Raw genomic sequence first — 53911 nt, forward strand, 5'->3', positions numbered from 1 at the left:
CCCAGCTCTATGACCGCCGCCCCGATGACGTGACGCTGGACGAGGTGGAGCGCGTGTTGATCTAGGCGGCGAGCGCGGGCGCGCAGGTCCAGCGGTCGCCCTGCCAATGAAACCCTACCCGCTGCGCGTTGCCGATCGCGGGCGGCTCGCCCTTGCGCCAGAAAGCGCGCATCTTGGCCCGATCGTCCAGATGGGCGTCGGCGACGATCGCGCGCGCGGCCTGGATGAACTGCCCATGCCCGAACACATAGGCCAGCGATCCCGCAGGCATGGCGGCGAGGCGCGTTAGCGCCGCCTCGCAGCGCCGTAACAGGGTGCTGAAACTCTCCGCCCCTTCCCCGTCGCAGTAGTCAGGATCGGCCTCGCGCCAATAGCGTTCTAGGTGCGGCATCCGTTCGGCGCTGCGCGTGCCGTTCCAGCGCGCAGGTTGCAAATAGGTGAACTCTTCGATCGGCCACACTTCCACCGGCACGCCTGGAAAGCGCGCGATCGTCGGCGCGGCCGTCTGCCGGGTGCGGGTATAGGGCGAGGTGACGATGAGCGCGGGCGCTTGCGTCCAGCTCGCCGCGACCGCGCGCGCCTGTTCGTGGCCGCGCTCCGTCAGCGCGATCGTCGCGAGATCGTGGCAGGGCACGCCGGCGTTGCCGGTGTTTTCGCCGTGGCGGATGAAGATCGCTCTCATGTCCGGTTAGGCGGCCCGGTATAGCCCATTGCTGGCTTCCCAGCCCCGGCACGCCAGCAAGATTGGTTTCGGCACCTTCTTTTCGCCGTTGGAGTAGTAGGCGACCATGCGGCGCGAGACGCCAAGCGCATCGGCCGCCTTCGACAGCGACAGCGCATGGCGCAGCCGCCATTCGAGGAAGGCGCGCACATCGCCATGCCCGGTTGCCGACAGCGTTTCGAGCCACAGCATGTCCGCGCCCAGCTCCGCACCCGAAGGCCAGGCCAGGCTATGACCCCAATCGCCCACTTCGACCTTGGCGAACTCGCCCGGATCGCGCAGCGCGGCAAAGGCGCGATCGGCGAGGACCGCGCCAAGATCGAGATCAGCCGCCGTCCCTTCCGACCAGGACAGATGCAGCGATGACGGCCCGGTCGCGCGCACGGCGGTAATGGTGCGGGCCTTGTCGGTGATGTTCATCCGTTCAACTCCTGCCACGTCTGCATGAGCAAAGCCTGATTAGGCCGCGCCCATTCCAATGCGTCCTTCAAGACCGCCGCCGACACGGTGCCCACGATCACGTCAAACGATGCAATCGCCACCGAGCAGCGGAAATCCGGGCCTTCGATGTGGAAATGCGGCACGCCATGATCGCGGCCATAGACGGCAATTTTCCAGCGGGGACCGCGAAACATCGTGACCATGCTTCAATGTAGTGCAAAGGTTGCACTAGTGCAAGGCTGATAGCCAAAATGATCTAAGCGCCTGGCGCTGGCACCGTGGCCCTACTCGTTGCGCTCCCCAAGCCCGCAAGCGGTCCTGGCCCAAGGTTCCGGCCCACATGGCGGGCGAGATCGCGTGCGCGGATCTCGCGGCACCCTCGCCGATTACCGGCGATGTAGGCGATCGGGCGTCCAGCCTTCAATTCGTCGCCGGGTTCCGGCGGCCGATCAGGCACCTTGTCGAGAATGCGGTCGAGATCACCCACCGCACGACCTTTGGAGCGCCGCGCGAAAAACTCGGCCGCCGTTTCGGGTCGATCAATCGTCATCATGGAGATCAGACATAAGCGCCTCAACGCTGGTGAAGCGCACGCCCTTGCCAGCTTCCAGTTCTTCGATCGCATCGCGCGTAGCAGCGCGGCCCATCAACTCGGCCTCCAACTTCGCCTTATGGGCCTCATTACGCGCGCGGCGCTCGGGACTCCAATCTTTCATAAGATCGGAAAAGGGGCGATGGCCGGCCATCTATCAATCCTTCTAGGTGAGAATCTGGATGCCGCGCCGCTTCACCAGCGTCAGCAAGGCGAGCGCCGCGCCAGTCGGCCGCATCGTGCCGGCCTCCCAGCGCTGGACCGTGCGCTTGTGCGCCCACAGCAAGCGCGCAAACCCGGCCTGGCTCAAACCGCTCTCCTGGCGCACCGCCGGATTTCGGCCGCCTCCATCGGTGGATAAAGGATTTCGCCGTTTCGATCAGTCCCCGTCATGGTCGTTCATCCCGGCCATGCCGGCTGCTGCGCCGGCTTCGGCGATGGCGTCGTTGATTTCCTCGATCGTGAACCGCGCGCCGTTGCCCTTCACTATCCCGCGCAGGTCATCCCACGAGCTTTTGCGCGGTGCCGGCGGCGCGATGCCCGCCGCCGTCGCGGCGGTCATCAGGTCATCCAGCGAGAATCTGTTAAACTTCCCGCGCAGGAGGTCGTTGAGGCGGGGCGGCGTCAGCCCGAGCCGCTTGGCGGCCTCGCCCAGCGGCACGTCCCACGACTTCACCCGCGCGGTGATGCCCCGCATCAGGTCCGCGCGCGTCCTCAACTCCGTCGCCTCCTCCGGCGTGTCGGCGATTGCGTCAAAGACGCAGGCGAAGGTTTCGACCTTCATGTCGTCGGCGTTCATTGCCCTGCCTTCCAAACGTTCGGCCGTCGAGCCGATTACTCGAACAGTTCCGAATGGGTTCCCGCGCGCACGAAGTTCACCAGATTGCCCTCAATCGTGTAGATCAGCAGGAAATCGCCGCCGATATGGCACTCGCGATGATCGCTCCAATCGCCCTTGAGGGCGTGGTCCAGCCATTCCGGGCCAAGCGGCGCATCGTTGGCGATGAGCAGCATCATCGCTTCCTTGAGCTGGTTCATGTTGTAGCGGCCGCTGCGCGACAGCCGCTCCCAATCCTTGACGAACCGCTTTTCGTAGGATGCCTCTCTTGGGAACGAAGCCCGCTTACTGCTGGCGGGCTTCTTGGTCGAGGGCATCGAACAGTTCCTTGGGATCGGTGAAGCGCGCACGACGCGCCTTCATGGTCGCGCGGGACGATTCGATCGCGGCGCGCGTCTCGGCGTTGGGCACCTTCAGCTCGAACGGCAAGGCATGGTCCTTGGCGACCCGCGTAAGCGTCATGCGGACCACATCGGAAACCGTCAGCCCCAGCTCGGCTAGGACGGCGGCGGCTTCATCCTTCAATGTTTCGTCGATGCGCGCACGCACGAACGCGGTAGCAGCCATTGGAATCTCCCTAGTCAGACGAACGATGTAGCTCATTTGAGCAACAATTTCAATCTAGGCGAGGAGACTGCGCCTGCCGCTGCGCGGCACCGTGGCTCTACTCGCTTCGCTCCCCAAGCCCGCAAGCGGTCTTGGCCGAAGGTGACGACCCACATGGCGGGGCCGAGATCGCAAGCGGATCTCGGGCATGGTGCCGGCGTGCGCCGGCATGATGTTCGTTCGCATGGGGAAAGGCGGTCCCGGCCGCCTCTCCCCAGCAACGGCAATCAGCGGGACCGGGTTGGCGCGAAGCGCCCGCCCGCACCACTCCCGCAGATTCCCGCTGCCCCCCTCTCTCGCCGGCTGCTCCGCGCGAACTCGGGAGCGATGGCCGCAGCCATCGCCCCGCAGGGCGATTTGAAGGGAGTAGAAGGTATGAACAGGACAACCGGGAAAGCTGGCTCAATCGGGTGGCGGCGGGCATGGCCCCCTTGTTCGCGGCGTTGGACGCTCCCCTGCCCGCGCGTATCCGCGTGGCGATCGGCTTCACCAGCTCGGGCCGGAAGGGCAAGGCGATCGGCGAGTGCTGGGATAACCGGCTGAGCGCGGACGGGCATTTTGAAATCTTCATCCGGCCCGACCTCGCGCACGCGCCTGACGCCATGCCGGCGCAGATCGCGGCCATCCTCGCGCATGAGCTGGTCCATGCCGCCGTCGGCATCCCGGCAGGGCATGGGAAAGCGTTTAAACGGATCGCGCTGGGGCTGGGGCTCGTCGGGCCGATGCGCGCCACCACCCCCGGCGAGGCGTTTCTTGCGGCCGTCGCGCCGATCTTGGACGCCGTTGGCCCCCTCCCCCATGCCCGTCTCGACACCGATGGGGAGTCGACCGCGCCGAAGAAGCAGAAAACCCGGATGCTCAAATGCGAGTGCGCGACGTGCGGCTATACCGTGAGGACCGCGCGCAAATGGCTTGAGCTGGCCGGAGCGCCGCTTTGCCCGATCGAGGATCACGGCCGCATGGAGCATGAGCCGCTGGACGACGGCAGCGAGGATGAGGGCGGCGACGACGGCTAGACCGCCCTCCCCTCCCCGCAATTCGGGGTTTCATTGACGCTGCGCGCCAGTTCGGGGTTTCGTTGACGCAACCGGAGCAAGCCAGTATGACCACATGCAAACATGCGATCATGTAAGGATATTCACATGCCAACAATCGCGATCATCAGCCAGAAGGGCGGCGCGGGGAAAACCACCCTCGCCTTGCACCTGGCCGCCGCCGCCGAGGATTCCGGGCATACCGCCCTTGTGATCGACGTCGACCCGCAGGCGACGGCGAGCCAGTGGGCGGCATGGCGACAGGATGCGCCCCCGGTCGTGATCGACAGCGCGCCCCCTCGCCTTGCCGCCAAGATCGAGCAGGCGACGGGCCAGGGCGCGGCGTTCATCGTAATCGACACCCCGCCCCACGCCGACAGCGCCGCCAGCGCCGCCGTCGAGGCGGCCGACCTAGTGTTGATCCCTTGCCGCCCCAGCGCGTTCGATTTGGCGGCGATCAAGACGACCGCCAGCCTTGTGAAGATGCGCGGCAAGCCTGCTTTCGTGATCTTCACGGCGGGAAGCCCGACCGCGCCGCGCATGTATGACGAAGCCGCGCAGCTCGTGCAGGATTATGGGCTTGACGCCTGCCCCCACCATATCGCGGATCGCGCCGCCTTTCGCCACGCGGCGGCCGAGGGCAAGACGGCGATGGAGATCGAGCCGAGCGGCAAGGCGGCCGATGAGGTGCGCCAGCTTTACAAGTGGACATGCGAGCATGTAAACATGCAAGCATCTAGGAAGCGGAGGGCCAACGCATGAGCCGGAAGGGATCATTGCTCGCATTGCGGGATCGCGATGCAGCGCCAGCGCCGGCGATGGTCGAGCCGGAGGGGAGGGCGGCCGCGCCGATCGCCCGTGGCACTGGCGCAGGCTCCGGCAGCGGATCGAGCAGCAACCCGGTTGCGCCGAGCCGTCAGGGCAAGAAGGCCATGACGGGCTATTTCAGCCCGGAAATGTCCTTCGCCATGCACATGACCGCCCGCAAGCACGGCATGAGCCTACAGGACGCGATGGCCGAGGCGTTCAACGACTGGCTTCGCAAGATGGGGGAAAGCCCTGTAGGCAAGTGAGCATGTCCACATGCAAACATGCGGGTAAGTAAACATGGCCGCTTGCCCGCATAGAGCAGGGGATCAGCGTAGTGGTTTGCGTTCGTGCCGTTTCTTGCAGAAGCCGAGGAAGGCCCCGGCAGGGCTTTTGAGTTCGGGCTTGCCCATGTCGTGCCACCACGACACCCATTCGTCATAGAGCGCATACACGTCATAGCCTGGCGCGGCCGTCTTGGCGTCGTGCATGGTTTCCGGGTCGATATAGGGCGCATCGTCGCCGGCGCTGGCGACCGGATCGGGCTTGGATTTGAGGCCCGAGCGGTTGCGGAACAAGATCACGTCATCATCCATCGTCACCGCATAGTCGGGGAAATGGCCGTGATCGGCGTCATGCTCGCAGACCTTCTTGACCAAGGCCCGGAACACTCGGAGCGGGCTGTTCGAGCCGCATTTCTTCTGTAGCAACTCTAGGCCGATCTTCCATTCGTCCTTCACGCCGCAATGCTTGCGCGCCAGTTCATACATGCGCCGCTCGAACGGCTTGCGGAGCCGGAAATAGTCGCGGTGGAGCGTCAGGACGTTCTTGCTGATGACCGAGCGATAGACCCAATCCGACAGGGTGATTTCGAGATCAAGCATCCGGCCATCGAACGTCTTGCGCGTGATCTTGGCCTCTTCGATCAGGCCGAAAATCCGCGTTTCTTCGACACCGCCCGTTTGAATATTGGTCCGCACCGTGGTCCCGCGCAGGCGGGTGAGGGCGTCGGCCATCAGTCGATAGCCTTCGCCGCTGGTTTGCCGGTTGGTGGCGACGAGCATGTCATAGGCTTGCAGGCGCACCGTGCGGCTAGGTTGCTCGCCCTGGTTCATCTTCGCGACGAGCTGCGAAATGCAGTAGATCAATATGTCCTTGTCGTGGATCGTCGCCAGCCCCTTGCCCGAGGGGATAATCTCGATGACGTTGCCGTTATGCTCGTAGCGCCGCGTCCGGTTGTCGGGCTTGGTCGAGAGCGAAAACACCGGATGCTCCATTGAGGCCATGTCATCCTTGGGGATGGCGTCCAGCACGTCGCAGATGAACAAGTCCTGGTTGGCCCAGTCGGCCCCAAGCTGCGATTTTGGCCAAGTCGGAGAACGTTTTGGGAACGTGGCATTCGGTATTGACGATGGAAATCATAGAAGAGGACAGTTCGCTCCATCATAGGGAGTGGGTTGATGGATCGGAGTATTCCGGGCGGGGATTTGATCGGACGATGGAGCCTGAGCTTTGCCGATATTGATTTTGTAAATTCGAAGCCGGCCCTGACGCGCCTTGGCCTCGCCGCGCAGCTGAAATTCTTCGCTTCCCTGGGGTTTTTCGCGATCGATCCCGGCTCAATCCCTACCGATGGCCTCTCGTATCTGGCCGAGCAACTCGGTGTCGAGGCTGGCGAGATAGCCGGTTATGACTTTTCCAGTCGGACAGCACGACGGCATTGTGCGGAGATCCTGATCCATCTTGGATATCACCGGGCTCTGTTGCAAAAATCGTGAAGCTTGAGCATGCTTGGCGGAGATTGGACGGACGGAACGATGACGGATTTCAAGTGGCGCCATTTCCAGGGTGATGTGATCCTGTGGGCGGTGCGCTGGTATTGTCGCTATCCGATCAGCTATCGCGACCTTGAGGAAATGCTGGCGGAACGCGGCATTTCGGTCGACCATACGACGATCTATCGCTGGGTCCAGTGCTACGCCCCGGAGATGGAGAAGCGGCTGCGCTGGTTCTGGCGGCGTGGCTTTGATCCGAGCTGGCGCCTGGATGAAACCTACGTCAAGGTGCGGGGCAAGTGGACCTACCTGTACCGGGCAGTCGACAAGCGGGGCGACACGATCGATTTCTACCTGTCGCCGACCCGCAGCGCCAAGGCAGCGAAGCGGTTCCTGGGCAAGGCCCTGCGAGGCCTGAAGCACTGGGAAAAGCCTGCCACGCTCAATACCGACAAAGCGCCGAGCTATGGTGCAGCGATCACCGAATTGAAGCGCGAAGGAAAGCTGGACCGGGAGACGGCCCACCGGCAGGTGAAGTATCTCAATAACGTGATCGAGGCCGATCACGGAAAGCTCAAGATACTGATCAAGCCGGTGCGCGGTTTCAAATCGATCCCCACGGCCTATGCCACGATCAAGGGATTCGAAGTCATGCGAGCCCTGCGCAAAGGACAGGCTCGCCCCTGGTGCCTGCAGCCCGGCATCAGGGGCGAGGTGCGCCTTGTGGAGAGAGCTTTTGGCATTGGGCCCTCGGCGCTGACGGAGGCCATGGGCATGCTCAACCACCATTTCGCAGCAGCCGCCTGATCGGCGCAGAGCGACAGCCTACCTCTGACTGCCGCCAATCTTTGCAACAGAGCCGCAGCGCGAGCCATTCCAGGGCCCGGGCGCGGGCAAGGCCTTCCGTGGGCAGCAAGGCCTTTTCGGGCACGAGTTCCGCGATATGGTTGAGGATGGCGATATTTTCGGTCAGGACATCATCGCCGATCTGGAGCGCGGGCACCCGCGCCCACGGGTTTTTCTGACGATAGGCGTCTGAAAACTGGGCGTTTTGCGTCAGGTCGATCAGCTCCGCCTCATAAGGAAGGCCGGCTTCCTCCAATGCGGCATGGGACGCCAATGAGCATGAACCTGGATTGTAGTAGAGCTTCAACATGTCCCTGCAATTCTCCTGCGGACTGGGCAAAAAATGGCTTAATGCATATGTTCGGCACCGGAGCGTCGCCCCGAACGGAAGCAATCATCCGCCCGGTCGGAAAACGCTCCGAAACGACAGGCCGGAGCATTCCATCCGATGCGATCAGGCCGAAATGTTCAAAAATCCATCGGCTTCGAAAACCTTTCTGGCACGTTCCTCAATCCGATCCGCAAGTGACCTGCGAAGCGGCATGCCGTTCGAGACTTTTCTCAGCGTGTTATAGCTGAAGCCGAATGTTTCGAATATCTCCTCATTATTTCTCATCGTCGACAATGATGTGATCCGATCGGCGATCGAGGGATCCAAACAGCGCATTCCATTAGGCATTCGATCTTCCCCTACTGACGAATTCCAGCCGGTGCACGGTCGCAACTTGCCTGCCCGCGCAGTTCATCGGGCCATTCCCGCCGTTCCGGAAAACAGGCGGCGGGGTTTCCCCCTGGACCATGTTGCGCATGGGCCGGACACGCAGCGAGCGGGCCAGCGGACGTCGAGGCCGGGAGCGGATTGCGACGGACGCGCCGCGCATTGCCCGGAGATCGAAGCATAGGAATATCCTCTCCATGCGCTGTTATGGATCAGCGCCTGTCTTATCCGGCACGTCGGTGATTATTATGCTTATCGGGCCGTCCGGAAAGGATCGCAGCTTTCGCCTGCGGAGGAAATTGCTGCAAATGAATTAGGAATATTCGCGATACGGATTTGATCGAAACGGGGCCAACTGCCCACAAATCGGTCATGGGGATTGAGCGACCGCGCTTTGAAAGCAGCCATCGCATGCTATGGTCGCCTTGAGCATTTCCCGGCAGGCGGAATATCCGCCGACCGGAAAGCCCGCTAAAACAGGAAGCCGGAGCAGCCGGGCCGACGCCGTCGGACCGGACGCCGCTTCGGCTTCGCATCGCCAGGAATTGGAAGCGAACATGTCTCGAGACAATGCCATCGTCATGCGATACGACAATCCCGACATTCCGTCCGGCCGCGACATCGTATATCTTCACGGCCGCGGCAGCACCGAAAGGGAAGCGGGGTTCGCGCTGCCCCTTTTCGGCCGCGCGAATGTTCGCTCCTATCGCGGGCCGCTTCCCCAGGGGCCGGGGTTCGCCTGGTTCGAAAATGCCGGAGATCGGCGTCGCCCTGCCCTCCAGCCTGTCGGGCGAAACGTCGAAGGTCGGCGACTGGATCGCCGCAGATACCGGCCGCCAACGGCCCTGGCTATGCGGTTTCAGCAACGGCGCCGCGATGGCCGCCAGTCTTCTGCTCAGCAATCCGGGGGCCTATAGCGGCCTCATCATGATCGGCGGCTGCTTCGCGGTGGAGGACGGCGACCTGCCGGACAACGGCCTGCTCGACAAGCCGGTCCTCTTCTGCCGGGGCCAATTCGACGATGTGATCCCGCGCCACAAGTTCGAGCAGGCGGAAGCCTATCTCTCCGGCCCCAGCGGCGCGCGGGCGACTTTCATCCCTTATGAAGGCGGGCATGAACTGCCGTTGCCGATCAAGGCGGCGGTGCAGGGCTGGCTCGGCGCGGAAAGCCGCTGAATTTCGTCCCGTCCTTGGCCATGGCCGAACGGGAGCGCCGGATGATCGAGAACCGGCCGCATCCGGAAATGATCGGATGCGGCCGGCACTGTTCCAGGATCAGGCCTTTGCTTATGCGGTGATCGGCGGAAGCCCCTCCACCGCGCGGCTCAGAAGCTGCACGATGCCCTCCTCCGTGATCGGACGGGGGTTGGGATAGGGGTTGGCGACCGCCAGCGCGGCGGCCTTCGCGATGCCGTCCTTGGGCATGCCGAGCTTCGCCAGCGACATTTCCGCGCCCAGGCCCACCGCCAGTTCGTACAGCTTGGTCGCGGGGTCGCCGCCGCCTAGTGCGCGGCTAGCCCGTTCCATCGCCTCCGGCACCGACGGCGCATTATAGGCGATCGCATGGGGCAGCACGGCGGTGTGGGTCTGCGCATGCGGCATGTCGAAGGTGCCGCCCAGCGTGTGGCAGAGCTTGTGGTGCAGCGCGACGCTCGCCGCGCCCAGGACGCTGCCGGCGAGCCAGCAGCCATAGAGCGCGTCGCCCCGCGCCTTCGCATCGGTGGGATCGGCCTTGATCAGCGGCAGGCTCCTGGCGAGCGCCCTGATGCTTTCCTCCGCCATCAGGGAGACGATGGGATTGCCGTCGAAGGCGTAAAGGCTCTGTTGCAAAAATCGTGAAGCTTGAGCATGCTTGGCGGAGATTGGACGGACGGAACGATGACGGATTTCAAGTGGCGCCATTTCCAGGGTGATGTGATCCTGTGGGCGGTGCGCTGGTATTGTCGCTATCCGATCAGCTATCGCGACCTTGAGGAAATGCTGGCGGAACGCGGCATTTCGGTCGACCATACGACGATCTATCGCTGGGTCCAGTGCTACGCCCCGGAGATGGAGAAGCGGCTGCGCTGGTTCTGGCGGCGTGGCTTTGATCCGAGCTGGCGCCTGGATGAAACCTACGTCAAGGTGCGGGGCAAGTGGACCTACCTGTACCGGGCAGTCGACAAGCGGGGCGACACGATCGATTTCTACCTGTCGCCGACCCGCAGCGCCAAGGCAGCGAAGCGGTTCCTGGGCAAGGCCCTGCGAGGCCTGAAGCACTGGGAAAAGCCTGCCACGCTCAATACCGACAAAGCGCCGAGCTATGGTGCAGCGATCACCGAATTGAAGCGCGAAGGAAAGCTGGACCGGGAGACGGCCCACCGGCAGGTGAAGTATCTCAATAACGTGATCGAGGCCGATCACGGAAAGCTCAAGATACTGATCAAGCCGGTGCGCGGTTTCAAATCGATCCCCACGGCCTATGCCACGATCAAGGGATTCGAAGTCATGCGAGCCCTGCGCAAAGGACAGGCTCGCCCCTGGTGCCTGCAGCCCGGCATCAGGGGCGAGGTGCGCCTTGTGGAGAGAGCTTTTGGCATTGGGCCCTCGGCGCTGACGGAGGCCATGGGCATGCTCAACCACCATTTCGCAGCAGCCGCCTGATCGGCGCAGAGCGACAGCCTACCTCTGACTGCCGCCAATCTTTGCAACAGAGCCGCAGCGCGAGCCATTCCAGGGCCCGGGCGCGGGCAAGGCCTTCCGTGGGCAGCAAGGCCTTTTCGGGCACGAGTTCCGCGATATGGTTGAGGATGGCGATATTTTCGGTCAGGACATCATCGCCGATCTGGAGCGCGGGCACCCGCGCCCACGGGTTTTTCAATCTTTGCAACAGAGCCGATGCTGGCAAGCTCGGTCATCTCGTTCATGCGACGAACTCCTTTACAGCGTTGGCTCTGCCGTCCGCAGGATGCGGACCTGGTGCGGATAGGGCGAATTGTGCGCGCGCGGCTGCTTGTGCAATTCTACGGACATCGCCGCGTGAGCCAGCGCCAGCTGTAGCCTGAACAGGCGCAGCGTCGGCGCCGGCATCGCGTCGAGCGGAAAGGTCTCGACATGGTCGAGGATGGCTTCCGAACGGGAGAGCAGCACATCGTAGAAGCGGGTTATCTCCGCCATAGTCGCGCGCGCCCGGATATCCCATCGTTCCTGCGCCGTCTCGCCGATCCAGTGCGGCACGAATTCGAGAAGATCCTCGAAGCCGGGGGGCAGCACGGGCTCCTCGTCGAGCGCGGGGGCCGGCATCAGATCACCCGCTCGGCCGATGCCAGCATCGTGTAATGCTGGCCGGCCTGTGCCAGGAGCGCATCGAACGCCGCGCGATCACCCGCCACGCCGCGTTCGAAATCGGATAGCGTCGGCCACCACAGTTCGCGCGCGCCGATGAACGGCGAGGTGCCCTTGTGCACCGCGTCTATCGCGAACGAGCGGACATGCCGAAACGCGCCGATGCGATCGCCCAGCGCCTTGTCCTGATCGCCTGCCCAGGCCGGATTGCCATCCGCCTTGACCAGTTGCAGGATCTTGACGCTTACCGACCATTCGGTGGGCGACCACTGCACGGCCGCATCATCGGGATCGTCCACCGCCGGTCGCGAGCGGATAATGTCCTCCTCGAAGAAGGTGAACTTCAGTCCGTCCATGTCGACGAACAGCGGTTCGTCGGGGATGTTGTATTTGCGATGCGCGGGATCTTTGCCCATGTTGAGCGCATCGTCGAGACTGTCATACCACAGCTCGGTAATGCCGTCGTAGGCCAGCTGTGTATCAGGCAGCAGCGGAGAGACGATCCGGTGCGATTGCACATAGCCGCGCAGGCACGCGATCTTCTTGCTGAGTGTGCCGTGCGGATGGCGCCAGTGATCGTGGAACTGCTGTTCCGAAATGTCCTTCCGGCGCGGGATCGTCGCGAGTATCTTGATGCTGTGCATGGAGGCTGCTCCGTAAAATGATCAGATCGCGGTAAAGCCGCCGTCTGCTGCAAGGCAGGAGCCGGTGACGAACGAAGCCGCGTCGGACAGCAACCATACGGCGGCCTGGGCCTGCTCGTGCGGTTCGCTGAAACGGCCGATCGGGTGGATCGAGTTCAGATAGGGCTCAAGGCCCGCATCATTGTCCATCGCGCGCTGCAGCATAGGCGTGCGCACCGCGCCGGGCACAAGCGCGTTCACGCGAATGCCGTGCTTGCCATAGTCTGCCGCCGCCACGCGGGTCAGCCCGACCACCGCATGCTTCGCGCCGACATATTCGCCGTGCATCGGCACGCCGACCACGCCAGCGACGGATGCGGTGTTGACGATCGATCCCTTCGTCCCGCGCTCGATCATCGCAAGGATCTGGTACTTCATGCACAGGAACGTGCCGGTTACATTGATATCCATGCTCTGCCGAAACCGTTCGAGCGACACTTCGGCAAGCGGCAGTCCGGCCTGCGGGATCGCCGCATTGTTGAACGCGCCGTCAAGCCCGCCGAACGCCGCCAGAGTCTGCGCGACAAGTGCCTTCACGTCCTCTTCCTGTGCGATGTCGCACCGGAAATAGGCGGCCTTCCCGCCAGACGCAGCGACGACCGCCTCACCGGCCTCGTCGTTGATGTCCGCCACCGCGACGTTGGCACCACTGGCCACCAGCAATTCCACGGTGGCGCGCCCGATGCCGCTGCCACCACCCGTCACGATTATCGTCTTGCCGCTCAAATCAGACATCTATCCCTCCAACAGTTTCTTATCGGCGTTCCGGTTTCATTACTGGAACTTGAAGCGCACGGTCAAGCCATATTCGGCGGGTCGACCAGCGTAGCGAACAACGGTATCGTAAGTCTGGATCGTGTTTGTCCAGTAATACTTGTTGAAGATATTGCGACCCCAGCCGAAGACCGCCCAGCGGCCATCAGGCGCTTCCACGCCAAGCCGCGCGGAAACGAGCGTGCGGCCATTCACCTCGTAGAGATCCTTGTCCGCGTTGGTGATGGCCAGAACGCCCAGCGATTTGCTTTGTGAGGAGATCGTCGTGCCCATGGTTAGGTTCACGCCACCCAGCGGCAGGCTGTAGTCCGCGCTCAGGCTCGATTGCCATTTGGGCGAAAACGGCAGCCGTGCGCCGCTGAAATCGCCCCGGATCGGATCGAACAGGCCCACTTCGTTGGCAACGGAGCCGACGATCCCCTGATAGTGGCGAACCTTGGCGTCGATATAGGTCGCGGCCGCACTGACCGTGAGCCCCTCGACCACTCTGGCGCTCAGTTCCAGTTCGGCACCCTTGACGCGCGACTTGGGGACATTGACCAGGCCATCCAGCGCATTGAAGAACGGATCGACGATCTTGGCGCGCAGCTGCTTGTTCTTGTAGTCATAATAGAAAACGCCGCCATTCAGCGTCACTTTGCGATCGAACAGTGTGGTCTTGAAGCCTGCTTCGTAATCGACCAGCGATTCCTGCGTGACGGCGGCATATTGCGCGAACGTTCCGGCGGAGACGCCCGGGAAACTTCCCGCCTTGTACCCTTTCGAAACATTGGCGTAGAGCAGGAGCGTCGGCGTCGCCTTGTAGTTCACGCCGAGCATCCATGACGTGCTGTTTTCATTCAGCTTGTCCCGAAACGTGCCCGGCAAGCCCGTCTGGCTGTTCAGCGAAACCGAATCTCCCAATGGCACCAGCGGTATCGGGCCGCCGAAATCGAAGATCTGGCGATAGGTGTTGATGACGGTGGTGAACAAAGACGAGATTGAGCCATCGCCAAGGTCGAATGTCTTGTTGACCGAGGAACGCTTCGCCTCGGTATAGCGTATGCCGCCCTTCAGCGTCAGTTGATCGCTGATGTCATATTCGACATTGCCGAAAACGGCTCTGTTGCAAAGATTGAAAAACCCGTGGGCGCGGGTGCCCGCGCTCCAGATCGGCGATGATGTCCTGACCGAAAATATCGCCATCCTCAACCATATCGCGGAACTCGTGCCCGAAAAGGCCTTGCTGCCCACGGAAGGCCTTGCCCGCGCCCGGGCCCTGGAATGGCTCGCGCTGCGGCTCTGTTGCAAAGATTGGCGGCAGTCAGAGGTAGGCTGTCGCTCTGCGCCGATCAGGCGGCTGCTGCGAAATGGTGGTTGAGCATGCCCATGGCCTCCGTCAGCGCCGAGGGCCCAATGCCAAAAGCTCTCTCCACAAGGCGCACCTCGCCCCTGATGCCGGGCTGCAGGCACCAGGGGCGAGCCTGTCCTTTGCGCAGGGCTCGCATGACTTCGAATCCCTTGATCGTGGCATAGGCCGTGGGGATCGATTTGAAACCGCGCACCGGCTTGATCAGTATCTTGAGCTTTCCGTGATCGGCCTCGATCACGTTATTGAGATACTTCACCTGCCGGTGGGCCGTCTCCCGGTCCAGCTTTCCTTCGCGCTTCAATTCGGTGATCGCTGCACCATAGCTCGGCGCTTTGTCGGTATTGAGCGTGGCAGGCTTTTCCCAGTGCTTCAGGCCTCGCAGGGCCTTGCCCAGGAACCGCTTCGCTGCCTTGGCGCTGCGGGTCGGCGACAGGTAGAAATCGATCGTGTCGCCCCGCTTGTCGACTGCCCGGTACAGGTAGGTCCACTTGCCCCGCACCTTGACGTAGGTTTCATCCAGGCGCCAGCTCGGATCAAAGCCACGCCGCCAGAACCAGCGCAGCCGCTTCTCCATCTCCGGGGCGTAGCACTGGACCCAGCGATAGATCGTCGTATGGTCGACCGAAATGCCGCGTTCCGCCAGCATTTCCTCAAGGTCGCGATAGCTGATCGGATAGCGACAATACCAGCGCACCGCCCACAGGATCACATCACCCTGGAAATGGCGCCACTTGAAATCCGTCATCGTTCCGTCCGTCCAATCTCCGCCAAGCATGCTCAAGCTTCACGATTTTTGCAACAGAGCCATATCGACCGATCGGGTGGGCGGTTTTCAGGAATTCCGCGTGCGAAGGCTCGTTCTCGATCACCGACATCAGCATCGGAGTGCGGATAGCGCCCGGTAGAACTGCGTTCACGCGGATTCCCTGTTGCCCGTAATCGACGGCAGCGATCCGCGTCAGCCCGATAACGGCATGTTTGGCTGCGATGTACTCGCCATGTGCGGGGATCGCGACGGTGCCGCCAACCGACGCCGTGTTCACGATCGAACCGCCGCTCCCCGCTTTCAGCATCGCTGCGATCTGATGTTTCATGCAATGAAAAACGCCGAGCACGTTGATATCCAGGGATCGTTGGAAATCGGCGCTCGTCAGTTGATGAAGCGGCACGTTGACCGGCGGCAGCCCCGCATTGTTGAATGCGCCATCAAGGCGACCGAATTCGGTGATGGCGAGTTCCACGGTCGACCACGCGTTGTCCTCGATACTGACGTCGCAATGGCTGTAGACGGCGTTGCCACCTTCCGCGCGTATCAGTCTGACCGTTTCCTCGGCTGCGGCTTCGACGATATCGGCGACAACCACATTCGCGCCCCGACGGGCAAGAATAAGGGCGGCAGCGCGGCCGATACTGCCGCCTGCGCCCGTCACGATATAGCTGCGTTGCTCCAATCCGGACATTGAGGACCCCATTTTTGACTGACGGGCAAGTGAAGGGCGCTGCCTGTCAGATGCCCAGCGCTTCGCGCACGGTCCTGGCGTTCACCCAGCGATCGACGTGGTGAAGGTTGTGGCGGATCTGTACTTCGCCATCCTGCAACTGCATCGTATCGTATGCGCCGGCCTCGATGCCGCGCTGGGTGCGTTCGGTGTTCGTCACGTCCTCCAGCAGGATTTCCGCGATGCGCGTGATATAGAGTTCCTGTTGCAGCTTTTCCCGCCCGGTCAGTGGCTTGGGTACATGAAACTCGGCTTCCCACCGCGTGCGATTGACGCTGATCGGCCAGAACCTGTGCGACCAGAAACCGCCGGGCGAAAGGTTTATGTGCAGCGTGGGAAAAGCGACGGCGATGTCCAGCGCCCAGTGTTTCGATTGCTTGGGATTGATCGCGGGATGATCGAGATACTCGGTCATCCCCGCCGTTTCCGCGGCACCCAGCACGTTGCCGGTATCGCGGTTCGCATAGGCCATCTTTTCGACCATCGCATCTTCGGGCGGAGCGTAGTCCGGATTGCCGAAAGTGGAAAACTGGCGGTGTGGTCCCCAGAAGCGTGCATCGAGCGGGCGGGAATGCGGATTGACCGCGCTGGCGAAAGTCTTGCCGATCGTCGCCGGGTGGATCGAAGGGATATGGTAGGTTTCCGAAAAGGCATCGGCCAGCACTTTCCAGTTCGCATCGAGATGCGCCTCGAAATAGAGTGACGTATCCGTATTTTCCCAAGAAACCCCGGCAAACCGCGTTCCGAAGTCTCCAAGGAATTCCTGCAGGCTGACTTCGGGCTGCTTCTGGTGGTTGAGGAATATCCAGCCTTCCCACACATCGGTGGCGATCGGCACGAGGCCGCATTTCTTCTTGTCGAGATCGAAGAAGTTCGCCTCGTCTGGCACGCCCATCAGGCTGCCGTCGTTGCGGTAGACCCAGTTGTGGTAATTGCAGGAGAAGCGCGAGGCGCGGCCGCGCTCGGTCAACACGGCGAACCGGCGGAGATCGGCGAAACGGCAGCCTGGTTGCTGTCGGATGCCTCTTCGTTCGTCACCGGCGCCGCCATTGCTGCCGATGGCGGCTACACCGCAATCTGAACTGCCAGAACCGTTGGGAACCGGACTATGAGCGCAATACGAATGATGGCGGTCTTCGCACGGAGAGTGGGAATGACGCCTCAGGCGTTTCACGATCACTGGCGCTATCCCCACGGCTCGCTGGGACAAGGCATCCGGATTATCAAGCGCTATGTCCAGAGCCATCAGGTCGACGTCGATTTCCTCGATGCCGATCAGAACCGCTACGAAGGCATCGCCGAAGTCTGGTTCGACAGCGAAGCGGACGCTGCCGCCTTCGTGACCGATCCTGATTATGTGGCCTATGCGCTGAAAGATGAGCCGAATTTCGTCGACATGGACAACTTCTTTGCCGTTTTCGCACGCGAAGAGGTTCTCAAAAGCCGCGCCGAAGCGCTGCGCGGTGACGAGGCGGCCTATAACTGGTCGATCGACCGACGACCGAACTTCGCCAAGCTTACCCAGGTGGTGTTCGAGGAAGGCGGCACGGCCTGGGCCGGAGACGACGATTTCGCACTTGGCGAGCGTCTTGGCGCATTTCGCCATACCCGGTGCCATCCGATCGAAAAGCTCGTCCTCCCCGGCCCCTCGGTGATCGGTGTGCGCGAACTTTATTGGCCGACGCGGACATTGGCAGAACAGGGCATAGCTGCAGCAGGTGACGCTTTCCATGCGCTGTTTAGCCGAGCGCCAAAGGCACAAACGATCTTCTCGATAAGTGAGCGCTACGTCTGACGGTGCAGGTTAACCGCCCCTGCGCCTCAAGACGCTTCTCAACCAGACGCCGCTCCTGCGCAGCCCATGGTAGAGCCAGAATGCGATCCATACCGAGCTTCAGCGGCCCTTCCAGGCGCTTCTGCAAATAGCGGCCGATCTCGAACGGGTTAGTCTTCGCCTGCCCTTCCACCACGGTCTTGCCGTCGGGATCGAGAACACAGATGCTCGTGCTGCGCTGGCTGACATCCAGACCCACGCTGTATGTTGCTTCGTGCCGGATAGGCGAGCCGTCCGATCAGGCGCAGGATGTTGCGCTCTGCCGGCGATTGTGGCGCATTGCGCAGCCAGGATAGCCATGTCGCGGCCTGCCCCGGTCGTCGGGCTAGCAAATCGTCCAGACCCTGAGCCAGCCAGCGCGGACGACGGCGATGCTGGCCGATGCGCGAAATCGTCGAAGCCATTTTCTATCTGCTACGGGCAGGATGTCCCTGGCGGCTTTTGCCCGACAGTTTTCCGCCATGGCGCACGGTATACCAGTGGTTCTGCACCTTGCGCGACGATGGGGTATTCGAAAGCCTCAATCATCATCTCGTTCGGATCGATCGCATCCGGACAGGGCGAGAACCAGCACCATCCGCGGCAGTCATCGACAGCCAGAGCGTGAAGACCACCGAAGCAGGCGGACCTCGTGGTTACGACGCAGGCAAGAAGACCATGGGACGCAAACGCCATGCAATGGTCGATACCGATGGTCGCGCCCTTATCATACTGGTCCATCCTGCCGATGTGCAGGACCGCGATGGCGCGGTGCCCTTGCTCCAGCAGTCTCACCAGCGGCATCCCTTCGTCGCGCGCGCCTATGCCGACAGCGCCTACAACAGCGATCGCGTCCGGGACGCCACCTCCATTACGATCGAAATCGTCCGCAAATTCGCCGATCAGACCGGCTTCGTCGTCCATCCCAGACGATGGATCGTCGAACGCACCTTCGCATGGATCAACCGCAATCGCCGTCTGGCCAAAGACTTCGAGCGGACCATCAAATCCGCAACCGCGCTCCTCTATGCCGCCGCTGCCATCGTCCTCATCCGACGCATCGCTCGTTACCCATGAGATTCAAGACAGACTCTTAACAAAATTTCGTTACTTGACGGATTTCTTGGACTTAGGGTTGCAGTGCGCCGCATGTAGATGGCTGTTCGTGGAGAAAGACAACGTGATGGCCTCTGTGCATTGTAGGGACACGGATTCACGGTAGGCATCGACGTCAGGGGTAGCGAACTATTTGCGCAGGTTCTCGATGCCAAGTTCGCGCCATATCCAAGTGAAGTCGTAGGTGGCCATCGGGTCGTTCGCGTCGAGTTGGCTGCTGCTGCGGTTTTCGAGATGCTTGAGCCACCCGGCTACTCGGTGCCGGCCTGCGGCAGTTTGAACGGCTGCGCGCGGGGTGATGTCGCCGAGCATGCCGACGGGTTCATCGAGCGTCGCGCGGTACTGACGGTCGAGCATGGCATGGATGAGCGGGGTTGCAACCTCTGGCGCAATGGCGGGTGCCGGTTCGGATGATGTCAGCCCCTCGGCCCGCGCCGCCATGGCCTGTTCGACCGTCTCAATCGTGGTCAGCGGCGAGCCGACCAACCCGGCGAGCGCATCGTTGATAAGCGCGGTGCCGCGTTTCGCTCGCTCGGCCGAGGTGACGGCGAGCATCAGGGCGCGGCCTTTCAATTCGACATTGCCGAGCACCGGGGTGCCGTCCGCCATCGTCACACCCCACGCCATGCGCCCGGTGCTTTTCGCTTTTCCGTTCGGTTTCTCGCCCAGCCAGTTCCAAAAGTGCGTGGTTTCCCGCTGAAGCGCAGGGACAGTATCAAGCCGCTCGCCGACCAGCGCCTGGGTCACGCCGCGTGCGAAGGGAAAGCGCACGCGGTGGAACATCACCTCCTCGCCATCAATGTTGTGCAGCGTGGGGATGGGCGCCGGTCCCATGGTCTTGGGAACGACATCGAACAGCCATGCCGTGCTGATGAGGGCCGGAAGTGCAGCCAGATCGTCGGCGTCTAGGTTCAACGCGGTGCGCGGGCTGCGCTTGCCCTTCGAGCGCCGTAGATCGGCGACGAGCGCCTCGGCCGCCTCCATCGTGAACGACAGCACGCCGCCCGACAGGAGGTGCTTGCCTCCGACCTGCACGACGCGGGCACCGATCCTGTCCCATTGCTTCAGCGTCTGCGAGGCGCTGCGCTCGGATACTCGAAGCGGCTCGCCGCCCCGGATCAGGTCGCGCACGAGGAAGCCGCTGCCGGGCTCGACCTCGCTGACCTCGTGGAGGCTCATCACTGACGATCGAAGGGCACGCAGGTAGATTTTGGTCGGGCCGCTCTCATTCCAGCCCCGGCGCCGAATATAGTCATCGACGATGTTCCGGTCGGGTTGGATGGTGCGCGTCAGCAGATCCTCGAACGCGCATCCCCACAACACGCCGGCCCAATGATCGCCGACGATGTCCGCCAGCTCGTCCGCTTCGAAGTCGAACTCCTCCATCGCCAGCCCGAGATGATCGCCGAGCGCCTCGCCCAGATGCTCGCCCCAGGCCGGCGAGGTGGCGAACTTCATGACGCCGGACAGATCGTGACCACGCTTCATGCCTGTTCCCTCTGCTGCTGACTGAATTGCTGGCGGTGCGCGGCGACGATGCGCGAGACGGTGGGTTCACTGACGCCGTAGAGCCGCGCCATCTCGGCACCGGACTTGCGGCCGGACGTGACGGACTCGGCGATTTCGCGGCGCTGCTTGTCGCCGAGCTTGGGCCGACGCCCGCCGATCCGTCCTTCTGCGCGAGCCTGGGCAAGGCCGGCGCTGGTACGCTCGCGGATCATGGCCCGCTCGAACTCGGCGAAGCTTCCCACCATCTGCATCATCATCCGCCCTGCCGCGGTGGTGGTGTCGATCGCCTCGGTCAGTGAGCGGAAGCCCGCGCCTGCCAGCTCGATCCGCTCCATGATGTGCAGCATATCCTTTAGGCTGCGCGACAGCCGGTCAAGCTTCCAGACGACGACGACGTCTCCGTCGCGCAACTGGCCGATCATCTCCAGAAGCTTGGGTCGGTCCCACCGCCCACCGCTGGCGGTCTCCTCGAACACCCGCTTGCAGCCGGCCGCATCGAGCGCGCGCCGCTGCGCGGCGTTCGACTGGTCGTCGCCCTTCGACACGCGGGCATAACCGATCAGATAGGGTTCGCGCGTCATCTGCGTCTCTTTCACAAACGGCCGTATCTGGAGGCGGAAACAGCATGCACCAATTTCCGCAGCCTTGGGTCTTTCACAATCCTCTTTCACTAAGCCAACAAAAGGCAAGAGGTTTTTGGAGGATGAAACATGCCCGCACGTATTCCGATGACCCAGCGGCAGCGCGCCGCGTTGCTTGCTTTGCCCGACAGCGAGGCGGCGGTGGTGCGACATCATGGCCTCGATGCCGAGGACCTTGCTGCGATCGGCTTCGCACGCACTCCGGCGACCCGCTTGAGCTATGCCCTGCAACTCTGCTGCCTGCGCTATCCGGGGCGACATCTGCGCACAGGCGAGCTGTTGCCTGCAATCATGCTCGACCACATCGCCGAACAGGTCGGAGTGGATGCAGGCGTCGTCGCCGACTTCGCGCGGCGAGCGCCGACCCGCTACGATCAGCTTGCCGCCATCAAGGCGCGCTTCGGATTCACCGATCTGAGCCGGCCAGCGCGCGGCATCATGATGACTTGGCTGGAAACCGAAGCCATGGCTATCGTGGACGGGCGCATTTTGCTTGATCGATTGCTGGACGAGCTGCGCACGCGACGCATCGTCATCCCTGGCATCAGCGTCGTTGAGCGGATGGCGGCCGAGGCGATGCTTCGGACGGAAACCGATCTGGTCGCCGCGGTCGATGCTAAACTCGATGCGGATATGCGTCAGCGTCTCGATATGCTGATCGATGAGAAGGTACATGACCGGCAGAGCCGCTTGTCCTGGCTGCGCGAACCAGAGCCCCGCGTCGCGTCAGCCTCGCTTGCCGAAATCCTCGAGAAGGTCGCGATAATCCATAGGACCGGTATTTCCAGCATTCCGGTCGATCCCCTGCACGAGCCCCGCCTGACGCAGTTCGCCCGCGAAGGCGTGCGATATACAGCCCAGGCTTTCCAACAGATGCGCGTCTCCCGCAGGCGGGTCATCCTGCTTGCAACGCTGCGCGAGATGGAGGCCACGCTTACCGACGCGGCGATCGCCATGTTCAGCGCCTTGATGGGACGCGCTCACCTTCGTGCTCGCAAACGCCTGGAGCAGAGGGTCGCGATTTCGGGACGCGAAGGCCGCGATCGGCTGATGCGGATCGCCACTGTGCTGGAAACAGTTAGCCAGGCAGCACGCGCCGGCGGAGATATCGGTGCGGCCCTCAGGGATATCGTGCCTCTCGACATGCTCGATGCTGATGCCGCAATCATCCGTCGGGCTCTGTTGCAAAGATTGGCGGCAGTCAGAGGTAGGCTGTCGCTCTGCGCCGATCAGGCGGCTGCTGCGAAATGGTGGTTGAGCATGCCCATGGCCTCCGTCAGCGCCGAGGGCCCAATGCCAAAAGCTCTCTCCACAAGGCGCACCTCGCCCCTGATGCCGGGCTGCAGGCACCAGGGGCGAGCCTGTCCTTTGCGCAGGGCTCGCATGACTTCGAATCCCTTGATCGTGGCATAGGCCGTGGGGATCGATTTGAAACCGCGCACCGGCTTGATCAGTATCTTGAGCTTTCCGTGATCGGCCTCGATCACGTTATTGAGATACTTCACCTGCCGGTGGGCCGTCTCCCGGTCCAGCTTTCCTTCGCGCTTCAATTCGGTGATCGCTGCACCATAGCTCGGCGCTTTGTCGGTATTGAGCGTGGCAGGCTTTTCCCAGTGCTTCAGGCCTCGCAGGGCCTTGCCCAGGAACCGCTTCGCTGCCTTGGCGCTGCGGGTCGGCGACAGGTAGAAATCGATCGTGTCGCCCCGCTTGTCGACTGCCCGGTACAGGTAGGTCCACTTGCCCCGCACCTTGACGTAGGTTTCATCCAGGCGCCAGCTCGGATCAAAGCCACGCCGCCAGAACCAGCGCAGCCGCTTCTCCATCTCCGGGGCGTAGCACTGGACCCAGCGATAGATCGTCGTATGGTCGACCGAAATGCCGCGTTCCGCCAGCATTTCCTCAAGGTCGCGATAGCTGATCGGATAGCGACAATACCAGCGCACCGCCCACAGGATCACATCACCCTGGAAATGGCGCCACTTGAAATCCGTCATCGTTCCGTCCGTCCAATCTCCGCCAAGCATGCTCAAGCTTCACGATTTTTGCAACAGAGCCGCCCGCCCCACGCAGCCCCTCCGCCAGACGGTCGCGCGACGCCTGATATCCCTCGCGCATGGCGGCGAACCAGCCCTCCGGCTTCGCCAACCCCTCGGCCACCGCCCATTGCAGGTTGGGCGGGGTGGTGAAGGTGACGAACTGATGCGCCCGCGCCAACAGGGTGGCGATGGGCGGCGCGGCGCACATCCAGCCGACCTTCCAGCCCGTGAGCGAGAAGATCTTCCCCGCCGATCCGATCTTCACCGTCCGTTCCCGCATGCCGGGGAAGCCGATCAGTGGCTTGTGCGCGATGCCATCGAAGGTGACATGCTCCCACACCTCATCGCAGATTGCGATCAGGTCATGCTCCACGCAAAACGCCGCCAGCAGCGCCAGTTCTTCGTCGCGCAGGGCGATGCCGGTGGGGTTCACCGGATTGTTCATCAGCAGGAAGCGGGTGTTTCCGGTAACGGCGGCCTCCAGCGCGTCACGCCCGATCCGCCAGTCGGGCGGGGTAAGGCGAAGGACGCGCGCTACGCCGCCGGCGCGCTCGATCAGCGGCAGATAGGCGTCGTAAAGCGGCGCCAGCACCAGCACTTCGTCGCCCGGCCGGACCAGCGCGAGCAGGCTGGCGGCGATCGCCTCGGTCGCGCCGGAGGTGACGATAACCTCCTGCGCCGTGAGGTCGAGGTCTTGATGCCGCGCATAATGCGCCGCCACCGCCTCGCGCAGTTCGGCAATGCCCGCCATGGGCGGATATTGGTTGGATCGGGTTAGCAGCGCATCGGCGGCGGCACGCAGGATCTCCTCCGGTCCCTGGGCGTCGGGAAAGCCCTGCCCCAGATTGATCGCGCCGGTTTCCCTGGCGCGGGCCGACATTTTTTCGAAGATGGTGGTGGGCATGTTCCGATAGACGGGATGGCCGAGAGGATCGCGAGCGCTCATGCCGGTCGACATGCCGGTTTTTGGGGCGAGGGGTCAAGTTGCATGCGATCGGCTCTCTCCTTCCGCCTTCCGATGCATTATTATGCCGCCTTTCCCATCGTCACGAGCGAGCAAAGATGATCGACCGCCTGTTCCTGCAACATCCCAGAGACGTGAACGAAAGCTACGGCCAGCATTTTCAAGTGGCGACGCGCTTCGGTTTCCTGATGGTGCGGGCGGGGTTCGCCTGCATGGTCCACGGGCTGGTGCCAGCCTTCTTCACCCGCACCGGCAGCGCCACGGTCAAGCGGCTCTATGGCGAAATGCGCCAGCGCCAGCCCGATCTGGCGGAACAGCAGCCGGCTTATCTGAGCCCGCAATGGCGGCCGGATTATGAGATTTGAGGCATAGAAAAAGCCGCCCGGTTGAGGCGGCTTTTGGTTCTGTAAAGGCTGCGGCACCTTGCGGTGCCGAGTAAATCGGATGACCGTCCCCCGGACGGTCATTTGATCCGATTTACTCCCACTCAATGGTCCCCGGCGGCTTCGACGTATAATCGTAAACTACGCGGTTGATGCCCTTCACCTCATTGATGATCCGTGTGGCCACGCGGCTGAGGAAGGCGGCATCGAAGGGGTAGATATCTGCCGTCATGCCGTCGGTGGACGTCACTGCCCGCAGCGCGCAAACCGAGTCATAGGTGCGGTGATCGCCCATCACGCCCACGGTCCGTACCGGTAGCAGCACCGCAAAGGCCTGCCAGATCGCATCATAGAGCCCGGCGTTGCGGATTTCCTCCAGATAGACCGCGTCCGCCTTGCGCAGGATGTCGCAGCGGTCCTTGGACACCTCGCCCGGAATGCGGATGGCAAGGCCGGGGCCGGGGAAGGGGTGCCGCCCGACGAAAATCTCAGGCAGGCCGAGTTCGCGGCCCAGCACGCGCACTTCGTCCTTGAACAGTTCGCGCAGCGGCTCGACCAGCTTCATGTTCATGCGCTCTGGCAGGCCGCCGACATTGTGGTGCGACTTGATCGTCACCGACGGCCCGCCGGTGAAGGACACCGATTCGATCACGTCGGGATAGAGCGTGCCCTGTGCCAAGAAGTCCGCCCCGCCGATCTTCTTCGCCTCTTCCTCGAACACCGCGATGAACTCGCCGCCGATGAACTTGCGCTTCTTCTCCGGGTCGGTCAGGCCCGCAAGGCCGCCCAGAAAGCGCTCCTCGGCATTCACATGGACCAGCTTGATGCCATAATGCTCGCGGAACAGGCTCACCACCTGCTCCGCCTCGCCCAGCCGCATCAGGCCATGGTCGACGAACACGCAGGTCAGCTGATCGCCAATGGCTTCGTGGATCAGCACGGCGGCGACGGCGCTGTCGACGCCGCCCGAAAGCCCGCAGATCACCCGGCCTTCACCGACCTGCGCCCGGATGTCGGCAATCTTGGTCGCGCGGAACTCCGCCATGGTCCAGTCGCCCGCCAGCCCGCAGACATGGCGCACGAAATTGGCGAGCAGCTTCGCGCCGTCGGGGGTGTGGACGACCTCGGGGTGGAACTGCGTCGCGTAAAAGCGCTTTTCCTCATTGGCGGTGATCGCATAGGGCGCGCCCTCGCTGACCGCCACGACCTCGAAGCCCGGCGCAAGCTGCGTCACCTTGTCGCCATGGCTCATCCAGACCTGATGGCGTTCGCCGTCGGTCCAAAGGCCGTCGAACAGCGCGCAGCCCTTCTTCACCTCGATGAAGGCGCGGCCGAATTCGCCGCTTTCGCCGCCTTCGACATTGCCGCCAAGCTGCTGCATCATCGTCTGCTGGCCGTAGCAGATGCCCAGGATCGGAATGCCCGCCTCGAAGAAATGCTGCGGGGCGCGAGGGGAATCCTCCCACATCACCGAGGAGGGGCCGCCGGACAGGATGATGCCCTTGGGCTTAAGCCGCTCGAAAGCTTCGGCGGCGCTATTGAACGGAGCGATCTCGGAATAGACGCCCGCCTCGCGCACGCGGCGCGCGATGAGCTGCGTCACCTGGCTGCCGAAGTCCACGATAAGGATGGAATCCTGAAGGGGCAGCGTCATCGAATCGCCTTTATATGTCCAGTGGAAGGGATTCGCGCCCGGTTAGTGCGCTTGGGCTTCCTTGTCCAGCGAAGCCGCGTCCTGCGCCCGCCCCGCAGCCCATCCCAGCAGCGCGCCGCCCGCCAATACCGCCGCGGCGATCAGGAAAGCGCTGCCGATGAAGGGCAGCAGCGGCTTGGCGCCCACCGACATCGAATAAACCGCCCCGAAGAACAGCGGCGACACTATGCCCGCGATCGAGCCGACGCTGTTGTTCGCGCCCTGCAACTGGCCCTGCTCGGACTCCGACACGTGTTGCGTCATCAGCGATTGGATGGTCGGCATCGCCAGTCCCCAGAGCGCATTGGGGAACATCGCCGCGACGAACAGCCAGCCCGTCGACGCCAACCCCATGGCCAATATCCCGACCGCGCCGAAGCCAAGCCCGATCACCATCGTCGTCCGATCGCCTAGCCGCTTCACCACCGGCCCGACCAGCACCCCTTGCACGCCCATGTCCATGAGGCCCATCAGCGCGAACAGCGCCCCCACCTGCCACGCCCCCCAGCCGTAGCGGTCACCCGCATAAAGCACGAACGCGGCGGTGAAGAGGTGATGCGCGAAATAAAGCAGGAAGTTGACGACAGCCAGGCTGGAGAGTTCCGGATGCGACCGCAGCAGTCGCAACGCGCCAAAGGGATTGGCCCGCTTCCACGAAAAATCCATCCTTCTGTCCGCGCCAAGCGATTCCGGCAGCACGAACAATCCATAGAGAAAGGCCAGCCCCGACAATCCCGCCGCCGCCCAGAAAGGCGCCCGCAGCGAAATCTCGCCCAGCACCCCGCCCAGCAGCGGTCCGGCGACAAAGCCCCCGCTGAACGCCGCCCCGATCAGGCCATAGCCCCGCGCCCGGCCTTCGGGCGGGGTGATGTCGGCCATATAGGCGAAGGTCGAGGTAAAGCTGGAGGACGTCACCCCCGCCAGCATCCGCCCCACCGCCAGCCACCAGAGATTGGGCGCCAGCGCCATCAGCAGGAAATCAAGCGCCAGCCCGGCCACCGAAACCAGAATCACCGGCCGCCGCCCGAACCTGTCGGAGAGCGACCCGATCACGGGCGAGCAGAGAAACTGCATCGCCGCCCAGAGCGCGACGAACAGCCCGTTCCACATCCCCGCCGCCGCATTGGAGCCGGAGAGCCTTTCGATGAGCTGCGGCAGCACCGGGATGATGATCCCCATCGACATGACGTCGAGCAGCGCCGTCACCAATATGAAGGCGATCGCGGCGGTTTGGCGATGGGGCATGCGGGCGGGCACGAGAAAACTCCTGGACGAGTTTCTCGCCTAGAGACTCCGCCTCGCCCTGCCAAGCCTTTGAGGCCGGTTACCGCGCGGCGCGGTCCCGGCGGAAATAGACATCCGCGATCCGGCCGTTCTGCACCGAACAGGTGAAATGCTGCGACCTGCCGTCCTGCGTTCGCCAGCCGGAGCGCACCTCGACATCTCCCTCCACATCATAGCCGCCGCGGGTTTCGCGCGGTTCCTGCACCTGGCGCACTTCGGCATAACCGCCGTCGCGTTCGGCTTCGTCGCGGGCGGCGAGGGCGCAATGGGTGATCGCTTCCTCGCTGGCCTGATCGGCCGGGGTGGCGGCGGGATCGTCCTGCCGGCCGTAGCGATCGGATTGGGGGCCGGAACGGGCGGGCTCCTGATCCGCCGCCACGACGTCCGAAAAATCATCGTCGGCGCGGGGTGGGCTTGCCTGATCCTCGGGCGTCTGAGGCTCGTCGGCGGGCGGCTGCGCCTCGTCGGACAAGTCGTCCTGTTGCTGCTGGTAGTCCTGTCGTGGCTGGAATGCCTGCGCCGAAGCCGCGCCGCCCGTCAGCAGGGCCAGCGCCATCAGCGATCCCGTCATCCACCTTGTCCTGTTCATCGGCCCGCATCCCTCAACCAGTTTTGCAGGAGTGCTATGCCTGTCCGGCTGTCAGGGGGCTGAACGGCTATTTCGGTTCGTCGCGTATCCGCAGCCCAGTGAACTGCGCGGCGAAGGCATAGTTGTCGGCATATTCGTCGATCAGTTTGTCGACCGGCTTGCCGGAGCCATGGCCGGCCTTGGTATCGATCCGGATCAGTCGCGGTTTCGGCCCCAGCTCCGCCGCCTGAAGCGCCGCTGCATATTTGAAGCTGTGCGCCGGGACCACCCGGTCGTCCGTGTCGCCGGTGGTGACGAGGATCGCGGGATAATCCTTGCCGCCGATGATGTTGTGATAGGGCGAATAGGCATAGAGCAGGCGGAAATCCTCCTCCCGGTCCGGCGATCCATAATCGTCGATCCAATAGCGTCCGGCGGTGAAGCGGTCGAAGCGCAGCATGTCCATCACCCCGACTGCGGGCAGGGCGGCGGCGAACAGGTCGGGCCGCTGGTTCACCACCGCCCCGACCAGCAGGCCGCCATTGGACCGGCCCTCGATCGCGAGGCCGTCTTTCGTTGTATAGCCATTGGCCTTCAGATATTCGCCCGCCGCGATGAAGTCGTCGAACACATTCTGCTTGTTGGCGAGGCGGCCCGCGTCATGCCACGCCTTGCCGAATTCCCCGCCGCCGCGCAGATTGGCGATGGCATAGACACCGCCCTGCTCCAGCCAGGCCATGCGGGTGGCCGAATAGCCGGGCGTCAGCGCGATGTTGAAGCCGCCATAGCCGTAAAGGATAGTCGGCGCGGAGGTCTTGGCGAGAGCCAGCGCCTTCTTGCGGATCACCGTCATCGGAATCATCGTGCCGTCTTTCGACGGGTAGCTGATCTGCTCGATGCCGTAATCGTCAGGGTTGAAGGGCAGGTCCGGCCGCGCGAACAGCTCGTACCGCAGCGTCGCGGTGTCGAAGCGATAGATGCTCGACGGCGTGGTGAAGCCGGAAAAGCTGAAAAAGGTTTCCGGGTCGCCGTCGCGCCCGCCAAAGCCTGCCGCCGTGCCCATGCCGGGCAGCGGCACGTCGCTGACCTTGCGCCCGTTCAGGTCGACCAGCTCCGCCACGGTTTCCGCATCGGACAGATAGGCGAGGATCAGCCGGTCCCCCACCAGCGATCCGCCGGCCAGCGTATCCATGCGTTCGGCCACCACCTGCTTGCCGCTGCGCCGGGGATAGCGGGCGTCGATGCTGACGACGCGGAGATGCGCGGCATATTGATCGGTGATGAAATAGAGCGTCGGCCCCCGGCTGCCGATCAGCCGCCAGTCATTGGTGATGCCCTTGACCAGCGATCGGATCTTCACCTTGCCGCCGGTCAGTTCGGCCAGATGCAGCTCCCGGCGCGGATCGGTGCCCTGGAAACTGCTGATGATCAGCCAGCGGCCGTCCTGGGTCACTTGCGCCATGTGGCTGAGCCGGGGTTGGTCGGGGGTGGCGTAGATCAGTTGGTCCTGTGCCTGCGACGTGCCGAGGCGGTGATAATAAAGCTGCTGCCCGACCGTAGAGGACTGAAAGCTGGCCCCATCCTGCGGCGCGGCGAAGCGGGAATAGAAGAAGCCCTGCCCCTGTCCGTCCCAGGCGAGCTGGGAGAATTTCACCCATTGCACCGCGTCGTCGAGCGGCCTGGCGGTGGCGACGTCCAAAACCTTGAGCGTGCGCCAGTCGCTTCCAGCCTCCTGCACGGCATAGAGCAGGAAGCGGCCGTCGGGGGAGGGCGCCCATTCTGCCAGCGCGTCCGACCCGTCCTCGGCCCAGTCATTGGGGTCGATCAGCAGGCGCTGCTGGCCATTGATGCCCTCGCGCACATAGAGCGGCGTCTGGTTTTGCAGCCCCTTGTTATAGCCGTAGAAGTAGCGCCCTCCTGCCTTACGCGGGATGGTGTAGCGGCCATGGGCGAGCAGAGCCTGCATCCGCGTCTTGAGGATGTCGCGGCCCGGCAGGGCGTCGATGAACCGGCGGGTGAGGCGGTTTTCCTGCGCTACCCAGTCGCGGATGGCGGGATCGCCGCGCAGGTCGTTTTCCAGCCAGCGATAAGGGTCGGTCACCTTGACCCCGAAATGATCCTCGACCAGATCGAGCCGTCTGGCGGCGGGATAGTGCAGTCCGGAGCTTTTGGCGCTGGCCTTGGCGGCGCTGGCGGCTGCATCCGGCTCTGCGTGGGCGGGAAGGGCGGCCAGCAACAGCGACGCCAAAGCAAGCCAGCCAAAGCCGCGCATCCTCTCTTTTTCCCCTATCCCGATGGAAACAAAACGAAACAGGCCGTGGCCCTTATCAAGCCACGGCCTGTTCTGAAATCAAATTACCACTTTTGAGTAAGCGGTATCAGCGGATCATGCCGCTTCCAGCTCGTCGGCATCGGCGCTCTGGACCGGACCCGAGTCCTGACCCTTGGCATCGACGTCGCGGTCGACCAGCTCGATGATCGCGATCGGCGCCGCGTCCGAAGCGCGGATGCCGGCCTTGATCACGCGGGTGTAGCCGCCATTGCGATCCTTGTAACGCTCGGCCAGGACTTCGAACAGCTTGGTGAGCTGCGTATCGTCCTGCAGGCGGGCATGGGCCAGACGGCGGTTCGACAGGCCACCCTTCTTGGCGAGGGTGATCAGCTTTTCGACGTAGGGACGCAGTTCCTTCGCCTTGGGCGTGGTGGTGAGGATCTGCTCATGCTTGATGAGCGAAGCCGCGAGGTTGCGGAGCAGCGAGTTACGATGCCCGGCGCTGCGCTGCAGCTTGCGATGACCAACCTTGTGACGCATTTTGTCTTCCTTCGTTCGTTAAGGGCCCGTTTGAGGTAGCCCAGACCAGGCGGCAATCGGGGGCGCCGCCGTTCCCCTGCCTGAAAAACAGGCGAAGTTCACACCGTCCATGGAGCCATGTCCATGGGGGTGTTCATTCCCCTCTCCGCGTGTCCGGGAGAGGGGAAAAGGATTAGCCCAGCAGCTCCTGTTCGAGCTTCTTGGCCATTTCCTCGATATTTTCCGGCGGCCAGCCGGGGATGTCCATCCCCAGGCGCAGGCCCATGGACGACAGCACTTCCTTGATCTCATTGAGCGACTTGCGGCCGAAATTCGGGGTGCGCAGCATCTCGGCCTCGGTCTTCTGGACCAGATCGCCGATATAGATGATGTTGTCGTTCTTGAGGCAGTTGGCGCTGCGGACCGACAGTTCCAGCTCGTCCACCTTCTTGAGCAGATAGCGGTTGATCTGGTTCGCGTCGCTTTCGCCTTCGCCAGCCGAGGCACCCGCAGAGGCACCGGCGGCCGGAGCGGCGACGGGCAGCGCGTCCTCGAAGTGGACGAAGAGCTGGAGCTGGTCCTGCAGGATGCGGGCGGCATAGGCCACCGCGTCTTCCGGCGTGACGGTGCCGTCGGTCTCGAGCGTCAGCGACAGCTTGTCATAGTCCAGTTCCTGGCCGACGCGGGTATTGTCGACCTTGTAGGCGACCTGACGGACCGGCGAGTAGAGCGCATCGATCGGGATCAGGCCGATCGGGGCGTCCGCCGGACGGTTGGCAACGGCGGGGACATAGCCCTTGCCGATGTCAGCGGTCAGTTCCATGTTGAGGGTCGCGCCCTGGTCCAGATGACAGATCACCAGATCGGGGTTCATCACTTCGATGTCGCCAACGGTGATGATGTCTCCCGCGCGCACTTCGGCAGGGCCGGTGGCGGACAGCTGGAGACGGCGCGGACCGTCGCCTTCCATGCGCAGCGCGACCTGCTTGATGTTGAGGACGATGTCCGTCACATCTTCGCGCACGCCGGCGAGCGAGGAGAATTCGTGGAGGACGTTCTCGATCTTGATCGAGGTGACCGCCGCGCCCTGGAGCGAGGACAGAAGAACCCGGCGCAGCGCATTGCCAAGCGTCAGACCGAAGCCGCGCTCCAGAGGTTCAGCGACGAACGTCGCCTTGCGCTTGCCGTCGCCCGCCACCTTGATCTCAAGGCTGTTGGGCTTCTTCAATTCCTGCCAGTTCTTCATGTTGACAGTCATGTATTTCCCCTGGGGATGAGGCCGAAACGTTCAAAAATCCTGACCCGACAGGACGTTCCGACCGATGCAGATGGGTAAGCGGGCGACGCGTCCGCCGCCCGCCAAAGCCTTGGCGTCGATGATCAGACGCGGCGGCGCTTGGAAGGACGCACGCCATTGTGCGGGATCGGCGTCACGTCGCGGATCGAGGTGATGTGGAAGCCGACGGCCTGCAGAGCGCGCAGAGCCGATTCACGGCCCGAACCCGGACCCTTCACTTCGACTTCCAGGGTGCGCACGCCATGTTCGGCTGCCTTGCGGCCAGCGTCTTCGGCGCAGACCTGCGCGGCGTACGGGGTCGACTTGCGGCTGCCCTTGAAGCCCATCATGCCGGCCGAGGACCACGAAATGGCGTTGCCCTGGGCGTCGGTGATGGTCACCATGGTGTTGTTGAAGCTGGCGTTGACGTGAGCCACGCCGGCCGAGATGTTCTTGCGTTCGCGGCGCTTGATGCGCTGGGGTTCGCGTGCCATTTTTGCTCTATCCTACTGAAATCGTTTGAAAGTAGAAGTCGCCGGAGGGTCATGCCAAAGGCTCGACCCTCAACGATTACTTCTTCTTGCCGGCGATCGGCTTGGCCTTGCCCTTGCGGGTGCGCGCATTGGTGTGCGTGCGCTGGCCGCGGACCGGCAGACCCTTGCGGTGACGCAGGCCGCGATAGCAGGCCAGATCCATCAGGCGCTTGATGTTCATCGCGGTTTCGCGGCGCAGGTCGCCCTCGACCGTGAGGTCGGCGTCGATCGCTTCGCGGATCTGCAGGACTTCGGCGTCCGACAAATCCTGAACGCGGCGGCTGTGGTCGATGCCCAGCTTGTCAGCGATGTCGGCGGCGGTCTTGCGGCCGATGCCGTGGATGTAGGTGAGCGCGATGATCACGCGCTTGTTGGTCGGGATGTTGACACCCGCAATACGTGCCATGGTATTCTGTACTCCTGCTCCACGGGGCGGTTGGCGCCGCCCCATCTCAAAGCGTCAGGGCTGAAAATCCTTGAATAAGGATTCGCAACCGATTCGATAGACCCCAAGACGCAAAAAAGACGGCCAGTGCCACCGCACTGCCGCTTGTCAGCGTATTGGGAAGGGGTGCCCTTACCGATTCGATCCCAGACTGTCAATGACGGGTCGGCGCAAAAGCGGTGAGATCTAGCGCTTCTTCGGACCCGCTCATCCGGCCGGAGCGGACGCATCATCCCGCCCTTTTCGGTTGATGCAATCCCTTTCCCTGGGCATGGAGGGGGGATGCGCTTCACTCTGCCCTCCGCCGCGCTGGCGCCCATCGCCATCCCGACCGCTTGCCTTCTGCTGGCGTCCTGCGTTGGCGCGCCCGAGCGGCCCGCCCCGGCCCCTGCGCCCCGGCCTGTTCCGGCGCCGCAGTCGGCGCCGCCTCCACCCGCGCCGCTCCAATGGCAGGACCGCGACACCACGCCCGGCGACTGGCGCTATCAGGTCGACGGCGCCGGATCGGTCGCCCTGTTCGGCGCTGATGCGCAAAGCAGCCTGTTCGTCATCCGCTGCGACAAGACGATGCGACGCATCAGCCTTTTGCGCCCTGGCATCGCCCAGCCGGCGATGACGCTACGGACAAGCTATGGCGCGGTGAGCTGGCCCGCCAGCGCGGCCGCCGGGACGGTCCCTGCGACGCAGGCGATCCGCGCCGCCAACGACGCGGCGCTCGATCAAATCGCCTATAGCCGGGGCCGTTTTGCGGTCGAGGTGCAGGGTCTGCCCACGCTGATCCTGCCCGCCTGGGCGGAGGTCGGCCGCGTCGTCGAGGATTGCCGCGCCTAAGTCTCTGATTTCAGGGAGTTTCCGCGATTTTCAAAGCAAATCGCCTGTGAAATGCGGACGTAGAAGTATGATTCGAAAAAAGAATTTTACAAGCCTTGAACATGCGGCCCGTCTGATTCACATATCATTTCATAGACGGCGAAGGACCAGTACCGGGAACGGCTATAGGGGCTTCAACTAGCGAAAGGAGGTGATCCGATGTCTCATGGTTCAGCAATGGGGTCGGTCAAGTCCATTCGGGGAACGCGCCGCTGAGCGACGCCGTTAGCGTCGGTTTTGCAGAATTTCGGTGACTGTCGACTGCGGCTTTCGCGGGCGAAGCGTCGTATCTGGAAAATAGCGCGATTACCGTTTCCCTTGGGCGGCGCTTCCGGCCGCTGACCATGTCAATGATGGGCCGTTGGGTAAACCACCCAACGGCCCCTCTCATTTTCTGGCAAGATCGTTGTTTACGATTTGCCGCGCTTTGGCTGGCAACTGTTCCACGGAAAATTGGCGGGTCTGCGCGTGCGCTCGCAGACCCGCCGGGGCATGATGCTGGCTGAAGGCTGGTTGACGATCAATCCGGTAGGATGGGGTGCAAGCTTGTCTGGATTGAGCGTCGGGCCAATGCCCCTACCCCCGCATCGTGCCCGTATCGATATAACGCTGGTGCCAGGCCAGCGCCTCGCCCGGCAACATGGGCGATTGCAGCCCGAACGACCCGGCCATCGCCCGCTTGAAATAATCCTTCAGCATCGGCCGGAAGTCCGGATGCGCGCAATTTTCCATGATCAGTTCCGCCCTCTGCCGGGGCGCCAGCCCGCGCAGGTCCGCCAGCCCCCGCTCGGTCACGATCACCTGCACATCCTGGTTGATATGATCGACATGGCTGCAATGCGGCACGATGGCGGAGATCGCGCCGCCCTTGGCGGTCGACGGCGTCGTGAAGATCGACAGGAACGCGTTGCGCGCAAAGTCCCCAGACCCGCCAATGCCGTTCTGAATCCGCGACCCCATCAGATGCGTCGAATTGACGTTGCCGTAAATGTCCGCCTCGATCAGTCCGTTCATCGCGATGCAGCCCAGCCGCCGCACCAGCTCGGGATGGTTGCTGATCTCCTGCGGCCGCAGGATCATCCGGTCCCGATAGCGCCCCATATCCGCATTCAGCCGGGCCGCCGCCTCCGGGCTCAGCGACAGGGACGTCGCGCTCGCCATGCGCAGCTTGCCCGTATCGAGCAGGTCCAGCATGCCGTCCTGGATTACTTCGGTAAAGGCGACCATATCCTCGAACGGCGCGTCGATCAGGCCGGTCAGCACCGCATTGGCGATATTGCCGACGCCCGATTGCAGAGGCAGCAGCGAGGCGGGCAGGCGGCCCTTCTTCACCTCATGGCTCAAAAACTCTAGCAAGTGCCCGGCGATCGCCCGCGCCTTGTCGTCGGGCGGGGTAAAGGGGGCGTTGCGGTCCGGCGCGTCCGTCTCGACCACCGCGATCACCTTGTCCTGATCGCAGCGGAAGGTGGGCTGGCCGATGCGCTGGTCGGCGCGCACCAGCGGGATGGGCTGGCGATGCGGCGGCAGCGCCGTGCCGTAATAAATGTCGTGCATCCCTTCCAGCGCGGGGTTCTGCCAGCGATTGACCTCCAGGATCACGCCCTTGGCCCGGTCGATCCACGTCTTGTTGTTGCCGACCGAGGCGGAGGGGATCAGTTCGCCCTCGGCCGTGATTCCCGTCACCTCGATCACGGCCACGTCCAGATCGCCCAGAAAACCCTGCCACGCCATCGGCGCCACCTGGCTCAGATGCATGTCGAAATATTGCATATGCCCGCTGTTGATCCGCTCGCGGGCAATCGGATCGCTGTTGTAGGGCAAACGGAACTCGATGCCATCGGCCTGCGCCAGCGCGCCGTCCAGCTCCGGCCCGGTGGACGCGCCGGTCCATACCTTCACCCGGAAAGGCTCGCCCGCTGCATGGGCGGCGGTCATCCGCGCGGCGAGCGCCAGCGGCACGGCCTTGGGATAGCCCGAGCCGGTAAAGCCGCTCATCCCGACGGCCATGCCGTTATGGATCAGCGCGGCGGCTTCCTCGGCCGTCCGGCATTTGGCGGCCAGCCCCGCATGGGCGATGCGATCGGTCATGGGCATCCTCTTCCTGCTTTCCTGCGCGATGGCTTCTGGCTTTTCGGCTCTCCTGACAATAAGGATAAGCCGCACAATATCTGTGCGAGTAGCGTTCAAATGTCCGATCTGTTGATCGCCATGCGGACATTCGTCCGACTATGCGAAAAACCCAATTTCTCCCGCGTAGCCGAAGAAATGCATGCGAGCCACACCACCATCGCGCGACGGCTCGATCAGGTGGAGGCGCATTTCGGCACGATCCTGTTCCATCGCACCACGCGCAGGCTGATCGCCACTCCGGAGGCGGACCGCCTACTGGTTCACGCCCGTGCGATGCTGGATGCGCTGGACGTGGCGGAGCAGGATTTCGGCCCGGTCCGCAACCAGCCGAGCGGCCTCGTGCGCATCGGCTTCACCACCGCGCTCGGCCTTTATTATGTCGAGCGGCTGGGCGAGCTGACCGCCTGCTATCCTGCGCTGCAGCTCGATTGCGCGATGACCGACTGGCAGCGCGATGTGGTGGAGGATCGCCTCGATCTTGCGTTGCGCGTGGGTCCGGTGGGCGATGAAAGCCTGGTCGTCCATCCGCTGGGCATGCTGCCGCGCCTGTTGGTCGCGCATCCCGCTTATCTGGCCGATCATGGCGCCCCGGCCACCGCCGAGGATCTTTCCGGCCATATCTGCATCGCCTATGCCTATGGCGATGTGCCCGCCCGCTGGACGATCGACGGGCGGGAGAGGGTGTTCGGCGGCACCTTCCGCAGCGACAGCAGCGAAGCCGTCCACCGCGCGGCCTTGAGTGGCCTTGGCATCGCGCTGCTCCCCGCGATCCGGGTAAAGGGCGACATCGAAGCGGGGCGGCTGGTTCCCGTCCTTCCCGACAGCAACATCGCCCCGCTCGACATATGGGCCGTCCACCCCTCGCACAAACGCCTGCCGCCAAGAGCCCGCGTGGTGCTGGACTTCCTCAAGGCCAATTTCCCGGGCGAACGACCCTGACTTTCATTCGTTTCGGGGGAAATCGGGAAATATTCGGCGCTACCGCTCCACCCCCTTGGCCTTCCCCCAGGCCCGCGCCGCCGTATATCCGAGATAGCCTGTGCCGAAGAGCGCATAGAGCGGCTCCGGCAATGCGTTGAAGTAAGCCCGCATCGCCCGGATGATCCCCGCCGCCATATCTGGCCGCACGCCGCCGATCAGCCCCAGCGGCACCGACCAGAGCAGCAAGCCGTACATCACATAGAGAAAGGCCGGCCGCGCCCGCAGCGTCCACCGGTCTTCCGCAATTCGCCTCGTCATGGGAGTTTCCCCTACCCGATCCGGTTTGCCAGCCAGCCATAGAGAAAGGCTTCATTGGCCGGCCGCTTTTCCGCCAGCGCCATATAGCGCTCCCCCTGCAGGGCTTCGAGCGCCACGATCAGCACCCGCTCCCCGGCCTTGCCGCGAAGCTTCAGAAACGCTCCCAGCGCCGCGAGGGTCTTGGCGCCGACCGACTGATCGACCTTCAGGTCGGGATAGTCCGCTTCATTGCGGTTGAGCGCGTTCAACGCGCGCTGGAGGAAGCCGCCGGCCGTCCCCGGCCCCATGTTCACCGCCGTATCGAACAGTTCCGCGGCGACTTTGGGCGCCAGTTCCGCGACAAAGGCGAAACCCGGCTTCTCCCAATAAAGCCGCCGATAGATCGCCTCCGCCACGCCGCGGGGGAAGGTGCGCATATCGCCCATAAACCCATTGGCCCGCGCCACCGCCTGGGTGATCCCGAAATTGGTAGGTCCGCCGCGATCGGCCGGATGGTTGCCATAAGCCCCCTCCCGCGCGATCACCTCATCGATCAGAGCCGAAATATCCATGAAACCCGCCCTCCTGTTGCAGAAAGGCGGATTATTTATCCCATTTGGTTCGTTGTAGGACAGCAAAAAAGCGCCGCTCAGCGCAAACGGGAATTTAAGATGGAGGAGGTTGGCAAGGCGTCTGACGCCTTAATCGTCTATTTGGTCGGGACGAGAGGATTCGAACCTCCGACCCCCACACCCCCAGTGTGATGCGCTACCAGGCTGCGCTACGTCCCGACCGGAGCGGCGCAATTAGAAGCAGTTTGGGGAATATGCAAGGGATTCGATGAAGGCTTTTTGCCCTTTCGTCGGAAACCCTAATCATGTTGCCTCAGCCGCCCTATCTGTGTTAGCCGCGCGCCCTTGATCTGTGGGCGTTTATCCTGCGTCCGCAACTGGACAAGACAATAAGGCGAAAGTCCCAAGCATGTTTATATCTCCAGCCTTTGCCCAGACTGCGGGCGGGGAATCGTCCGGCGCCTCCATGCTGGTTCAGATGGCCCCGCTGCTCCTGATCTTCGTTGTCTTCTATTTCCTGCTGATCCGTCCGCAGCAGAAGAAGATGAAGGACCATAAGGCCAAGATCGACGCCGTGAAGAAGGGCGATCAGGTCGTGACCGGCGGCGGTCTGGTCGGCAAGGTGGCCCGCGTCGACGAATTTTACGTCGATGTCGAACTGGCGCCGAACATGAAGGTCAAGGCGGTCAAGTCCACCCTGACCGACGTGATCGACCCCGCCACCGCCAAGCCTGCGAACGACTGAGCGGCCCGATGCTGAATTTCCCTCGCTGGGCGGTAGCCGCGATTCTGCTGCCCTTGGCCATTGGCATAGCCTGCGCCGTGCCGAGCTTCCTGCCCGATTCCGCGGTCGCGCACCTGCCCAAATTCATGCAGACCCGCGTGAATCTGGGCCTCGACCTGTCGGGCGGCAGCCATTTGCTGCTGGAAGCCTCGACCCAGGATGTCGCCAAGCAGCGCATCGCCAATATGGAGGAGCAGGTCCGCACGGAACTGCGCCGGGGCGATACCAAGATCGCGATTGGCGATATTTCCAGCCGCGACGGGAAATTGAGCTTCATGGTCCGCAACCCCTCGCAGGTCGATGCCGCTGTCGAGCGCATCCGGCCGTTGACGCAGGGGGCAGGCCTGACCGGCCAGCGCGACTTCAATGTCGAGGTGGTGAACAGTTCCACCATCACCATCACGCCGACCCAGGCGGGCATCGACAATGCGGTGAAGGGCGCGATGGAAGTCGCGACCGAGGTCATCCGCAAGCGCATCGACGAAATGGGCACGCGCGAGCCGACCATTCAGCAGCAGGGCGACAACCGCATCGTCGTGCAGGTGCCGGGCCTTCAAAATCCCAAGGCGCTGAAGGACTTGCTGGGCCAGACCGCCAAGCTTGAGTTCAAGCTGGTCGACGTCAACGCCAACCCCGCCGAAGTCGCGCAGGGCCGTGCGCCGGTGGGCAGCGAAGTCCTGCCCTATCCGGCCAATCCGTCCGGGTCGCCGGTGATCGCGGTCCATCGCCAAGTCATGGTGTCGGGCGAGGATCTGACCGACGCGCAGCAGGGTTTCAGCCCGCAGGGCAATGAGCCGATCGTCAACATCCGCTTCAACGGCGCGGGTGGGCGGAAATTCGGCCAGGTGACGTCGCAGAATGTCAACCGGCCCTTCGCCATCATCCTCGACGGCAAGGTGTTGTCGGCGCCGAACATCAACGAACCGATTCTGGGCGGCAGCGCGCAGATCAGCGGCAGCTTCACCGTGGAAAGCGCCAACCAGCTCGCCATCGCGCTGCGTTCGGGCAAGCTGCCCGTCGCGCTGACCGTGGTGGAAGAACGCACCGTCGGCCCGCAGCTCGGCGCGGACTCGATCAAGGCGGGTCTGCTCGCCTCGGTGATCGCGGTCGCGGCGGTCGCCATGTTCATGTTCGCCAGCTATGGCCGCTTCGGCATGTATGCGAACCTCGCCGTCGCCATCAACGTGCTGGTGATCCTGGGCGTGATGGGGATACTCGGCGCGACGCTGACGTTGCCGGGCATCGCCGGTTTCGTGCTGACCATCGGTACGGCGGTCGACGCCAACGTGCTGATCTACGAGCGTATCCGCGAGGAGCGTCGCCGTGGCCGGAACGTCGTGCAAGCGATCGAACATGGCTATAAGGAAGCCAGCCGCACCATTTTCGAGGCGAACGTGACCCACGCCATTGCTGGCGGCATCATGCTCGCTCTGGGCTCGGGTCCGGTGAAGGGCTTCGCGATCGTGCTGCTGATCGGCATCGCGACCAGCGTGTTCACTGCCGTCACCTTCACCCGCTGGATGGTGTCGCTCTGGGTCCGGGCCAAGCGCCCGACCGAGATCCACATCTGACGGGGCGAGAGAAACAATATGAAACTGCTTAAACTCGTCCCTGACAACACCAATATCGGCTTCGTGAAGCTGCGCCACTGGGCCTTTGGCCTGACGGCGCTGCTGACGGTGCTGGCGGTCGGCGCCACCTTCTACAAGGGTCTCAACCTCGGCGTCGATTTCGTGGGCGGCCTGATGATCGAGGCGAAGTTCCAGCAGCCGCCGCAGACCGACAAGGTGCGTGGGGTGATCGACCGTCTGGGCGTGGGCGATGGCTCGCTCCAGCAATTTGGCGATCCCAGGACGGTGCAAATCCGCCTGCCGCTCCCCGAACAGGGCGGCGCGGGAGCGGCCAACGCCATCGTCGAAAAGGCGCGCAAGGCGATGACGGCGGAATTTCCCGGCGTCACCTTCTCCCGCTACGACACGGTGTCGGGCAAGGTGTCGGGCGAACTGATCCAGAACGGCGTGCTGGCGGTGATGCTGGCGGTGATCGGCATCGCGATCTTCTCCTGGTTCCGCTATGAATGGCAGTTCGGCATCTCGACCTTCGTCGCGATCATGCACGACGTGCTGATGACGCTGGGCTTCTTCGCCATCACGCAACTGGAATTCGACCTCAACATCGTCGCCGCCGTGCTGACGATCGTGGGTTATTCGATCAACGACAAGATGGTGATCGACGACCGCATCCGCGAAAATATGCGCAAATATCGCAAGATGGACATGAAGGCGCTGATCGACCTGTCCGTCAACGAGACGCTGCCGCGCACAGTCATGACGTCGGTAACGGTGCTGCTGGCGCTGGGTGCGCTGCTGCTGCTGGGCGGCCATGTGCTGCGCGGCTTCACGGCGGCCATGATGCTGGGCATCATCGTCGGCACCTATTCGTCGGTCTATGTGTCCTCTTCGCTGCTGATCACTCTCGGTTTGTCGCCCGCGACGGCCGAGAAGAAGGCGAGCAAGACCAATATCGCGGCGCAGGCCGAGCGCATGGGACCGCGTGACGATGGAGCGCGGCCCTGAACGGCGACGCATCGGGAAAGGGGCGCACGGGGATCGAACTGCGCCGCGATGAGGCGGGGCAGGGGCCGATCGTCACCGGCTTTCAGGGGCGGGGCTTTCGGGTCAGGGACGATGTCTTTCCCGATGGCCTGCTGCTTTCGCCGGTGCGTGCCCTGGCCTGGCAGGAGGCGCCGCGCGTCGAGGCTCTGACCGTGCCGGATCTGGGCGACCTGTTCGACCTTGATCCGCTGCCGGAATTTCTGCTGATCGGCACGGGCGCTAGCCTGCGCCAGCCGCCGCGCCCCTTCGTCCGGGAACTGGAAGCCAAGGGCATCGGGGTCGAGGTGATGGACAGCCGCGCCGCCGCCCGCGCCTGGGGCGTGTTGCGCGCCGAGGAACGCTGGATCGTCGCGGCCCTGCTGCCGCTCATCTAGGGGCATTTGCGCTTTATCGAAGGGGCTTTCCGGGGCCGCCTTGCGCTTTTTTCTTCATCCGCTTACTCTTGGGGCAAGTTCCGGCGCCTTTCGGCGTTGGCGAAGAAGAAAAGAGATACGGCCATGGTGCAGCAAAGCCGCCCATCGCCGCAGAGTTCCGGCCCAGCCGGCGGAGTTTCGGGCACAGGGGTCCGTTCCGGTCAGGGCAATGGGAGCAAGGCTGCGGCCCTCACTCCCCCGTCGAAATCGCGGGGTCTTTTGCCTCATCCGCTGCGCGGACGCCGCTCTTATGCGGCCATCGACCTGGGCACCAATAATTGCCGTTTGCTGATCGCCAAGCCCTCGGCCGACGGCTTCATCGTCGTCGACGCCTTTTCCCGAATCGTGCGGCTGGGGGAGGGGCTTGCGGCTTCGGGGCGGATCAGCGACGAAGCCATTGAGCGCGCCATTGCGGCATTGTCGGTCTGTGCGGACAAGCTGCGCCGCCGCCATGTCACCTTGGCCCGATCGGTCGCGACGGAGGCCTGCCGACGCGCCTCGAACGGCGCCGATTTCATCCAGCGCGTCTACCGCGAAACCGGCATCGCGCTCGATATCATTACCGCGCAGGAAGAGGCGCGGTTGGCGGTGCTGGGCTGTCACGCGCTGCTGGAGCCGGGCGATGGTCCGGCGCTGATCTTCGACATTGGCGGTGGGTCGACCGAACTGGTTCTGGTCAACTCCCGCCGGGAGGGCGCGCCGCATATCGTCGATTGGGTGAGCGCGCCCTGGGGCGTCGTGTCGCTGACCGAGAGCGAGCCCTTCGATCATGCCGATCCCATGGATCGTCTGGCGGCTTATGGCCGGATGCGCGCGCGCGTGGCCGATGCTTTCTCGCCGCTGGCCCGCCGCCTGCCCACTCCGCAGCCCGATATCCGCTTGCTCGGGACATCGGGGACAGTGACGACGCTGGCCAGCCTGCATCTTGACCTGCCGCGCTATGACCGGCAGGCGATTGACGGGCTGATCGTGCCGTCGACGTCGATGCGGGCGATTTCCGCGCGCCTGTCCTCCATGGCTCTGGCGGAGCGGCAGAAGCTGCCCTGCATCGGGACGGAGCGGGCCGATCTGGTGGTGGCGGGTTGCGCCATATTGGAATCTATCCTCGACATCTGGCCTGCCCAGCGATTGGGCGTGGCGGATCGCGGCATTCGCGAAGGCATATTGCGCGGCCTGATGGACCGCGACGGAGTAAAGATGTGAGAGGCGAGCTTTGAGAGGCACTGGCGCCGGCAAGGTGCGGGTCAAGACGGCGAAGGGACGGACGGCGCAGTCCACCCGCTGGCTCGAGCGGCAGTTGAACGACCCCTATGTCCGCCGCGCCAAGGCGGAAGGGTGGCGCAGCCGCGCCGCCTTCAAGCTGATTGAGCTGGACGAGAAGTTCCACTTCGTAAAGGGATCGCGGGCTGTCGTCGATCTGGGCGTGGCGCCGGGCGGCTGGGCGCAGGTGGTGCGCAAGCTCTGCCCCAAGGCGAAGGTGGTGGGCATCGACCTGCTGCCGACCGATCCCATCCCCGGCGTGACGCTGTTCCAGATGGACTTCATGGACGACAAGGCGCCCGCCTTGTTGGCGGAGGCTTTGGGCGATGCGCCGGATCTGGTGATTTCCGACATGGCGGCCAATACGGTCGGGCATGCGGCGACGGACCATCTGCGCACCATGGGGCTGGTCGAGGCGGCGGCGATGTTCGCGGTGGAAAATCTGCGCAAGGGCGGCACCTTCGTCGCCAAGGTGTTCGCGGGCGGCACGGACGCCGATCTGCTGGCCATCCTCAAGAAGCATTTCACCACGATCAAACATGCCAAGCCGCCCGCCAGCCGGAAGGGCAGCGTCGAATGGTATGTCGTGGCGCAAGGGTTCAAGGGGCGGCCTGAAGCCGAAAGCTGAACCGGCCGACGGGCGCGGGATCGCGCCTGCGATCAAGCCAAGACATTGAAATAACCTTGTGTTCCTGCGAAGGCGGGAACATGGCGGGGCAGGCCGAATGGCGCGCAGGGGGTTTTCGCATTGGTTTCGACGGTATCGACGGTCGCCTATCTGGGGCTGGAGGCGCGTGGCGTGGAGGTGCAGTGTCAGCTTGTGCCCGGCCTGCCCAATTTCATCGTCGTCGGCTTGCCCGACAAGGCCGTAGCGGAGAGCAGGGAGCGGGTGCGCAACGCCATTGCCGCCATCGGGCTTTCGCTGCCGCCCAAGCGGATCACCGTCAACCTGTCGCCCGCCGATCTGCCCAAGGAGGGATCGCATTTCGATCTGCCGATAGCCCTGGCCCTGCTAGGGGCGATGGGGGTGATCGATGCCGAGACGCTGGCGGGCTATGTCGTCGTCGGGGAGTTGGGGCTGGATGGCCGCATCGCGCCGACGCCGGGGGTGCTGCTCGCCGCGTTGCATGCCGGTGAGCGGGAATTGGGGCTGGTCTGTCCGGTGGCGCAGGGCGCCGAGGCGGCCTGGGCCGGGCAGGTCGAGGTGATCGCCGCGCCGGACCTGTTGACGATCCTCAACCATTTCAAGGGGACCGCCGCTTTGTCGCCACCCCAGCCGGGCGAAGTGGAACCGCCGGTGCGGACCGCCGACCTCCGCCAGGTGAAGGGGCAGGAGACGGCCAAGCGGGCGCTGGAGATCGCGGCGGCGGGCGGTCACAATCTGCTGATGATCGGGCCACCGGGTGCGGGCAAGTCGCTGATGGCGAGCTGCCTGCCGGGGATATTGCCGGAACTGACGCCGGGCGAGGCGCTTGAAACCTCCATGGTGGCGAGCGTCGCCGGGACGCTGGAGGGGGGGCGGATCAGCCGGGCGCGGCCCTTCCGCAATCCGCATCATAGCGCGTCGATGGCGGCGTTGGTTGGCGGCGGACAGAAGGCGCGGCCGGGCGAAGTCAGCATGGCGCATCTGGGCGTGCTGTTTCTCGACGAATTGCCGGAGTTTCAGCGGACCGTGCTGGATTCCCTGCGGCAGCCGCTGGAGTCGGGCGAGGTCACGGTGGCGCGGGCCAATGCGCATGTGACCTTTCCGGCGCGGGTGCAGTTGGTGGCGGCGATGAATCCGTGCCGTTGCGGGCATCTGGGCGATCCGGCGCTGGCTTGCTCAAGGGCGCCGCGCTGTGCGGCGGATTATCAGGCCAAGGTGTCGGGTCCGCTGCTCGACCGCATCGACCTGCATGTGGAGGTTCAGGCGGTGACGGCCGCGGATCTGGTCTTGCCGCCGCCCGCCGAAGGATCGATCGAGGTCGCGGCGCGGGTCGCGGCGGCGCGCAATGTGCAGACGCGGCGTTATGAGGGGACGCGCGTGCGGACCAATGCCGAGGTGGATGGCGAGCGTTTGGAGGATATCGCCGGGCCGGACCAGGCGGGGCGCGAACTGCTGGCGCAGGCCGCGGCGGCGATGAAGCTGTCGGCGCGGGGCTATACGCGGGTGCTGCGGGTGGCGCGGACGATCGCTGACCTCGCCGGGGCCGATCACGTCGGACGCGTGCATGTCGCGGAGGCGCTGAGTTATCGGAGAAGGGCGCCAGTGAATTGATCGGGGTGGATTGCGTGGTTAGCGGACATTGATGTTGGTCTGCGCGATACGGCCATTCACCCCTTGATCCGCCCCACCATCGCCTGCCCCACCACCCTCTGCCGCACATAGCGCCGCTTCAACAGCACGCTCGTCACCAGCAGCGGCACGCCAACGATAATGCAGATCGCCCCCAGCATCGGCGGCCAAAGCCCGAACAGGCTATGCACATTCAGCGCGGAAGGCGTCAGCAACAGCAGGAAGCCCGCCGTCAGCAGCCACAACCCCCAACGGCGCGGTCTGACCGCCACCATGCGCATCTCATGCCGGTGCGCCTTGCGCCCTTCTTTGGTGGACAGATCGGGATGCTTCATCGCGGGCCACTAAAGCGGAAAAGCCCACCAACTGTCCAGCGCCACAACAGGGCTTCCGTTCGCGCGCCGCATCGGCTATCCAAGCGCCATCCCCGGGGGACCGTCCACAGACGGTTGAGAGGCGGCTGACGTGGCCGCGACCCGCTGAACCTGATCCGGATAAGACCGGCGTAGGGAGGGAACGGCTTGTTCGCTTGCAGCAGCCCGCGCCCATCCTCCGCCCCAGAGCGCAAAAGGAGGACGGCACGCCCATGAACACCATTTCCGTTCTGACCCTGCGTCTGGCCGAAGCCATAGGCCTTTACATGATCGTCATCGGCATGGGCGGCCTCACCGCCCCGCAACGCTGGCGGGCGATGATGGATGATCTGGAGCGCTCGCCGGGTCTGGTCATGGCGTTGGGCTTCCCGGTCTTCGCGGTCGGGGCGGCGCTGGTGCTGATCCACAGCATCTGGCGCGATCCGCTCTCCATCATCGTCTCGACCATCGGTTATGCCGCCCTGATCGAAGGCGCGCTGCTGCTCGCCGTCCCCGGTCCGCTGATCAGGATTGGCCGCTGGTCGCTCAACTTCACCCGCGCCTGGGCGATCGTCTCGATCGTACTGGGCATCCTCCTGTTTCTCGCTGGCCTCACCGGCCGCGCCACCGTCATCGCCTGAAAGGAAAGCATATGGCCGACGTTGATTCGAAGATTGAACTGGCTTCCGATGGAAGCCAGCGGCCAGCCCGCACAGAGATGCGCGTCACCACCGGCCCCATCCGGGGCAGTCGCAAGATCCATGTCGGCCCCTTGAAGGTCGCGATGCGCGAGATCGACCTGGAACCGGGCAGCGGCGAGCCGCCCGTCCGCGTCTATGACACTTCCGGCCCCTATACCGATCCGAATGCGCGCATCGACATCATGGCGGGCCTCCCGCAACTGCGCCGCGACTGGATCATCGCCCGCGGCGATGTCGAGGAATATGACGCCCGGGCGATCAAGCCTGAAGACAATGGTCTCAAAGGCCCCGACCGCAGCGGCGGCGTCCAGCCCTTCCCGAACCTCGTCCAGCGCCCGCTGCGCGCCAAGGCCGGCGCCAACGTCTCCCAGATGCACTATGCCCGCCGCGGCATCATCACGCCGGAGATGGAATATGTGGCGGAGCGCGAGAATCTCGGTCGTGCCCGCCTCGCGGAATATGTGCGCGACGGCCATGACTGGGGCGCGGAAATCCCCGACTATGTGACGCCGGAGTTCGTCCGCGATGAGGTCGCGCGCGGCCGCGCCATCATCCCCAACAATATCAACCACCCGGAATCGGAACCGATGGCGATCGGCCGCAATTTCCTGGTGAAGATCAACGCCAATATCGGCAACAGCGCCGTCGCTTCGGACGTGGCGAGCGAAGTCGACAAGCTGGTCTGGTCGATCCGCTGGGGCGCCGACACGGTGATGGACCTGTCGACCGGCCGCAACATCCACGACACCCGCGAATGGATCATGCGCAACTCGCCGGTCCCGATCGGCACCGTGCCGATCTATCAGGCGCTGGAGAAGGTGGGCGGCATCGCCGAGGAACTGACCTGGGAAATCTTCCGCGACACGCTGATCGAGCAGGCCGAGCAGGGCGTCGACTATTTCACCATCCATGCGGGCGTGCGCCTGCCCTATATCCCGATGACCGCCAAGCGCGTCACCGGCATCGTCTCGCGCGGCGGGTCGATCATGGCGAAATGGTGCCTCGCCCATCACAAGGAAAGCTTCCTCTACGAGCATTTCGACGAGATCACGCAGATCATGAAGGCCTATGACATCGCCTATTCGCTGGGCGATGGCCTGCGTCCCGGTTCGATCGCGGACGCCAATGACGAGGCACAGTTTGCCGAGCTCTACACGCTGGGCGAACTCACCAAGCGCGCCTGGGAACAGGATGTGCAGGTGATGATCGAAGGCCCCGGCCATGTGCCGATGCACAAGATCAAGCAGAATATGGACAAGCAGCTTGAGGCCTGCGGCGAGGCGCCCTTCTACACGCTTGGGCCGCTCACCACCGACATCGCGCCGGGCTATGACCATATCACCAGCGGCATCGGTGCCGCGATGATCGGCTGGTACGGCACGGCGATGCTCTGCTATGTCACGCCCAAGGAGCATCTGGGCCTGCCCGACCGCGACGACGTCAAGGTGGGCGTGGTGACTTACAAGCTCGCCGCCCACGCCGCTGATCTGGCGAAGGGACACCCCGCCGCCAAGGTCCGCGACGATGCGCTTTCCCGCGCCCGTTTCGAATTCCGCTGGCGTGACCAGTTCAACCTGTCGCTCGACCCGGATACGGCGGAAAAATATCACGATCAGACGCTCCCGGCCGAAGGCGCCAAGAGCGCGCATTTCTGCTCCATGTGCGGCCCCAAATTCTGCTCGATGAAGATCACGCAGGAGGTGAGGGATTTCGCCGCGAAGCAGAACCAGCCCGCTGACAGCTTCCTCGCGGCGGAGGATGCCGAGAAGGGCATGGCTGAAATGAGCGAAATCTTCCGGCAGACAGGCAGCGAGCTTTATATGGGCGCCGGCGACCGGGAGCATGATTGAGGGGGCGGTCGTCTCGCGCTGGTTTGGCGTGAGTCGAATGGTGCTTTGGGCGGCCTTGACTCTGGTGTCAGCCGCCCTCGCTTTGGCGGCGCCCCGGCTGCCTGCCGAGGCAGGGGCGAAGCCTGACTTCTCCACCGTTCAAACGGCCGCTGCGGCCAAGGCGCTGGTTGCCAAGGGCAAGCTCGTGCCCATCCTTCTCTTCCCTGCTGAATTCGGGGGCGAAGCGATCCCGGAAAACATGATCTATATAACGCCCGGGGCGGCCGCAGCGCGAGAATTGCTGATCGGCACACTGACCCGGCTGATCAAGGAAGGAAGCATCGACAAGATGGAGGTGGAGCCCAGCTACAAAGGCCGCAGCTTCATCCCGACCGCGATCAGGATGAAAGCTTGGCACAGCAGCAAGCCCGGGAGCTTCGAACCGACCATCAGGGTCTGGTGATTGCGGGTGGATGGGGTCTTGCTTTGAGGCAAGCCATGGTCTCGCTAGAGCATCGTGCGGAAAAGTGGGAACCGACTTTCCGCTTAAAACGATGCGACAACAAGGAATTAGAGCGCGCGCCCTGCGTCTGATTTAGCGCAGCGCGCTCTAGAGGATGTCCTATGGGGATGGTGGCAATGTGAGAAAGGGCAAGATTCGGCCTTCGTGGTAGATGGGTGGTAGATGAGCGTGGTAGATTTTGCCTCATGGCGATGCGCGAAAAGAGCGCCGTTGGCGAGGCGATTGCCTGTTCGCGCAGACCCGTGCTCATCGCCGGCGCGGAAAGCATCGCCGCTACCTGAAAGCGGGTCGCCCGTATCTATGATTGAGATTTGCGTGCAAAAGCCTGTTGTCGCACTGCAATCGCGCCGGAACATCACTGCGTCGTGCTGACCTTCAGGAGATGCCGGGACTAATACGAACCCGGATCACAGCCCCCAATTATGCCTTGGATAGCAAATCTCCGAAATATGGTTCCGGTCCAGCTGCGCCGCGGCCTCAGACGAACGGTCGACTTTCTGGAATGGTTTTCCGAACCCGTCCACCAGAGGGCGCCCGGTGTCTCGCTTCAGCCACAGGCGCAACAGGTGACGCTTGCGTTCGGGTTGCGGGAAATCGACATAACTGGTGCGGGAATGCAGCGCTGCATAGTTCAGCAGCCACTGGACGTCGCCGGGCCGGAAATCCATGGTGACCGGCAGGCCCGGGACCAGGAAAATCTCGTCGAGAAGGTCCAGCAATTCATATTGCTGCGGCGTCATGCGGGGCACTTCGGGATAATCCTGGGCTGACCGGATCACGTTCGACCCGGCATACATACTGAAGACGCCGTCGATGAAGGACACCATGGGCGACGAATAATAGCGCGCCGGAGCATCATGGTCCTGCCGGTACCAGTCATAGTGCCAGACATCGTACATCAGCGGGGCCAGGTCCGGACGCCGCCGGACGATCTCATTGTAGATGGTGACGCCGCTAATCAGGATGGACGCGCCGCCTTCGCGCGCGCCGCGCAGGCACATCAGGCCGACGACGTCGCTGCTGTCCGAATGGAAGTTCAGGCGGTCGCGCGTCCGGCTGGGCAAGGCGGATGGATCGTCCATGGTCTTGTTGCTGGTCGCCACGACATGGTCGAACAGGTCACCCAGGTTATTCTGCTCCATCGGTTTGCCCAGATGCAGGCCAAGGAGGTAGAAGATCGCCGCGCTCAGCGCATCGGAATATAGTTCCGAACGTAACCCCCGGACCAGGACGAAGCCACGCCCATTGTCCATGTCCGCGGCCCAGCTGGCCAGGCCCCTTGCCGTGACGGGCAGGGGATAGCGGTCAGCTGTTATGGTACGAAGGTCGGGATCGTCCATCAGGAATTGCGCGCCGACCTTTTCGATCTCGGCGATCTCCTCTGCGCTCAGCATGTAGAGCCAATCGGTCGAATCATTGATTTCATCGCCCGTCCATGCGGCCGGGGAAGTAATGATGTTTGCCTTTTCGAATGTCTTCGTCATGCCGATTGCCGTTCCTTGACCATCATGGTTACGGGCGCAGACCCCTTAACCAATATCCTATCCCGCAAAGCCGTTCTCTTGAAGGCGGATGGGCTGTTCTGGAACCCGCAATCATTTGTCTTATTGCGTCGCTGCCCGTTGTGGCCGGTGTCGCGCTCCGCCGCGCCACAGATGGGACACCGCCAGGCTGCCCAGGATCATCACGACCGCCATGCAGATGGAAATGGTCCGCACGGACAGGCTGACTTCCACCAATATGCCGCCGATCATCGTCCCGGTGCCGCCGCCCAGAAGGCGGGCGAAACCCGTGACCCAGCCGACGCCGGTCGCCCTGATGTCCCCAGGATAGGAATTGGCAGTCAGCGCCTGTATCCCCGCGAAGCTGCCGTCCAGCAGGAAGAAGGTGATGAAAATCATCGTGACGCCAAAGGTGGGATTCGCGCCACTTGACCCCAGCAGCACGATCGCGACCCCCGTCAATATATAGGAAATGGTGAGAACCCGCGCCGCGCCCAGCCTGTCCATGACCAGGCCGATGACGATGGCGCCTGCGATGCTGCCGAATTTGCCGAGCGCGGTTATCATGCCCGTCGCGAACATGTTGGCCCCCGACTGGAGCAGGACGGTGGGCAGCCAGTAGGATGTGAAGAATTCCAGCGAATAGGCGGCCGACATGGCGAACCAGAGCAGGAACGTCATGACATGGCGTCCGTCGCGCAGGATCTGCGCCGCCGGATTGGCGCCCGATTCGGCCATGGTGCTGGCCGGTACGTGGAAATGTGGCGGGTGGTTTTCGCCGCGCGCGCTCGCCAGTCGCGAGCCGATGGAGGCGATCTGGGGCGAACCGGGGCGGTACCGCACAAGGAAGGAGAGCGATTCGGGAAGGCCCAGCGCCAGCAATATGGTCCACAGCATTGACAGGCCACCGCTGAAGAACAGGAGCGATTTCCATCCGAACACGGGAATCAGCAGAGCTGCTGCGATACCGGCCAGCGCCATACCCAGGGCGATGCCGGACATGGTCGCCATGATGATGACGGACTTGTGCCGCGCGGGCGCATAGTCGGCGGTCAGGCTGAAGGCGGTGGGCACGGCGGTGCCAAAGCCGATGCCAATCAGGAACCGCACGACGAACAGTCCGCCTTCGCTGCCTGCAAAGGATGTCAGCAATGTGCACAGGCCCATGAGGAAGCTGGATATGACCAGCAGCCGGCGCCGCCCGATCCGGTCCGAAAGCGGCGCGACCAGCACGGCGCCGATCAGCGATGCGATGACCGTGCCGGTGTAGATCGTGCCCAATATGGTGGGGGACAGGCCGTATTCCTGGCTGAGCGACGGGCCGACATAGCCTACGCCATAGGTGTCCATGCCCTCAATCAGCATCAGCATGCCGCACAATATCGGTACGCGCAGCACCAGCCCCTTCATCGGGGATTCGTCAATATATCGATCAACCAGGACCGAGGGGGATTTGCTGTTGCCGTTCGCCATGACTGTCCTTGTCCCGCACCTGCCTCTTGCCGACAGGGGGGAGCATAACCGGCCATCCGCGCGCCGTCGCGTCTCCAGGTCGCGCATAGTTGTCGCCACGCACCGGTTCTTTTGGATAAGCGTGAAGTGCGGGAGGCGAGTCTGATGCCAGAGGGTATCTGCGCTGCGCGCGGCAAGGGTGGGGAAAACCCGAAACTGATCGTTCTGGGGACGTTGGAAAAAGCAAAATATCATGTGGGGTGCGTCAGGAAGGTAAATGAGACCAACTATTCCGGTTGTTGAGTCAACACGCTTCGGTGGAACCCGTGGTTACGATCCTGGGGCAACCGTGCTTCGGGGGCTGGGATGCCAACAGGCCTCATCCCCCTGTGAAATTTCGGCACGGTCATTCAGGGAGTAAACGACATGCGGTTCCGTCACACCTTGCTTGCATACGCATCCTGCATCCCCGCCTTTGCCATCATGACGGCCCAGGCCCAGGAAGCGCCGGTGCCGACCGATAACCAGAAGACGCAGGAAACTGTGCGGGACGACACGGCGTTGCAGGCCATCGTCGTCACCGGCAAGCGCCTGGGCATCACCAATGTGCGTCCGACCGCGACCGTGAGCGGTCTGGAGCAGGAGGTGACCGAGATTCCCCGTTCCGTGACCACGGCGGACTCCGCGTTGCTCAAGGACATCCAGGTCCGCTCCATCCACGATCTGACGGCCGTTGCGCCGGGTACCTATACCGCCGCCTTCTATGGCGTGGCGGGCGCTGTGCAGATCCGCGGCAATGTGTCCGACAGCTATTATCGGGGCTTCAAGGGCATCAATAATATGGGCTATTACGAAACGCCCACGGAAAGCATCAGCGGCATGGAACTGGTGCGCGGTCCGGCGAGCCCGAACTATGGCGCGGGCAAGATCGGCGGCATGCTGAACCTGACGCCCAAGACCGATATTGCGACCTCTCTGAAGGGCACCACCGATTTCAAGGGGCTGGTCACTGCACAGGTCGGTTCCTATGGCGAACGCAAGGCGACGCTGGAAGGCGGCCTGCCGTTCAAGATCGGCGATCTGGACGCGGCGATCTATGCCTATGCCTATTATAATGATTCGGACAGTTACTATCGCCACTTCAGCCCGAACGACAAGGAATTGCAGATCGGCTATGCCATGGATCTGGGCGGCGGCACCGAACTGACCATCGGCGGACGCTATCTGGACCAGTCCGGCCATCTGGCGTCGCCCGGCTGGAACCGCCTGACCCAGAACCTGATCGACAACGGCAATTATCTGGCCGGTTCGCCGCTGGTGTCGTTGGCCGCGCCGGGCGCACAATCGCTGATGCCCGCACAACTGGCGCCCTACATCACCAGCCTGCGGCAGAGCACGAGCTTTGCGAACCCGCTGCCCCGTGGCACGATCAGCAATCTGACGCGGCTTGATCCGGCGACGGTCGAATATGTGAAGCTGTCGCGCCGGAACCTCAACACCTCGCCGCTGGATTTCAACGACAACAAGGTGTTCACCGCCTATGTCGACCTGATCCATAATTTCGACAATGGCGATCAGGTCAAGTTGCAGGGCTTCTATGAAGACCTGAAAAACGACATGTACAGTGCTGCCGGATCGGCTACTGCCGCCGATGGCGATGTCAAGGAAATCCGACTTTCCTATCTGGTGAAGCGCGATTTTGGCGAAGGGTTCGGTTTCCAGGCTATTGTGGGCGCAAACTATCGCGACTACAAAATCCACGATTTCCAGAACTATGGTCGCCAATATGTGATCTGGGACCGCAATGATATTTCGGCGGAACCCACCGCGGACATGATTATCAACAACCAGTATCTCAATCCCAATGGGCCGGTGTGGGATTTCCGCTATTATAGCCGGATCAAGTCGGTCGGCGCCTTCATTAACGGAGACATCACGCTGTTCGACAAGGCGCATATCCAGGGCGGCGCACGCATCGACGATTATAATATCCGTTCGCGCAATGACGGTCTGGTGACGTTCGGCGGGGCTTTGGGAACCGATTATTACGGGTCGAAGTCGCCGATCAGCTGGCAGGCCAGCCTCAATTACGAGCTGCCTTTCGGTTTCATCCCCTATGTGACCTATGCCAAGACGCAGAGCCTGGAAACCAACAAGGGCGGTGGCGTTGATCCGGCCCTGCTGATCGGCAGGAAATATCTGTCGCCGTCCGAACTGAAGGAGGCTGGCATCAAGGGCTCGCTGCTCGATGGCAAGCTGTTCCTGAGCCTTGCTGCCTACAAGATGAAGCGGCAGCAGCGCGATGCATTGTCGGGGGCCATCAATGAAGCGCACAGCAAGGGGCTGGAAGCGG

Annotated in this window: 64 protein-coding genes, 1 tRNA gene, 2 pseudogenes and 1 riboswitch (2 of these 68 running past the window's edge); of the genes and pseudogenes, 28 read left to right on the forward strand and 39 right to left on the reverse strand. The window is 63.3% G+C overall.

Features of this window, described 5'->3' with window-relative positions; all coding sequences use genetic code 11:
• On the forward strand, window positions 1-65 hold the 3' end of the coding sequence (locus tag K426_RS02320; RefSeq protein WP_008831330.1) for a tyrosine-type recombinase/integrase. 904 nt of this gene lie to the left of the window's left edge; 65 of the gene's 969 nt are visible here — the last part of the coding sequence; the start codon falls outside the window, past its left edge; the stop codon is at window positions 63-65.
• Here the strand turns inward: K426_RS02320 and K426_RS02325 are convergent.
• The 3 genes from K426_RS02325 to K426_RS02335 are packed head-to-tail and all read right to left on the reverse strand — an operon-like array spanning window position 62 to window position 1356.
• Window positions 62-682: a histidine phosphatase family protein gene (locus K426_RS02325; RefSeq protein ID WP_008831329.1), complete on the reverse strand. Its 621-nt coding sequence runs from the start codon at window positions 680-682 to the stop codon at window positions 62-64. The genes K426_RS02320 and K426_RS02325 overlap by 4 nt on opposite strands.
• Before the next feature lie 6 nt (window positions 683-688).
• Complete coding sequence (locus K426_RS02330; protein WP_008831328.1) at window positions 689-1141, reverse strand: DUF2442 domain-containing protein; 453 nt, start codon at window positions 1139-1141, stop codon at window positions 689-691.
• Window positions 1138-1356 carry a DUF4160 domain-containing protein gene (locus K426_RS02335; protein WP_008831327.1) on the reverse strand — a complete coding sequence of 73 codons (219 nt, stop codon included), beginning with the start codon at window positions 1354-1356 and terminating at the stop codon, window positions 1138-1140. The genes K426_RS02330 and K426_RS02335 overlap by 4 nt, the downstream gene beginning before the upstream one ends.
• 146 nt (window positions 1357-1502) lie before the next feature.
• Between K426_RS02335 and K426_RS30065 the strand changes: the two genes are divergently transcribed.
• Window positions 1503-1730: a hypothetical protein gene (locus K426_RS30065; protein WP_008831326.1), complete on the forward strand. Its 228-nt coding sequence runs from the start codon at window positions 1503-1505 to the stop codon at window positions 1728-1730.
• Here K426_RS30065 and K426_RS02340 read toward each other — a convergent pair.
• Genes K426_RS02340 through K426_RS02360 form a run of 5 tightly spaced genes read right to left on the reverse strand, consistent with a single transcriptional unit; the run spans window position 1702 to window position 3159 of the window.
• The gene (locus K426_RS02340) at window positions 1702-1908 is read right to left on the reverse strand and encodes a hypothetical protein (RefSeq protein WP_008831325.1); all 207 of its coding nucleotides are present in this window, start codon (window positions 1906-1908) and stop codon (window positions 1702-1704) included. The two genes, K426_RS30065 and K426_RS02340, sit on opposite strands and share 29 nt — an antisense overlap.
• 12 nt (window positions 1909-1920) lie before the next feature.
• Complete coding sequence (locus K426_RS02345) at window positions 1921-2082, reverse strand: helix-turn-helix domain-containing protein (RefSeq protein WP_015449421.1); 162 nt, start codon at window positions 2080-2082, stop codon at window positions 1921-1923.
• A gap of 51 nt (window positions 2083-2133) precedes the next feature.
• Window positions 2134-2553, reverse strand: coding sequence for a helix-turn-helix domain-containing protein (locus tag K426_RS02350; RefSeq protein ID WP_007685989.1), 420 nt, complete (start codon window positions 2551-2553; stop codon window positions 2134-2136).
• Window positions 2554-2588: 35 nt separating this feature from the next.
• On the reverse strand, window positions 2589-2909 hold the full coding sequence (locus K426_RS02355) for a type II toxin-antitoxin system YafQ family toxin (RefSeq protein ID WP_007685988.1): 321 nt from the start codon (window positions 2907-2909) through the stop codon (window positions 2589-2591).
• A complete protein-coding gene (locus tag K426_RS02360; RefSeq protein ID WP_007685985.1) occupies window positions 2878-3159 on the reverse strand; it encodes a type II toxin-antitoxin system RelB/DinJ family antitoxin in 282 nt (93 codons plus the stop codon). Before K426_RS02360 ends, K426_RS02355 begins: the two co-directional genes overlap by 32 nt.
• A gap of 461 nt (window positions 3160-3620) precedes the next feature.
• Between K426_RS02360 and K426_RS02365 the strand changes: the two genes are divergently transcribed.
• From K426_RS02365 to K426_RS02375, 3 genes are all read left to right on the forward strand, one after another.
• Entirely contained in the window at window positions 3621-4214 is a 594-nt protein-coding gene (locus tag K426_RS02365; RefSeq protein WP_066553303.1) for a SprT-like domain-containing protein, read from the forward strand.
• A 126-nt stretch (window positions 4215-4340) separates the two neighbouring features.
• Complete coding sequence (gene parA / locus K426_RS02370; RefSeq protein WP_007686145.1) at window positions 4341-4994, forward strand: ParA family partition ATPase; 654 nt, start codon at window positions 4341-4343, stop codon at window positions 4992-4994.
• Window positions 4991-5305, forward strand: coding sequence for a ribbon-helix-helix domain-containing protein (locus K426_RS02375; RefSeq protein ID WP_007686146.1), 315 nt, complete (start codon window positions 4991-4993; stop codon window positions 5303-5305). Before parA ends, K426_RS02375 begins: the two co-directional genes overlap by 4 nt.
• Window positions 5306-5368: 63 nt before the next feature.
• Here K426_RS02375 and K426_RS02380 read toward each other — a convergent pair whose 3' ends face one another.
• The gene (locus tag K426_RS02380; protein WP_145907148.1) at window positions 5369-6367 is read right to left on the reverse strand and encodes a replication initiator protein A; all 999 of its coding nucleotides are present in this window, start codon (window positions 6365-6367) and stop codon (window positions 5369-5371) included.
• Between the two features lie 132 nt (window positions 6368-6499).
• Between K426_RS02380 and K426_RS02385 the strand changes: the two genes are divergently transcribed.
• Both K426_RS02385 and K426_RS02390 read left to right on the forward strand, forming a co-directional pair.
• Window positions 6500-6817 carry a DUF4158 domain-containing protein gene (locus K426_RS02385; protein ID WP_066553305.1) on the forward strand — a complete coding sequence of 106 codons (318 nt, stop codon included), beginning with the start codon at window positions 6500-6502 and terminating at the stop codon, window positions 6815-6817.
• A gap of 39 nt (window positions 6818-6856) precedes the next feature.
• A complete protein-coding gene (locus tag K426_RS02390) occupies window positions 6857-7621 on the forward strand; it encodes an IS6-like element IS6100 family transposase (RefSeq protein ID WP_001389365.1) in 765 nt (254 codons plus the stop codon).
• Here K426_RS02390 and K426_RS02395 read toward each other — a convergent pair.
• Complete coding sequence (locus tag K426_RS02395; protein ID WP_015460613.1) at window positions 7593-7970, reverse strand: glutathione S-transferase N-terminal domain-containing protein; 378 nt, start codon at window positions 7968-7970, stop codon at window positions 7593-7595. The genes K426_RS02390 and K426_RS02395 overlap by 29 nt on opposite strands.
• A gap of 1101 nt (window positions 7971-9071) precedes the next feature.
• Here K426_RS02395 and K426_RS32355 point away from each other — a divergent pair.
• A complete protein-coding gene (locus K426_RS32355; RefSeq protein ID WP_237229899.1) occupies window positions 9072-9554 on the forward strand; it encodes an alpha/beta hydrolase in 483 nt (160 codons plus the stop codon).
• Window positions 9555-9665: 111 nt separating this feature from the next.
• On the opposite strand, the gene K426_RS02410 is transcribed toward K426_RS32355, so the two are convergent.
• A complete protein-coding gene (locus tag K426_RS02410; protein ID WP_015460612.1) occupies window positions 9666-10208 on the reverse strand; it encodes an iron-containing alcohol dehydrogenase in 543 nt (180 codons plus the stop codon).
• A 48-nt stretch (window positions 10209-10256) separates the two neighbouring features.
• On the opposite strand from K426_RS02410, the gene K426_RS02415 reads away from it, so the two are divergent.
• Window positions 10257-11021: an IS6-like element IS6100 family transposase gene (locus K426_RS02415; RefSeq protein WP_001389365.1), complete on the forward strand. Its 765-nt coding sequence runs from the start codon at window positions 10257-10259 to the stop codon at window positions 11019-11021.
• Here the strand turns inward: K426_RS02415 and K426_RS33015 are convergent.
• From K426_RS33015 to K426_RS02440, 5 genes are all read right to left on the reverse strand, one after another.
• Window positions 10993-11217 (reverse strand): glutathione S-transferase family protein, encoded by a 225-nt coding sequence (locus K426_RS33015; RefSeq protein WP_443018217.1) that lies wholly within the window; start codon window positions 11215-11217, stop codon window positions 10993-10995. The genes K426_RS02415 and K426_RS33015 overlap by 29 nt on opposite strands.
• Before the next feature lie 80 nt (window positions 11218-11297).
• On the reverse strand, window positions 11298-11660 hold the full coding sequence (locus K426_RS02425) for a hypothetical protein (protein WP_007682395.1): 363 nt from the start codon (window positions 11658-11660) through the stop codon (window positions 11298-11300).
• Window positions 11660-12346, reverse strand: a complete 687-nt coding sequence (locus K426_RS02430; RefSeq protein ID WP_007682394.1) for an EthD domain-containing protein — start codon at window positions 12344-12346, stop codon at window positions 11660-11662. Before K426_RS02430 ends, K426_RS02425 begins: the two co-directional genes overlap by 1 nt.
• Before the next feature lie 21 nt (window positions 12347-12367).
• Window positions 12368-13120, reverse strand: coding sequence for a 2,5-dichloro-2,5-cyclohexadiene-1,4-diol dehydrogenase LinC (gene linC / locus K426_RS02435; RefSeq protein WP_015460611.1), 753 nt, complete (start codon window positions 13118-13120; stop codon window positions 12368-12370).
• Between the two features lie 39 nt (window positions 13121-13159).
• Entirely contained in the window at window positions 13160-14344 is a 1185-nt protein-coding gene (locus K426_RS02440) for a TonB-dependent receptor domain-containing protein (protein WP_237229900.1), read from the reverse strand.
• Between K426_RS02440 and K426_RS30075 the strand changes: the two genes are divergently transcribed.
• On the forward strand, window positions 14232-14519 hold the full coding sequence (locus K426_RS30075) for a glutathione S-transferase family protein (RefSeq protein WP_082748742.1): 288 nt from the start codon (window positions 14232-14234) through the stop codon (window positions 14517-14519). The genes K426_RS02440 and K426_RS30075 overlap by 113 nt on opposite strands.
• Here K426_RS30075 and K426_RS02445 read toward each other — a convergent pair.
• The 3 genes from K426_RS02445 to K426_RS02455 are packed head-to-tail and all read right to left on the reverse strand — an operon-like array spanning window position 14491 to window position 16982.
• Complete coding sequence (locus K426_RS02445; protein ID WP_001389365.1) at window positions 14491-15255, reverse strand: IS6-like element IS6100 family transposase; 765 nt, start codon at window positions 15253-15255, stop codon at window positions 14491-14493. The two genes, K426_RS30075 and K426_RS02445, sit on opposite strands and share 29 nt — an antisense overlap.
• Window positions 15221-15970, reverse strand: a complete 750-nt coding sequence (locus K426_RS02450; RefSeq protein ID WP_066553313.1) for an SDR family NAD(P)-dependent oxidoreductase — start codon at window positions 15968-15970, stop codon at window positions 15221-15223. The genes K426_RS02445 and K426_RS02450 overlap by 35 nt, the downstream gene beginning before the upstream one ends.
• 46 nt (window positions 15971-16016) lie before the next feature.
• The gene (locus K426_RS02455) at window positions 16017-16982 is read right to left on the reverse strand and encodes an aromatic ring-hydroxylating oxygenase subunit alpha (RefSeq protein ID WP_237229901.1); all 966 of its coding nucleotides are present in this window, start codon (window positions 16980-16982) and stop codon (window positions 16017-16019) included.
• On the opposite strand from K426_RS02455, the gene K426_RS30080 reads away from it, so the two are divergent.
• Together K426_RS30080 and K426_RS02460 are read left to right on the forward strand one after the other, a co-directional pair.
• On the forward strand, window positions 16935-17090 hold the full coding sequence (locus K426_RS30080) for an SDR family oxidoreductase (protein ID WP_237229902.1): 156 nt from the start codon (window positions 16935-16937) through the stop codon (window positions 17088-17090). The genes K426_RS02455 and K426_RS30080 overlap by 48 nt on opposite strands.
• A 45-nt stretch (window positions 17091-17135) precedes the next feature.
• Window positions 17136-17804: an EthD domain-containing protein gene (locus K426_RS02460; protein ID WP_081440685.1), complete on the forward strand. Its 669-nt coding sequence runs from the start codon at window positions 17136-17138 to the stop codon at window positions 17802-17804.
• Here the strand turns inward: K426_RS02460 and K426_RS31140 are convergent.
• Window positions 17749-18042 (reverse strand): hypothetical protein, encoded by a 294-nt coding sequence (locus K426_RS31140; protein WP_145907151.1) that lies wholly within the window; start codon window positions 18040-18042, stop codon window positions 17749-17751. The two genes, K426_RS02460 and K426_RS31140, sit on opposite strands and share 56 nt — an antisense overlap.
• A 161-nt stretch (window positions 18043-18203) precedes the next feature.
• On the opposite strand from K426_RS31140, the pseudogene K426_RS02465 reads away from it, so the two are divergent.
• A pseudogene (locus tag K426_RS02465) lies at window positions 18204-18899 on the forward strand (IS5 family transposase); the annotation flags it as partial.
• 168 nt (window positions 18900-19067) lie between these two features.
• On the opposite strand, the gene K426_RS02470 reads toward K426_RS02465, so the two are convergent.
• Together K426_RS02470 and K426_RS02475 are read right to left on the reverse strand one after the other, a co-directional pair.
• Window positions 19068-20426, reverse strand: coding sequence for a hypothetical protein (locus tag K426_RS02470; protein WP_007015766.1), 1359 nt, complete (start codon window positions 20424-20426; stop codon window positions 19068-19070).
• Window positions 20423-21244, reverse strand: a complete 822-nt coding sequence (locus K426_RS02475; RefSeq protein WP_443018206.1) for a recombinase family protein — start codon at window positions 21242-21244, stop codon at window positions 20423-20425. Before K426_RS02475 ends, K426_RS02470 begins: the two co-directional genes overlap by 4 nt.
• Here K426_RS02475 and K426_RS33020 point away from each other — a divergent pair.
• Window positions 21158-22264 (forward strand): annotated as a pseudogene (locus K426_RS33020) (DUF4158 domain-containing protein); the annotation flags it as partial. The gene K426_RS02475 and the pseudogene K426_RS33020 overlap by 87 nt on opposite strands.
• A 53-nt stretch (window positions 22265-22317) precedes the next feature.
• On the opposite strand, the gene K426_RS02485 reads toward K426_RS33020, so the two are convergent.
• Together K426_RS02485 and K426_RS02490 are read right to left on the reverse strand one after the other, a co-directional pair.
• The gene (locus K426_RS02485) at window positions 22318-23082 is read right to left on the reverse strand and encodes an IS6-like element IS6100 family transposase (protein ID WP_001389365.1); all 765 of its coding nucleotides are present in this window, start codon (window positions 23080-23082) and stop codon (window positions 22318-22320) included.
• A complete protein-coding gene (locus K426_RS02490) occupies window positions 23048-24082 on the reverse strand; it encodes an aminotransferase (protein WP_082748365.1) in 1035 nt (344 codons plus the stop codon). Before K426_RS02490 ends, K426_RS02485 begins: the two co-directional genes overlap by 35 nt.
• A gap of 104 nt (window positions 24083-24186) precedes the next feature.
• Here K426_RS02490 and K426_RS02495 point away from each other — a divergent pair, with 104 nt between their 5' ends.
• On the forward strand, window positions 24187-24453 hold the full coding sequence (locus tag K426_RS02495; RefSeq protein WP_066553319.1) for a DUF6356 family protein: 267 nt from the start codon (window positions 24187-24189) through the stop codon (window positions 24451-24453).
• 112 nt (window positions 24454-24565) lie between these two features.
• On the opposite strand, the gene guaA is transcribed toward K426_RS02495, so the two are convergent.
• The 8 genes from guaA to rpsM form a co-directional block, all read right to left on the reverse strand.
• Window positions 24566-26125, reverse strand: coding sequence for a glutamine-hydrolyzing GMP synthase (gene guaA, locus K426_RS02500; protein ID WP_066553321.1), 1560 nt, complete (start codon window positions 26123-26125; stop codon window positions 24566-24568).
• A gap of 42 nt (window positions 26126-26167) precedes the next feature.
• On the reverse strand, window positions 26168-27421 hold the full coding sequence (locus K426_RS02505) for a TCR/Tet family MFS transporter (protein ID WP_237229903.1): 1254 nt from the start codon (window positions 27419-27421) through the stop codon (window positions 26168-26170).
• A gap of 67 nt (window positions 27422-27488) precedes the next feature.
• Complete coding sequence (locus K426_RS02510) at window positions 27489-28019, reverse strand: hypothetical protein (RefSeq protein ID WP_237229904.1); 531 nt, start codon at window positions 28017-28019, stop codon at window positions 27489-27491.
• Window positions 28020-28104: 85 nt separating this feature from the next.
• Window positions 28105-30288 (reverse strand): prolyl oligopeptidase family serine peptidase, encoded by a 2184-nt coding sequence (locus tag K426_RS02515; protein ID WP_066553331.1) that lies wholly within the window; start codon window positions 30286-30288, stop codon window positions 28105-28107.
• A 114-nt stretch (window positions 30289-30402) separates the two neighbouring features.
• Window positions 30403-30828 carry a 50S ribosomal protein L17 gene (gene rplQ / locus K426_RS02520; protein WP_066553334.1) on the reverse strand — a complete coding sequence of 142 codons (426 nt, stop codon included), beginning with the start codon at window positions 30826-30828 and terminating at the stop codon, window positions 30403-30405.
• Window positions 30829-31000: 172 nt separating this feature from the next.
• Window positions 31001-32065 carry a DNA-directed RNA polymerase subunit alpha gene (locus K426_RS02525; protein WP_066553338.1) on the reverse strand — a complete coding sequence of 355 codons (1065 nt, stop codon included), beginning with the start codon at window positions 32063-32065 and terminating at the stop codon, window positions 31001-31003.
• Window positions 32066-32187: 122 nt separating this feature from the next.
• The gene (rpsK, locus tag K426_RS02530) at window positions 32188-32577 is read right to left on the reverse strand and encodes a 30S ribosomal protein S11 (RefSeq protein ID WP_004208752.1); all 390 of its coding nucleotides are present in this window, start codon (window positions 32575-32577) and stop codon (window positions 32188-32190) included.
• A 76-nt stretch (window positions 32578-32653) separates the two neighbouring features.
• Entirely contained in the window at window positions 32654-33022 is a 369-nt protein-coding gene (gene rpsM, locus K426_RS02535) for a 30S ribosomal protein S13 (RefSeq protein ID WP_066553341.1), read from the reverse strand.
• Between the two features lie 321 nt (window positions 33023-33343).
• Here rpsM and K426_RS02540 point away from each other — a divergent pair, with 321 nt between their 5' ends.
• Window positions 33344-33892: a hypothetical protein gene (locus tag K426_RS02540; protein WP_066553344.1), complete on the forward strand. Its 549-nt coding sequence runs from the start codon at window positions 33344-33346 to the stop codon at window positions 33890-33892.
• 615 nt (window positions 33893-34507) lie between these two features.
• Here the strand turns inward: K426_RS02540 and K426_RS02545 are convergent.
• Window positions 34508-36019, reverse strand: a complete 1512-nt coding sequence (locus K426_RS02545) for an acetyl-CoA hydrolase/transferase family protein (RefSeq protein ID WP_066553346.1) — start codon at window positions 36017-36019, stop codon at window positions 34508-34510.
• A gap of 99 nt (window positions 36020-36118) precedes the next feature.
• Between K426_RS02545 and K426_RS02550 the strand changes: the two genes are divergently transcribed.
• Window positions 36119-37000, forward strand: coding sequence for a LysR family transcriptional regulator (locus tag K426_RS02550; protein ID WP_066561251.1), 882 nt, complete (start codon window positions 36119-36121; stop codon window positions 36998-37000).
• A gap of 39 nt (window positions 37001-37039) precedes the next feature.
• Here the strand turns inward: K426_RS02550 and K426_RS02555 are convergent, their stop codons facing one another.
• The 3 genes from K426_RS02555 to K426_RS02565 all read right to left on the reverse strand — a co-directional run bounded on the left by K426_RS02555 (window position 37040) and on the right by K426_RS02565 (window position 38070).
• Entirely contained in the window at window positions 37040-37300 is a 261-nt protein-coding gene (locus K426_RS02555; RefSeq protein ID WP_066553349.1) for a 3TM-type holin, read from the reverse strand.
• Between the two features lie 11 nt (window positions 37301-37311).
• The gene (locus K426_RS02560) at window positions 37312-37851 is read right to left on the reverse strand and encodes a glycoside hydrolase family 108 protein (protein ID WP_066553352.1); all 540 of its coding nucleotides are present in this window, start codon (window positions 37849-37851) and stop codon (window positions 37312-37314) included.
• Between the two features lie 142 nt (window positions 37852-37993).
• A tRNA-Pro gene (locus K426_RS02565) sits at window positions 37994-38070 on the reverse strand.
• Between the two features lie 190 nt (window positions 38071-38260).
• On the opposite strand from K426_RS02565, the gene yajC reads away from it, so the two are divergent.
• The 7 genes from yajC to K426_RS02600 all read left to right on the forward strand — a co-directional run bounded on the left by yajC (window position 38261) and on the right by K426_RS02600 (window position 45180).
• Window positions 38261-38596 (forward strand): preprotein translocase subunit YajC, encoded by a 336-nt coding sequence (yajC, locus tag K426_RS02570; protein ID WP_066553354.1) that lies wholly within the window; start codon window positions 38261-38263, stop codon window positions 38594-38596.
• Window positions 38597-38604: 8 nt separating this feature from the next.
• Window positions 38605-40206: a protein translocase subunit SecD gene (secD, locus tag K426_RS02575; protein WP_066553356.1), complete on the forward strand. Its 1602-nt coding sequence runs from the start codon at window positions 38605-38607 to the stop codon at window positions 40204-40206.
• Between the two features lie 18 nt (window positions 40207-40224).
• Window positions 40225-41211, forward strand: coding sequence for a protein translocase subunit SecF (secF, locus tag K426_RS02580; protein ID WP_066553359.1), 987 nt, complete (start codon window positions 40225-40227; stop codon window positions 41209-41211).
• A gap of 68 nt (window positions 41212-41279) precedes the next feature.
• The gene (locus K426_RS02585) at window positions 41280-41624 is read left to right on the forward strand and encodes an Mth938-like domain-containing protein (protein ID WP_082748367.1); all 345 of its coding nucleotides are present in this window, start codon (window positions 41280-41282) and stop codon (window positions 41622-41624) included.
• A gap of 123 nt (window positions 41625-41747) precedes the next feature.
• Window positions 41748-42866, forward strand: a complete 1119-nt coding sequence (locus K426_RS02590) for a Ppx/GppA phosphatase family protein (RefSeq protein ID WP_066553365.1) — start codon at window positions 41748-41750, stop codon at window positions 42864-42866.
• A gap of 10 nt (window positions 42867-42876) precedes the next feature.
• Complete coding sequence (locus K426_RS02595; RefSeq protein ID WP_066553367.1) at window positions 42877-43551, forward strand: RlmE family RNA methyltransferase; 675 nt, start codon at window positions 42877-42879, stop codon at window positions 43549-43551.
• A 120-nt stretch (window positions 43552-43671) separates the two neighbouring features.
• Complete coding sequence (locus K426_RS02600; RefSeq protein WP_066553369.1) at window positions 43672-45180, forward strand: YifB family Mg chelatase-like AAA ATPase; 1509 nt, start codon at window positions 43672-43674, stop codon at window positions 45178-45180.
• A gap of 56 nt (window positions 45181-45236) precedes the next feature.
• Here the strand turns inward: K426_RS02600 and K426_RS02605 are convergent, their stop codons facing one another.
• Complete coding sequence (locus K426_RS02605; RefSeq protein WP_066553371.1) at window positions 45237-45533, reverse strand: hypothetical protein; 297 nt, start codon at window positions 45531-45533, stop codon at window positions 45237-45239.
• An 83-nt stretch (window positions 45534-45616) separates the two neighbouring features.
• Window positions 45617-45727, forward strand: a riboswitch (TPP riboswitch).
• A gap of 57 nt (window positions 45728-45784) precedes the next feature.
• On the opposite strand from K426_RS02605, the gene K426_RS02610 reads away from it, so the two are divergent.
• Genes K426_RS02610 through K426_RS02620 form a run of 3 tightly spaced genes read left to right on the forward strand, consistent with a single transcriptional unit; the run spans window position 45785 to window position 48544 of the window.
• Window positions 45785-46192 (forward strand): DUF2065 family protein, encoded by a 408-nt coding sequence (locus K426_RS02610; protein WP_066561253.1) that lies wholly within the window; start codon window positions 45785-45787, stop codon window positions 46190-46192.
• A gap of 11 nt (window positions 46193-46203) precedes the next feature.
• Entirely contained in the window at window positions 46204-48102 is a 1899-nt protein-coding gene (thiC, locus tag K426_RS02615) for a phosphomethylpyrimidine synthase ThiC (protein ID WP_269465589.1), read from the forward strand.
• Window positions 48095-48544, forward strand: coding sequence for a hypothetical protein (locus K426_RS02620; protein WP_066553374.1), 450 nt, complete (start codon window positions 48095-48097; stop codon window positions 48542-48544). The genes thiC and K426_RS02620 overlap by 8 nt, the downstream gene beginning before the upstream one ends.
• A 467-nt stretch (window positions 48545-49011) precedes the next feature.
• Here K426_RS02620 and K426_RS02625 read toward each other — a convergent pair whose 3' ends face one another.
• Together K426_RS02625 and K426_RS02630 are read right to left on the reverse strand one after the other, a co-directional pair.
• A complete protein-coding gene (locus K426_RS02625) occupies window positions 49012-50088 on the reverse strand; it encodes a TauD/TfdA family dioxygenase (RefSeq protein WP_066553377.1) in 1077 nt (358 codons plus the stop codon).
• A gap of 120 nt (window positions 50089-50208) precedes the next feature.
• Window positions 50209-51579 (reverse strand): MFS transporter, encoded by a 1371-nt coding sequence (locus K426_RS02630; protein WP_066553379.1) that lies wholly within the window; start codon window positions 51577-51579, stop codon window positions 50209-50211.
• A 405-nt stretch (window positions 51580-51984) separates the two neighbouring features.
• Between K426_RS02630 and K426_RS02635 the strand changes: the two genes are divergently transcribed.
• A protein-coding gene (locus K426_RS02635; RefSeq protein WP_066553381.1) for a TonB-dependent siderophore receptor crosses the window boundary here: on the forward strand, window positions 51985-53911 show its 5' portion. The gene runs 500 nt beyond the window's last position; the window shows 1927 of its 2427 coding nt (coding positions 1-1927); it begins with the start codon at window positions 51985-51987; the stop codon falls past the right edge of the window.

It is taken from the genome of Sphingobium sp. TKS (assembly GCF_001563265.1).
Classification (GTDB): domain Bacteria; phylum Pseudomonadota; class Alphaproteobacteria; order Sphingomonadales; family Sphingomonadaceae; genus Sphingobium.

Coding starts and splice junctions, on each gene's coding strand:
- parA (WP_007686145.1), top strand. CDS start 4,341: ATGCCAACAATCGCGATCATCAGCCAGAAGGGCGGCGCGGGGAAAACC.
- K426_RS02385 (WP_066553305.1), top strand. CDS start 6,500: ATGGATCGGAGTATTCCGGGCGGGGATTTGATCGGACGATGGAGCCTG.
- K426_RS02355 (WP_007685988.1), bottom strand. CDS start 2,909: ATGCCCTCGACCAAGAAGCCCGCCAGCAGTAAGCGGGCTTCGTTCCCA.
- K426_RS02510 (WP_237229904.1), bottom strand. CDS start 28,019: ATGACGGGATCGCTGATGGCGCTGGCCCTGCTGACGGGCGGCGCGGCT.
- K426_RS02330 (WP_008831328.1), bottom strand. CDS start 1,141: ATGAACATCACCGACAAGGCCCGCACCATTACCGCCGTGCGCGCGACC.
- K426_RS02350 (WP_007685989.1), bottom strand. CDS start 2,553: ATGAACGCCGACGACATGAAGGTCGAAACCTTCGCCTGCGTCTTTGAC.
- rpsK (WP_004208752.1), bottom strand. CDS start 32,577: ATGGCACGCGAACCCCAGCGCATCAAGCGCCGCGAACGCAAGAACATC.
- K426_RS02545 (WP_066553346.1), bottom strand. CDS start 36,019: ATGACCGATCGCATCGCCCATGCGGGGCTGGCCGCCAAATGCCGGACG.
- K426_RS30065 (WP_008831326.1), top strand. CDS start 1,503: ATGGCGGGCGAGATCGCGTGCGCGGATCTCGCGGCACCCTCGCCGATT.
- K426_RS02450 (WP_066553313.1), bottom strand. CDS start 15,970: ATGTCCGGATTGGAGCAACGCAGCTATATCGTGACGGGCGCAGGCGGC.
- K426_RS02515 (WP_066553331.1), bottom strand. CDS start 30,288: ATGCGCGGCTTTGGCTGGCTTGCTTTGGCGTCGCTGTTGCTGGCCGCC.
- K426_RS02555 (WP_066553349.1), bottom strand. CDS start 37,300: ATGACGAGGCGAATTGCGGAAGACCGGTGGACGCTGCGGGCGCGGCCG.
- K426_RS30075 (WP_082748742.1), top strand. CDS start 14,232: ATGTCATATTCGACATTGCCGAAAACGGCTCTGTTGCAAAGATTGAAA.
- K426_RS02525 (WP_066553338.1), bottom strand. CDS start 32,065: ATGACTGTCAACATGAAGAACTGGCAGGAATTGAAGAAGCCCAACAGC.
- K426_RS02365 (WP_066553303.1), top strand. CDS start 3,621: ATGGCCCCCTTGTTCGCGGCGTTGGACGCTCCCCTGCCCGCGCGTATC.
- linC (WP_015460611.1), bottom strand. CDS start 13,120: ATGTCTGATTTGAGCGGCAAGACGATAATCGTGACGGGTGGTGGCAGC.
- K426_RS02625 (WP_066553377.1), bottom strand. CDS start 50,088: ATGACGAAGACATTCGAAAAGGCAAACATCATTACTTCCCCGGCCGCA.
- secF (WP_066553359.1), top strand. CDS start 40,225: ATGAAACTGCTTAAACTCGTCCCTGACAACACCAATATCGGCTTCGTG.
- K426_RS02485 (WP_001389365.1), bottom strand. CDS start 23,082: ATGACGGATTTCAAGTGGCGCCATTTCCAGGGTGATGTGATCCTGTGG.
- thiC (WP_269465589.1), top strand. CDS start 46,204: ATGGCCGACGTTGATTCGAAGATTGAACTGGCTTCCGATGGAAGCCAG.
- K426_RS02610 (WP_066561253.1), top strand. CDS start 45,785: ATGAACACCATTTCCGTTCTGACCCTGCGTCTGGCCGAAGCCATAGGC.
- K426_RS02620 (WP_066553374.1), top strand. CDS start 48,095: ATGATTGAGGGGGCGGTCGTCTCGCGCTGGTTTGGCGTGAGTCGAATG.
- rplQ (WP_066553334.1), bottom strand. CDS start 30,828: ATGCGTCACAAGGTTGGTCATCGCAAGCTGCAGCGCAGCGCCGGGCAT.
- K426_RS02360 (WP_007685985.1), bottom strand. CDS start 3,159: ATGGCTGCTACCGCGTTCGTGCGTGCGCGCATCGACGAAACATTGAAG.
- K426_RS02460 (WP_081440685.1), top strand. CDS start 17,136: ATGGCGGTCTTCGCACGGAGAGTGGGAATGACGCCTCAGGCGTTTCAC.
- K426_RS02340 (WP_008831325.1), bottom strand. CDS start 1,908: ATGGCCGGCCATCGCCCCTTTTCCGATCTTATGAAAGATTGGAGTCCC.
- K426_RS02490 (WP_082748365.1), bottom strand. CDS start 24,082: ATGTCGACCGGCATGAGCGCTCGCGATCCTCTCGGCCATCCCGTCTAT.
- K426_RS02415 (WP_001389365.1), top strand. CDS start 10,257: ATGACGGATTTCAAGTGGCGCCATTTCCAGGGTGATGTGATCCTGTGG.
- K426_RS02540 (WP_066553344.1), top strand. CDS start 33,344: ATGCGCTTCACTCTGCCCTCCGCCGCGCTGGCGCCCATCGCCATCCCG.
- K426_RS02390 (WP_001389365.1), top strand. CDS start 6,857: ATGACGGATTTCAAGTGGCGCCATTTCCAGGGTGATGTGATCCTGTGG.
- K426_RS02630 (WP_066553379.1), bottom strand. CDS start 51,579: ATGGCGAACGGCAACAGCAAATCCCCCTCGGTCCTGGTTGATCGATAT.
- K426_RS02605 (WP_066553371.1), bottom strand. CDS start 45,533: ATGAAGCATCCCGATCTGTCCACCAAAGAAGGGCGCAAGGCGCACCGG.
- K426_RS02395 (WP_015460613.1), bottom strand. CDS start 7,970: ATGTTGAAGCTCTACTACAATCCAGGTTCATGCTCATTGGCGTCCCAT.
- K426_RS02445 (WP_001389365.1), bottom strand. CDS start 15,255: ATGACGGATTTCAAGTGGCGCCATTTCCAGGGTGATGTGATCCTGTGG.
- K426_RS02470 (WP_007015766.1), bottom strand. CDS start 20,426: ATGAAGCGTGGTCACGATCTGTCCGGCGTCATGAAGTTCGCCACCTCG.
- K426_RS02590 (WP_066553365.1), top strand. CDS start 41,748: ATGGTGCAGCAAAGCCGCCCATCGCCGCAGAGTTCCGGCCCAGCCGGC.
- K426_RS02335 (WP_008831327.1), bottom strand. CDS start 1,356: ATGTTTCGCGGTCCCCGCTGGAAAATTGCCGTCTATGGCCGCGATCAT.
- K426_RS02425 (WP_007682395.1), bottom strand. CDS start 11,660: ATGCCGGCCCCCGCGCTCGACGAGGAGCCCGTGCTGCCCCCCGGCTTC.
- K426_RS02325 (WP_008831329.1), bottom strand. CDS start 682: ATGAGAGCGATCTTCATCCGCCACGGCGAAAACACCGGCAACGCCGGC.
- secD (WP_066553356.1), top strand. CDS start 38,605: ATGCTGAATTTCCCTCGCTGGGCGGTAGCCGCGATTCTGCTGCCCTTG.
- K426_RS02440 (WP_237229900.1), bottom strand. CDS start 14,344: ATGGCGATATTTTCGGTCAGGACATCATCGCCGATCTGGAGCGCGGGC.
- K426_RS02375 (WP_007686146.1), top strand. CDS start 4,991: ATGAGCCGGAAGGGATCATTGCTCGCATTGCGGGATCGCGATGCAGCG.
- K426_RS02560 (WP_066553352.1), bottom strand. CDS start 37,851: ATGGATATTTCGGCTCTGATCGATGAGGTGATCGCGCGGGAGGGGGCT.
- K426_RS02495 (WP_066553319.1), top strand. CDS start 24,187: ATGATCGACCGCCTGTTCCTGCAACATCCCAGAGACGTGAACGAAAGC.
- rpsM (WP_066553341.1), bottom strand. CDS start 33,022: ATGGCACGTATTGCGGGTGTCAACATCCCGACCAACAAGCGCGTGATC.
- K426_RS32355 (WP_237229899.1), top strand. CDS start 9,072: ATGTTCGCTCCTATCGCGGGCCGCTTCCCCAGGGGCCGGGGTTCGCCT.
- guaA (WP_066553321.1), bottom strand. CDS start 26,125: ATGACGCTGCCCCTTCAGGATTCCATCCTTATCGTGGACTTCGGCAGC.
- K426_RS02475 (WP_443018206.1), bottom strand. CDS start 21,244: ATGATGTCGCACCACCGCCGCCTCGCTGTCGGGCAAAGCAAGCAACGC.
- yajC (WP_066553354.1), top strand. CDS start 38,261: ATGTTTATATCTCCAGCCTTTGCCCAGACTGCGGGCGGGGAATCGTCC.
- K426_RS02550 (WP_066561251.1), top strand. CDS start 36,119: ATGTCCGATCTGTTGATCGCCATGCGGACATTCGTCCGACTATGCGAA.
- K426_RS02430 (WP_007682394.1), bottom strand. CDS start 12,346: ATGCACAGCATCAAGATACTCGCGACGATCCCGCGCCGGAAGGACATT.